The following is a 46,811-nucleotide window of genomic DNA, read 5'->3' as shown; positions in this document are numbered from 1 at the left end:
GAGCATCTTGGGCTGACTACACGAAAGTGCGTGTTGCGTACGCTTGGGGTGAACACCTATGGAACGCTCTCGCAGAGTCCCTACTGTGAAAGACGTGCTTATGCCGAAATCGGTAGCGTTCGACATCCTGTGGCGGGGCGAGCGCCGGATGCGTCACTGGGGTGTAGATATTGGCACTGTTTCGTAAGAGATACATGCCACAAATTATAATGCGTTGTGCCTCGTCTATATGGGGGATGTCAGCATGTGAAATAGTCATGGGTGTCACGTTGAACCCCAGATGCGAACAGGGGATCGGCGTTTTGAAAATCAGGCCTATCGGGCATCAGGTTTAAACCTGCTGGTGGCAGCGGTTATCCTATGGAATACGCGCTATCTTCAGTCTTCCATCGTAACGCTCGGCATTTCCGATGACCTGGCGCGGCATATTGCACCCCTCGGTTGGGAGCATATCTCTCTGACAGGGGACTATCGCTGGAATGTCGATGAACAACCCGACGTCGACGCGTTACGACCGCTTCGGGTGCCTGCATCCCTGCTTGTCGCTTGAACCCCAATGCTGGCGGTTCTGTAGGTGTTCACCCTAAGCGTACGTAAAATACACTTTCGTGTCGTGACCCCGACATCGGTCTCCAGCAGGGACGCCGGCAGGCGCATGTTGAGGGCAGCCGCCTTGGGTTCGATCTCAAAGCGCATGGGCTTGAAACCGGACAGGTCATACCGGGTCAGATCGACGGTCGCGACGAAATCCTCGGCCGCTTCGTCACTGTGCAGCGAGGGCATGGACCTATTTTTGTAGCTCATACTGGTCGATCTCCTTCAGACGGCTTCGATCGGGCCTGGATAAGCCTTTACCAGCGGATCATGGGTCAGCAGAAGCACTCCTTCCACCGTGGCCTGTGCCACAAGGATCCGATCAAAGGGATCCCGATGCACATCTGGCAGTTGTCCGACTGCCAAGGCGTGCTGGCTGGTGATCGGTAACTCCTCATAACCGTTTTCGATCAGACCGCGTCGCAGCAGATGAGGATCGACCTGGAAGTCTGCCCGTCCCAGCCCGGTCTTAATGGTGATCTCCCAGAGACTGGCCGCACTGAAGACCAGATCATTGCCCGGATCTTCCATCAGGGTTCTCGCCCGTGCTGACAGCTTATCTGGCTCTCCGGCTGCCCAGAGCAGCAGATGGGTATCCAGAAGAAGCCTCATGCCTGACCGTCGAACAGAGACACAATATCGTCCTGTCCCATGCGATCAAAATCTTCGGGCACCCGGATTTTTCCAGCAAGAAACCCCAGACGCCGTTGCTGTAACTCTTCAGGAGCCGTAATCGGGCTGACCCGCACCATCGGCCGGCCGGCTTTGGCAATGATGAAGCTTTCCCCTTTCATGGCCGCGTCAATCAGCCGGGACAGATGGGTCTTGGCTTCGTGGATGTTGACCGTGCGCATGGCGAAAGCCTCCTGAGTTTACTCAAAAAAAAGACTTAGCCATATTAGTCTGGTCCATCAAGACAAATGTCGCCAGAGCCACCTCAGGAAACGAAAAAAGCACACTCATCGCGTTCCTCGTTTACCGTCATACCCTTTCGGATGCGACATTGGCGGTCAGGAATGCCGCATAGCCCAGTTCGTCCATCTGACCTGCTGCCAGCGCGAGAACCGCATTTGCTGCATCTTCCTGGACTGCCGTGAAACGATAGCCGTTGAGTTCCAGAAACAGCACACCGAGCACAAAGCCCGTACGCTTGTTCCCGTCGATGAAAGGATGGTTTTTGACGATACCCGCTGTATAGACGGCCGCAAGAAATACTGGATCCAGCGGATCCGCATAGGCCGCATGCTGCTGTGGCCGGGCAAGCGCGGATTTCAGAAGACCTGCATCCCGTACGCCGGAAGCGCCGCCATGCGCCGCTAACAGCCGGTCATGCAGGATCAGGGTATCCCGTTCGTCTATCCAGACGAACGCTGTCATTGGGCCAGCACATGCAGCGTATCACGGTAGCGCCGCATAATATCCTCAGCCTTTGTCATTTTGGTTTCGAAGTCAGGATCATAGGGCACGAGCCGATATCCGCCGTCTGGTGCTTCGGTCAGATACAGGGGCGCACCGTCTTGGGTATTCAGCCGTGAGATCACTTCCTTGGGCAGTACTACCCCGAGTGAGTTTCCGAATTTTCGCACTTTCAGTTCGACCATAGTGAATCCCACCCCAATGTTATTACCAATGTAATAACTGTTTGCGGTTTCAGCAACCATCATGCATTTTTCTGACGTACTCAGGCGAATAGGCAATGGCCAGCCTATCAAGCCCCGCAGGGTACTATGGATGGTCGCACAGGCCACAACACCCGTTACAGACACCCAAACAGCCACGACATCTGATAACGCCTGTACGGCCATCCTATGGCGTCTAGCGGGCATGTTGCGACACGTGAGCTGCTGAATGATCGCCTGAACTCCGATGTGTCTTGAGCAGTTTATGGTTTTGCCCGGTTCTTCTGATGTTGCAGGCGTTGGGTGAGCGCTGAACGGGGGAGCCCCATAGGGCGTCGAAGGCGCCAACGTGGATGAGGAAGGTGCTCTGGTGGAGAGACGATGCGGAAACGCATCGTCAGATCATGACTTTGCGCCGTAGGCGTGTCCGTTCAGTGCAGGCCCAAAGGGCCGAGCAGGGGGATGCCGGGGGGAGATCGCGCTATGCGCGATTGGGGCGGCCGTAGGCCGCGAGCCGGCGGGGGCGGAGCTCCCAAGAGGCGGTGTTTGGGTTCAATTTGGTTGGAAATTTTTGAGGTTTGTGAGTTATCCACAGATCAAATGGTTAGAGAGGTGTTAAATAGGTGTTAGATTCTGTGTTAAGCGATTCTAGCATCCATTTAACACATTGATATAAAAACGGAATTTCTGGTTTTTTTCTCGGTTTGGTATTTAAAACCCCGAATCTCGGTATTTAAAACCCCGAATCTCGGTATTTAAAACCCCGAATCTCGGTCTCGGTATTTAAAACCCCGAATCTCGGTTTCGGTATTTAAAACCCCGAATCACTTGACGCAGGTATTTAAAACCCCGAACTTTAGGCATGGTATCTGAAACCCCGAATCTGCCTGTTGTTCATGAGGCCCTCCTGCCGGAGCGTCATCCGCAGCATGACTTATTCATCTGCGACGTGGCAGATGCCGTGCTTAAGGACGTGATGCCGCAAATGGAGCATCCGTTCTATTCCCTGTCGAAAAAACCCGAAACTTCCGTTCGTCGCTATGAACATAACGGGCAATGGCTGGAAATCACGCCAAGCGTGAAGGGTCTTGCTACAATCTACGATAAGGATATTCTGATTTACTGTATTTCGCAGATCATGGCGAAACTAAAGGCCGGGGAAAAAGTATCGCAACGGGTGAGGATCAGCAGCCGCGACTTACTCATCTTCACCAATCGCGGAACGGCAGGTAAGGACTACAAAGCCCTCATCGAAGCCCTCGACCGCCTTGAAGGCACACGTATCCGCACTAACATTGTTACAGGCGACGAAGAACAGGTGGACGGTTTTGGCCTGATCGACGCTTCATCCATCCGCCGCAAACTTGGCCTCGACGGTCGCCTATTGCATTGCGAGATCAAGCTGTCGGATTGGGTCTTTAACGCAATTAAGAGCAATGATGTTCTGACACTGCATCGTGATTATTTCCGGCTACGCAAACCGCTGGAACGACGCGTTTATGAACTCGCTCGCAAACATTGCGGTCAGCAAGCGGTATGGAAAGCCTCTCTTGAGATCCTACTGAAAAAATCAGGCTCTCAAAGCCCAGAAAAATTATTCCGACAGATGATAAAGAACCTCGCTGCAAGCGATCATCTACCGGATTACCGTGTCGAATTCGATTCTCAGAAAGACATGGTAACATTCATCAATCGCGGCACAATGAAAGCTGCCGAGCCAGCAGCCGAGGCTTGGATGGGTGCGCTCGATCCTGATATTTACGGGGATGCTCGGAACATCGCGCCAGGGTGGGATGTGCATCATCTCGAAAGAGAATGGCGCATGTGGCTGGGTGATAACGAGATCGCTCCGAAGAACCCTGAGCGGCATTTCATCAAATTCTGCGAGACGTGGTTTGCTAAGCGTGGTCAACCCTGATTGTACAAATATACGAGCATAATCTATCTAAATAGATAATCAGCGCTCTCCAAAAGGATGACGACCGTGCTTACGCATCAAGTCATCAATGGCCTCCCCGATCAAACCCTGAATAGTTGTATCAGTATCAAGCGCAAGTTGATGTAGTCCCTTGCTAACTGCTGGAGAAAAATACCCCACCACAGCCCGCTTACCTTCTCTCGGATTACGTGGGCGGGCTTTCTCTACCACCGTTTGCGCTGTCGGTTCCACAACCGATGGCGCGACCGTCTTTTTGAGACCAGCAAACCGACTCATGCCGTATATCCTCAACTTAGAAAATTGCTAACGCGTTTTTGTGTCATCTTGTTTGTGTGATGGCATGTTAACTTGATCACACACCCAATTCCACAACAGTGCTATATCAGCAGCAGCCTTGCTTTCCGGCTCTGCTTCCTGCGCGGTACGACCGGAACCAACGCTATGATGAAAAACTGCACGCTCAGGCAAAACAACAGGAGCAACAGGGATACCAAACTGCGCCACAACCTCGGCCGCCTCCTTATAAACTTGGGGCGCACGAGGAGGACCCGCAGTAAAAATCACGAAGGCAGGCTTGCCACTGGCTCGCACAAGTTCCGCCGTTGTTCTAACAGCGTCCATATCGAAAGCACGTGGTCTGCATGGAATTAACAAGAAATCAGCGACACGACACGCCTCACGCGCCATAATATCGGCATGTGGGGGGGTATCTATTATCGATAGTTCTGCGCCCAGTTCGGACGCTTGTTCCAGCTTTCTTGATAACAAGGCGTGCGCCGCACAATCCACCACATCAGGCTCGACATCCCCCCGCCATGCTTTCCATGAACTTGCAGTCGCTTGGGGATCGGTATCGAGGATCAGAGAAACGTATCCAGCGGCACTGGCACTAGTAGCCAAGTGTAGGGCAAGCGTCGTCTTCCCAGCGCCTCCCTTCTGACTAATGATCGCGATTGTTTTCATGTCGCCATGTTTCCGTGTTAACACATTAACAAATTACCATGTTATTTTGATAACTCAATATCTTCCTCAAAAAAATCGACGATCTAATCGAACCCAATATTCCGCATGTCTCAGACCGATGCCGTTAGCACCCATATAATGCTATCATGTTTATGTGTTAACACATAAACACAGTGACGTGTTATCTTTCCCTTTGCACAATGGCAGCAACAGTGTTCTTGCTGATCCCTAGATCACGGGCGATCCACCGATAACTCCGCTTTTCTGCCACCAGCGCCAGAACCTTCGGAGCCAGACGATCAGACTTTGGCCGCTGTCCTTGCTGTCGGCCGAGAACCTTCCCGCGCGCCCTGGCAGCGGCCAGACCAGACTTCACCCGCTCGCTAATCAGATCCCGCTCGAACTCCGCAATCCCGGCCAGAACCGTCGCCAGCATTCGTCCATGTGGTGTCGCCAGATCAAACGTCATTCCCGTTATAGCAATCAGGGAAACACGATAGCTCTCCAGTTCCTGAAGCGTGGAGATGAGATCAATGGTCGAGCGCCCCCAGCGGGACAGCTCCGTCACCAGAATGGCGTCAATTTCACGAGCCTGGGCCAGTGCCATGACCTTTCGACGCTCGGCCCGATCCACCCGGACGCCAGATCCTGTCTCCATGAAGATGCCGGACACTTCATAGCCCGCGCGTTCGGCAAACCGCTTCAGCTCGTCTTTCTGGCGCACGCATGACTGATCGGCCGTAGAAACCCGACAATAGATGACCGCGCGCTGTCCCATTTGAACCCTCCCGGAAAAACCACCATGCAGCCCTTGATACACTGTAGATATCAGCGATAGATGGCAGGTACTGTCAGTGCTAAGTGACACCGATCACAAGGGTACTACGGGCAGCCTCGACCACATCTTCAGTGATAACGGTCAGCTCGTTGAGGCGCATGATGCGTTCGATCTGGATAAAAAGACGATGCAACAGCCGGAAATTACCCCCAGTCAGTCGCACGATCGCGGCGACCGCCTGAGCGTCGGTAAAATCAACATCGTCGAGTGAAAGACCAAGATCGCGCCAACGCCTTGTCAGCACAAATGTCAGTTCCTGATCTTGGAGGGGTCTATAATGATGGGAAAAGCCCACCCGACTGAAAAGTTGTGGGTAGCGCGCCATTCGTTTGTCAATCCCGGGCATACCGATGAAGATAAGACTGATACCTTGTCGATCGAACAGGTCACGCAACCATTCCAGCGCCGTCACGCTCAACCGCTCCGCCTCATCGACGATTAGCAGTTCAATATAGCGGGTCGTGTGGTCGATGATCCTCACTTGGCCTTGGACATGAGGGCGTACATGATCATCGATGCAGATCTCGGCACAGGCAATAAGTGCTGGCACGTCATGTCTCAACTCCTGCACGCTGCAACTGACCGTGGGGGTAAAGAAAATGGCTCGGGATTTTGCGAGGTGAGCATTGACCTTTGCTTGGTCCGATCCGCGCGGTCCCCATTCCTCCAAGGTTTTCCCAACTACTTGCCAATGGGTGTATCGACGGGCGGAAAGTGTCTTCCCGACCCCGGGAGGGCCATGACATAGGCCAATATAGCGATGTTTGCGAACGGCATCTGCAAACTCACTGAAGCGACGATGCTCCTGGGTCGCGATAAAGCTGGTAGTCCGTGCTGTGCGCATCAGTCCCCCTCGCTGTAAATGCGCAGACGTCTCCCTTTCTGCCGTCCTTTGGCTTCATTACCGGACAATGTTACCGGCACCACTGGCTGAGTGGGACGAAAGACAGGAGACGGAAAAAAGTCTGCTACACAGGCCTTTCTTTCTGCAATCTGGTTTCGTAGATGCCGACGATGGGCGATGCGGGCAGTCTGTATGTCTTTCAGGGTAATGCTGTACCCGGCATGGTCTGCACTCACGGCCCGGCAGAGAAAGGTATTGCGGTGAAAAACCCGGATCTCACCCATATCGCGCGGATCGTAACGAATCATCACGGTCTCGCCGACATAGGCTGCGAGTGTCGGATCAAAATATCGCAGTCCTTCGAAACGAATGCCGTCCCGATGGACCGTGCGGGGCCTGGCAACCATGACCAGTAGCGTATCCAGTTCATCCACGGTCTCGGGCATACGGGGCAGCCATCCATCGCCACACCACGCTTTGGCGGGGGCCACCCCGATCGTGCTATGTGGTCGAGTATTGTACGTTGAGACGATGTAATTCCCGATCGTGGCGTCCAGTTCGGCGAGGGACAAGCGAGGTGGCGAGGACGGTTTCCCGTTCCGCAGGTTGCCCGGAAGCTCCGGCAGCAACTCGGTATTGATGGTGCGGAACAACCGCTCGATCTTGCCCCGACCTTGCGGACGGGCAACGCCTGAGTAGATCAGACGGAAGTGAAGGTCAGCCGATGCCTGTTCGAGATGAAGGCTGGTGAAGTCCGATCCGTGATCGACGTGCAGAACGTCGGGGATGCCGCATACCGGCCACATCGGATCGGCCTTGCGCCAAATCGCTTGCCGGAGTGCGAGTGAGGTGTTGAGCGCGGATGGTGCGCCCAGCATCACCATGTAGCCGGCGACCACCCGCGAATAATCGTCCATCACCGTCGTCAGCCATGGCCGCACTGCCTTACCGCCAGCATCCAGGATCAGGATGTCGAGCTGGGTATGATCAGCCTGCCATGTGGCATTGGGCCGAGAGGCCCGATGGCGATGCACCAGTTCATATTTGTCCCGGAAGGCTGCACTCCCTTCGTGTGCCAAGGTCAGTATTGCCGGATTGATTTCGCGCACGATACTCCGAACGCTCCCATAGGATGGTTTCCGCCATCCCTGCTCGGCGGCCAGCATAACGATACGCCGATGGATAGTTGCAATAGATGACTGTGGCTTGAGAAGTGCCATTCCCTCAATCAGTTCGACCATTTCCTTAGGAAAGGTGCGCGTACCGGCATCAGGTCGCGTCGGACGCATGAGACCAGCGGGACCGGAAAGGCGGTAGCGTGCAATCCAACGCCGGACTGTGCGGATCGGGATGCCCGCATCCACTGCAATTTTCGTCAACGGCACGTTATCAATCAGATATGGTCGCAACACGGCCATACGCATTGCTACCTCGGTGCTGTCGGTTCCTGGCACTCGATCATCTGCCATGGTGATCGCCCCTGTCCGATAGAGGGTCGTTGAACGGACTTGCTCCCACCGGTCACGCAACCCACGGGAAACAGCCGGTTGCCGAGTCTCATATGAATGGTACCATATTTTTTGCAGTGATGGGGCTTTATACGTTACACTCGCCCATATGACACATATATTGATCGGCTACGCCCGCTGCTCGACAGACAAACAGGATATTGCAGTCCAGAAACAGGAGTTGCTTAGGCTCGGCGTTTCTGCTGATAGGATCTACACCGACAAAGGCTTCACCGGCACGAACCGAGACCGGCCGGGGCTCGACCAGGCGCTGGCGGCTGTGCGCAGCGGTGATACACTGGTGGTGCCAAAGCTCGACCGGCTTGCTCGATCTGTTCCTGACGCGCGCGCTATCGGAGATAGTCTGGCTGCCCGTGGCGTAAAGCTCCAACTTGGTGCCAGTGTCCACGACCCATCCGATCCAATGGGCAAACTGTTTTTCAACATTCTCGCCACCTTCGCCGAATTTGAGGCAGACCTCATCAAGCTCCGGACCCGTGAAGGGATGGCGGTTGCGCGTGCCAAAGGCAAGTTGCGCGGAAAAAAGCCCAAGCTGTCCGATCGGCAGCAGAAGGAACTTCGTCGCATGTACGATACGGGCGACTATTCCATCAGCGACCTGGCTGATCTGTTTTCCATTTCGCGACCAACCGTTTATCGGACACTCAGGCGTCAACCTGTTACGTCAGTACTGGCAGCATGACCTGCGAAAAACGTAGCCGTCCAGTGTATCATCTAGCTGCTCCGATACGAGCCTGGCGCGCCAATTAGCACTGCAATTCAGTGCCATCTATCGCTGATATTCACAGATACACCGTGGCTCCGGGTTGTCCCAATCTGACTATAGACTATTTGATTCAAGCTAATTTGAATGGAAGAAATGGGAGGGAAAGCGGAATGTCAGTTTTACAGACGCAAAGATAGAGTTTCGATCTTATTTCTGAGGAGCATCACTGGACAGATGGTGCCCCATATTGATTCAGAACCAGCATCTGCGCTCAGATAACTCTCTGAACAACAGGAATTCGCAGCGTAATCAGGTCGGCTGAAGCACTATTTCGACAGGCTTCTCCCGGAGTAGTGGAGCTTGCCAGAGCCCCTGATCGAGCTTGGCGATTTCCTGATCAATCTCTTCGACGACCTGCCGTGCAAACGGTCCAAGATGCAGATACAACGCGCTGGTCATGACCACGTAGGGCAGTGCTTTTGGGTTATGCACGGCGCAGTCGACCAGCATACGCCAGAATTGCCCAGCCGTGCCCGGGCTAGCACGATGGATGCGGAAGAGCAGCCGGAAGAAGCTGCGAAGATCCCCCTTGATCATCCGATGCGCGCGTTTGCGTTTGAGCATACGCCCCAGCCTGCGCACACGGCCAAAATAGGCAGTCGGCTCATAAATTGTCTTGAGCACAGTCCTGTAATCGTCCAACACGTCCCGACGTGGACGACTGGTCTCAAAGTTCAGGCCAGCCGTACACTGGTCGCCTGATTGCGTCTGACCGTCATCCAGAAAGAGACGACCTTCGGCCAGCAGTCGGCGTGTAAGCTGCGTGGTCGGCAGAGCATAAAGCAGGCCGACCATGCAGACTGGGATCGACGTGTCTTCGATGCACTCGATCATGCCGGAAGCGACACTACCTTTTTCACTGTCGAAACCCACAATGAAACCGGCATTCACAAAAATTCCGGCGCCATGAATGGTCTCGATGCTTTGCTGCAGGCTCCGGCGGGTATTCTGCTTTTTCTGTGTCATGACCAACGTGTCTGTGTCGGGGCTTTCGATTCCGACGAAGACGGCGAAGAAATTGCTGTCGGCAAGGTCTTTCAGCAGTTCGGCATCATCAGCAAGGTTGATTGATGCTTCAGTCGAAAATTCGAACGGGAAGCGCTTTTCATCCTGCCAGCGCTTCAGATCAGGCAGAAATTTCCGGAGCGCCTTTTTGTTGCCGATCAGATTGTCATCGACAAAATCGACATGCCCGCGATAACCGAGGGCATAGAGCGCATCCAGTTCCGCCATAACCTGTTCGGTCGTCTTGGTGCGCGGCACGCGGCCATACAGTTCGATGATGTCGCAGAATTCGCAGCTGAACGGGCATCCGCGCGAGAACTGAATTCCGACATGCAGATACTGATTCAGCTTCAGCAGATCAAAGCGCGGCAGAGGACTTTTCGTGACGTCCGTCTTACCCATAGGCGCTTCAAACACTCCCTCCCTGGCGCCGCTTCGCCACGCAGAGATGAAATTGACCATGATCTCTTCAGCTTCCCCGAGAACCTGAAAATTTGCGGCCTTATAGACAGGCGGGCTGGATGTGACGTCCGGTCCGCCAACCACTACAGGCTTACCTCTGGCCCGGCATGTGTCGATGATACGCAGGACATCGTTTCTCTGCGGGAGCATTCCCCCGGTCATCACCATATCCGCCCACGCGAAGTCTTCTTCCGTCAGAAGTTCCGTATTGCGATTGACCAGTCTGACTTCCCAGCTCTCCGGAAGCATGGCAGCCACGGTGATCAGACCGAGGGGCGCAGCCGGGTAGCGTGCACCTGTCAGTTCACAGGCTTCCGTGTAGTTCCAGAACGAACCTGAGTTGAAAAGCGGAAAGATCATCAGGATCTTGCAGCTGTCGGTCATCAAGGAGAAATCCTCAGATAAAACAGCTGATCGCGATCAGGGCGGAAGACCATCGCCTTGATCGAAAGCGTGCCGGACCACAATCGGGCCTTGTTTGGTTTCAGGAAAGGGATGTGCAGAATGTACCTTTTTCCTGATGGCGTCGACCAAGGAAGCTCTGCACGGCAGCTTCCCGGCGAAGGATCGGCATGTGACCCTTCGGACAAGGGAATGACCCTTTATAGATAGAATATTCTGAAATGGCGATAGGACAGTGTTATTTGCCATCCTTGCGGTGAACTGCTGGATTTGATCAGTCGGAGCAAAATGGAGAATCAGATTTCCATGTCCGCTATTCGGATAGTAGCTTGGCTTCATTCATGTCGTGAATGAGGGCGGGAGGGGAATGGCAGCTTTAAAGTTAGACGCGGCCAAAGCGAACACGCCACTCAGCATTGAGGCCGAACGGTGGAGGTAAACCCAAGCGCTGTGATGGATACCTCCTAGTCTACCGGCCAATTTTCGGTCTACCATTCCAGAAGTTTCACCTTGAGTATTTGAGATGACCTTTGAATCAAAACAGGCCGCCTCCAAAGTGGCCGAGCTGCTCAGTAGCTATGCCAAGGGCGAGGCCGATCCCGCAGAGGTCGTCAAGCCGCAGGTAATGGACCTCATCTTTGCCGGCGTTCCCTCACTTGACCAAGCTATTGCATCATACCGATTCATTTGCGACGATTTTTTGGCAAAAGTGATTGCAGTGAAGGGAATGCCGACAAAGGTAATTTCCGAAGGAAGCAATGGTGAGATTCGCAGTTCTAGTGGAAAGTCTATTGCCGCCGACTTTGAACAGTTGCTGCCCCTGCTTAAGCGACGCCATGCTTGGTGCATCGAGAATTATGGAGCGCAGGCAGAAATATGCTTTAGAAAATACGTTTCGGAAATCAGAGGACTAATTGATGGATTTTTTGCAAAGGTTCCAGTTACCGCCAAAGAGCGCACGTCCAATATATCGAAGATTAAAAGAGAAATTGGATACTTCGCGAGGTGGCAACAGCTGTTTTACACACACAAGGCAATGAGCTTCGCAAGCGAAGTTGAGTACATCTTTATCCTGAGCGGAGAGCCGATCGCCGCTGTGTGGAAATACAATCCCCTAGACGAGCAATGCGAGTTTCCTCCGACCGTGGACCATAGACCACGAGACGGGCGGGTCTATGCCGTGCGCGGTAACTGGGCGGAGGCCAAAGGTTTCATGATCGCAGGGCCGGATGGGTACATCGACGACATCGACCGGCCGCACCAAGAGACGGGCTGCATGTGCCATCTTCATTGGCTTCACGGCATCCGCCGCCTGCCTGAGGACATGTTGACCTCTAAAGGAAGAGCCGCACTAACTGCGAGGCTCACTATCCCAACGATGCAACAAACATCCGAGAAGGCTTCTGCTCCAGCCGCCAGGAAAGGCTGACAGTCGAGGTTGTTCGGCAGTTCGTGAACCTGTCTGGTTAGGTGAGGCCGTCCGAGCCACATTTTAACGTCTGCTTCCGCAGCCGCGATGATCGGCCCGGCTTAGCTGCATGCCTCAAATCCTTGCGCGACGGCGATGTGCTGGTGGTCTGGAAACTCGATCGCCTCGGGCGCTCGCTCGCCCACCTGGTCAACACCGTGAAGGATCTGTCAGACCGCAGGATCGGCCTGCGTGTGCTGACCGGAAAAGGCGCTCAGATCGACACCACGACCGCATCCGGCCGCATGGTGTTCGGTATCTTTGCCACTCTGGCCGAGTTCGAGCGGGATCTGATCCGCGAGCGCACCATGGCTGGCCTTGCCGCAGCCAGAGCGCGCGGACGAAAGGGAGGGCGAAAATTCGCCCTGACCAAAGCACAGGTGCGTCTCGCCCAGGCCGCCATGGCGCAGCGCGACACGTCTGTTTCCGATCTGTGCAAGGAACTCGGGATCGAGCGCGTCACTCTATACAGATATGTCGGACCGAAGGGCGAGCTCAGGGATTATGGGAAGCGCGTTCTCAGCTTAGCGTAGGATTTCGCCCCCTCCCGCAAACGACCCCAGGAACGCTTTGAGCGCCTCTGTATCTGCACGGGATGCAGCACTCATCTCGGCAACCTCCACGAGCCATTTTCCTGCGAGGTGAGATGCTAAGTCCTTAGAGCCTTCACGTATGGGGGGAAGACTGTCTGAAAAGAACTTCTCGCCCGCAAGCACTTTGCAGGCTGTGCTTTTTCTTATTCCCTGATTGCCCTCAAAAATAAGAACATAGTCCATCTTGCAACCGGGCTTCATCACACGGGCCACCACGCCGATGAGAAACATACGACCAATTCCAGCCGTATATTCGGAATCCTCCGCACCTAAAAAGTCATGGAGCCAGTGTTCAATTCGTTTCACGCCGTCCCATTCCAGCCCGTTCAGATAATCCCTGATCGGATGGTAAGCGTTCTCCTCCGCTACTGACTGAATCGCCGCGCTCACCTGCTGGGTTGAGAAATTAAGGCCGTGAGAACGTGCCAAGGCGGCGGAAACGGCGGTATAGTCGGAATCCGTCAATTCACGCGGCCCATCCTGCGGCATAGGCTGCCCCGTCACAGGCGAGGGTAACGGGGCATGGACCTCAATCCTCCCGGTAAACGTATTGAGCCTAAACGTAGCCGGGAACGCCTGAGAGGTAAGTAAGCAGCAATTCGCCAAGTTAGGAATTAGCTTGTCGTCTCTGTTCTTCACTAGCAGCGAAAGAACCCCCTCAGCCGTAGCTGGGAGCGGATGCGGGAAATATGCGAGGTCAGAAAATGAAATACTCATTATTCCGCCCCTCCGCGAAAGGAGGATACGGCGGCGTTTCTATTTTCTAATTTTTGAATAAAACCCGGTAAAACTTCCGGGTCAATCATCCTGCGACCGTAAACGTCAATGCAGGGCAGGACGCCTCTATTCAGCCAAGAGTAAACTGTAGGGCGCGGGACTCGAAGTTTATTAGATACTTCGGTCGGTGTGATTAGATTTTTATTTGTCGTATTGTTTGTCTTCATTTGGGTTACCGTCAAAGATTTTAAAAAATAGTGGCTTTTCCATTGGGGAACTCCCGTTTTTCACCACACCACCAAAATCTCCTTGACGGGAATCGCCCCAGCCCTTACATTCCCAAAGTCAAATCTGGAAACCTAGAGCCATCAAGGTTCTGGTGGGTTACGCACGCGTAACTGTTAGTATTTAGCATAAGCGTTATATGAATTCAATAGGGCAATCGCAATTTTTGCGATGTTTTTGCACGCCTGCTTTATGGCGAAAAATAAACCCATACAAAACAATGACTTAGGTAGCCTTTAGGGCTTGATTGTTGCCCGTGCTTCTGATTCTGCCAGTTCAAGCGTTAGCCGTGCAATTTTAGTTTCTTGTTCTTCAATAGCCGCATGTGCAGCCGGGTTTTTCCGTCAAGTGTTCCCTTGCAATGTCAGGGAAACGGCTGGATCACGGAACGCCAGAAAGGCGGCACGGTCTGCTTCCCGAACGCGGATGCCAAGGGGAACGTGACCGGCTGGTATCTCCCCTGACCATCACAGGGTGGGGAAAGCCGGCCAGCCATCGCTTCCTGAGCCATTTTCTCTCGTCCGATTCTGCCGGCGTCACAGGGTCCGGGCGAGCGCGGAGCGGGAGCGGCGTAGCCCGCCCGCAGGGCGCCGGAACAGGCCCCAAAATGGCAGTTTTCCACCGGGAAAAGGGGGGACAACAGGGGGATTAAATTCTTTTCTTTTTCTTAGGGATCGCCACACCCCGCAGAAATCCAGAAGAAAAGGCTTGTTTTTAAGTCCCGGAATACGGGACTTAAAAACGGGTTCTCCACAAGGAGCGGATCATGGCCCAGATTGTGCGCCTCACCACAAGGCAGCAGCGATCCGAACAGGAGGAAGCCGCACAGGCGGCCGAACAGCTTTCGCTCCTGTCCGAAGAACTTTTGAAGCATTTGCCCGGAGAGGCGCGTATAGCCCTTTTCAAGATCACCCACGCGCTCCAGAAGGCCGCGCGTCCAGACACTACCGAAGGGCTTTGGCCGGGAGGTTTCACCATGTTGAGCCGTATGCAGACCGCCGCGATCTGGGACGCCATCCGCGCCCTGCCGTCCGATGACCGGCCGCATCAGGTCCGCCATGCCTTCGATCTGGTACTGCTCAATCTCCGGCAGGATACGGGCGAAGTCCTACTGACACGTGACCAGCTTGCCGAGGAAATCGGCTGTGCCCCAAAACACGTCAGCACCATCATGGGGACGCTGGAAAAAATGGGCGTAATCCGCCGCGAACGGCGGAAAATTGAAGGTATGCAGGGCCGAGGCGTGGCCGTGTATTTCATCAACCCACATGAGGCATGGAATGGCTCGCTGGACGTCCGCAAGGCACAGGCCGCGGAAACCCGGCCCCCCATGCAGCTCGAACTCCTCCGTGGGGGTGCGTCATGACCGATCTTTCCGATGAACTGGCCGTCAAGAGGGCCACGATCCGCAAGGCCCGGAACAGCACGAAACCCGCTCTCCCGGCCGAACAGGTTTTGGCGATCCTGAACGATAATTTGGCCCGTATTCAGGCAGTGATCGACGCCCTGCCGCAAGAGGAACGACATGCGGGTTGAATGGTTCGATGCCCAGTGATCACGCACACCATTATGCCCATGTCTCCTAAACAGGCTGGCCAAGTGACTGGCGTTTCTCGTCGCAACATTATGAGAGCCATAGAAACGCACAATTTACGCGCCTTTCGAGACAACAAAAACCAATGGCGGATCACGAATGATGACCTAGAATCATGGGCACGCGCCCACAGAGCCCACTGCTCGCCCACTGAGCAAAAAGAAGCCACCGCCCAACCTTCTCCCGACGATGACCACCATAACGCCCACCCCAATATACCGCCCCAGGACACACTCGAACTAGTCCGCGTGAAAGCCGAACTTGAAGGCGAACGAATACGCCGCGAGACTGTAGAATCTGACCGCGATCATTGGCGCGAGATCGCACAGAAACTGGCCGAATCACGACCACGCAAGTGGTGGTTTTGGTAAAAATTGATACTTATAGTCTGTAGACTTAAAGGCACCAAACCGCACATTTTGTCATCAATGAATCGCTATCTGGCAAAATATGTCGCCAACAAAACTTAGAACACCTAGCCAGTCCTTGATCGGAACTTTAGCCGAGAACATTCGGCGACTACGCAACGCGCGGAATCTTTCCCAAGAAAAATTGGCTGATATCTGTGGACTGCATCGAACGTATGTCGGCTCAGTCGAGCGTGGGGAGCGCAACATAACGCTCAGTTCACTCGAAATACTGGCCAAGGCGCTTGATGTATCTGTTATCGATTTACTGAAACCGAATGAAAAATGACCTTTGTCGAAGAAATAGCCAAAAATTACGGCGTATCAACAAATAATCTTCTAGTTAAATATTTGGTACGAAAAACCCGAGCAGCAGAACGCGGTAGTAAAGCAAGACGTTCTTTAGGAAATCTCTATGCTTTATTCGTACTAGCTGATGATTATGTCAACGACAGGACATCACGCTTTACCGATCTACTTGCTCGCATGCGATCTCTCCCCTTTGGGGCAAAACTCCAGAATCATCCACTGGACAATAGATTGAACGACGAGTTTTCTCGCCAACTCGGGGTGAGTGGTGCCCTATTGCCTGTTAGGCCAACATTAGTTGGCGGTCAAAAGGCCCGGATAATCTCTGAAGACCTTTTAAGGCAAGACGGAGCCAATCCAAAAGCGGTCGCCCAAGTCGTATTAGATGCAGTCCAGACTTACATCGGGTTAATTACGGCAAACCAATCGAGTGCGCTTGAAGAGATTCAGGCGATAGAAACACTAGAGGACCTTGCGGAGTTCTTCGACGAAGCCTTTGCCGCCAACTCTGACGCTAGATTATTCGAAATTGCGTCCTATGTACTTCTGGCTGAGCATTATCGCGGGCAAATGGTTTGGATCGGCCCCTCCCCTGACCAACTGGAGCCTAAACCTCTTGCTCTATTTCGTACCGGTCGAACCAATGCCAATGACGGCGGCATTGACTTTGTACTTCAGCCACTCGGTAGATTTTTTCAGGTTACCGAAACGCTAGATTTCAGAAAGTATTTTTTAGATTTCGAAAAGGTCAATCGTTATCCAATATCGTTCGTTATAAAAATAGAAAAAGATGCATTATATGTAAAAAATCGCATTAAATCAGACGCATTAAATTCATGTCAATACGATATTGTTACAATTAATATTTATATGACCTTATTTCAAGAAATAATAACACTAGAAAATCTTAGATATATTGCAAGAAACATTTCAGAATTATCTATTGACCGCATAAAAAACGATCTTTCTTTACAATTCCAATTGGAATATGGCCTGCTCGACTGAATCTTTATCTCTATTAGCTTTGGAAAGATTTTTCGTCTTTCTTATCTTTTTTTTCTCTAGGTCGTCTTTTGTATAATTGGAAGGTATACCGAGGCGACGTAGACCAATTTTTATATAAGCTTCATTACACTCAATCGATAGCGATCGACGACCCAATCGCTTTGCAACAGCGCCTGTCGAAAATGAACCTCCAAAAGGATCAAGTACTAAGTCACCCGGATTTGATGATGCCAAGATCACGCGCTCAAGCAAAGCTTCTGGTTTCTGCGAAGGATGATTTTCGTATTCATCCATCTTGAAACGCACCCGCGCAAAATCCCAGACATTCCCAGGAACCTTTGTTGTATTGTACGGCTGTGGGGGATTTTTTCGATAGTCGATCAAACCCCGCTTTGCACCAGTCTTTGCCTCAATACGTATATCATCTGCATTAAAGGTGTAGGATTTCAAGTTTTTCACCATATGGAGAATTGGTTCATATAGAGACCCATAAAATTTTTTGGCCTGCATCCCAGAGCTATCGTATGCCCAAACAATGCGAGACAGAATCTCGAACCGATCTCGACAATAAATATCCAAGTGCGGCATATTTTGCGTGGAATTCATTAAGTAAAATGTGCCGTTTGGCTTTAAAATACGCTCACATTCACTGATCCACTTCCAGCACCAACCTAAATATTCTGATTCATCTACTTTATCGTGAATTCCATCAAAATCTTTACCAATATTATATGGTGGGTCAGCAAATATTAGATCAATAGATGCAGTTTCAATTGCCTTAAGTGCCTCAACCGCATCTTGGTGAATGATCTTGTGCCCAGCTATGGAAAATTCGCGAACCACAAACGCAACCTCCTATTATTCCACGCCCAACCAAAAATGGCGGACCCGGATTGCTACTTATAGTGTTCTATTTTGATATTTCTGTCAAGACATACTCAAAGAACTACCTATCCCATACCAGGCCCCTGATCACGCCCCCTACCTCGCGACAAACCGCGCCTAGAAGTCGGTCTCTCGATCTCCGTGGCGAGTTGCTTCTTCCTCTCCACTTCGGCGGCTTTCCGGGCTTCCTCGGCCGCCCGAATGTCCTCCTGGTGCCTGATCTCGGCCTGACGCGCCAGTTCCTGCCTCTGGCGCTTGGCCTCCCTCTCCCGTTCCATTCTCTGCCCGATCTTCCGGGCCAGACCGACCGCCAATCGCGCCCGTTTCTCAAGGCCGGAGAACAGCTCCTGCGCTGCCTCTACAGCCTTGCGGGCCGCATCAAGCACCCGGTTCCGCTCGCGGATCTCCGCATTCTGCTTTCCGAGATCCGTCACCGGTTCCCGGTCAGGAACTTTCCGGGCCGCCTGTCGTTCAAGAGCCATAGCAGACACTCCCATGTGACGGGTCGGCTCCTGCTCCTTCCCCTGCCGCGCGAAACTCCGGTGATCCACCCGCTGTTCGACCTGGTGCCGTTCCAGCGCCTGATTCACCTGCCGCGCCCAGATTGCCCGTGACCTGGGCCTTTGATTCGTTTGCAGCAACGCGGGCGTGTAGTTCCGTGACCTGCCATAATTAACGCTCCCTTATGTGTAAGGAAACCTCTAAGTCATATCCTGACAATGTGTAAATAAATTGGGTTTTTATGTTTTCCTGACACTCAAAAAGCCCGGTTCTCTGGCAAGGTCTGATCTGTCAAGAAAGCTATACGATGTTGACACCATGTTCGGAGGGGCTGGGGCGGCACATATGACCCCCATATGCTCCCATTCATGAGCAAAATACGATGCTGGTTTTTGGTTTGTCGGAGGGAGTGGCGCTAGGTGCTGCCCCGGTATCCTATGCTCTCACACCATCGTATCAGGTCATGCTTTGACATTCTGGCGGCTGAAAGCGGTTCTGTATTTAATAAATTACTCTGAGAATCAGATTCCGCTGCCATTTTGTCACTTAGAAAAAGCCGCTGTTTTCTGCGGGCAAGGGCATCACGTAGCTGTTGTGTGTAATGGGCGGCGGCGGCTCTGGCTTGCTCTAACGGCTTAACCAGTAACCGATACCGATTAACGCCGTTACAAATGCGCCCTGATGCTCTCTGACGTTGGCGTTGGCGCTCTACTATGCCAAGCCGGTAAGATACCTCTAGCGACCTAATAACGGTGCGAACGGAGCAACCGGCGCGGGCGGCAATACTCTCATGAGACGGGAATAAACCCCGGTGTCCCTGGAAGCTGGATAATGCCTGCAAGACGATGTGTGTCTTTCCGGTGATCTGGCGGGCCTGAGTGAGTGTCCAGAGAGTGGAAGAGAAAGAGGTCATATCCGTCCTTTTCATGGACAGCGACCATTTCCCTAGTCAGAAAGCATTGACCTGTAACGGTATCAATCTATATTCTGGCTATCGGATGCTCTGGCGTTGGTCGGCCTTTGCATCTAGTCGCTGGTGTTGGCAGCGCGTTTTGAGGGGGATGGCCTTGCTGGGCTGTCCCCTTCGTCATTTTCAGGCAGTATGTTCTGAGAGGTCAGGAAAGACAAGACATGGCAGGGAATTAAGTTCTGCCCTGTTCTGTATCCACCAATTCAGCACTAAACAGCACCAAGTTTAGCACCTAGAAAATGGCTGTTTTCTGCCGTTTTTTAAGGTTTAGTGCTAAAGTGCTGAAAATATCTCCAAACTTTTTATTGAGAATAACCACTAATCTAAAAGTTTGCCGGAAAATCCAGCACTTCAGCACTAGATGCCAAAAAATGGCGGTTTTCTGCGGAAAATTAGGTGCTAATTCAGTGCTAAACTTCTGCACCAAACTAGCACCAAGTTTAGCACTAAATCAGTTTTCTAGCACCCAGCGGTCACTTTGCTGGCCTGTCCTGCGATGCACCCAGCCTAGTTTCTGTAAGCAATCCCTTACGGTTGCCTTGTCTGCGCGGCCTGCTGCGGTCTTGCCAATCGGAACATTGAGAAGACCTGAAACAGTAACTTCCTTCATATCGGGGTGAGTTCTGAAGTGTGTTTCCAGTGTGCCAAGCCAAGGGTGATCGTCATACCGTTTTGCTTGCTCTGGCCTGATATGTTCAGATTCGAACGCTGCATCCGGCCACCATTTTTCCCCGCGCTGGTAAAGGTGGTAAGCCTCCGCGAATAACTGGTCTCTGTGATCGCGTAGGCTCTCAATATCAATGGGCTGCACATCAAGACCACACTTCACCGGCCAGAATCTTCTGTCCCCTGTGGCGTCTCTGAGATATTCGCTGCGGTTTGTGGTGCCGATGAAAACACATTGCCGGGGTTGCGTGATCTCATTGCGACCATACGCGGGACGGTAGGTCTCATGGGTTCGCGTAAGGAAGGGGTCGTTTGCGGGAGGGGGCGAAATCCTACGCTAAGCTGAGAACGCGCTTCCCATAATCCCTGAGCTCGCCCTTCGGTCCGACATATCTGTATAGAGTGACGCGCTCGATCCCGAGTTCCTTGCACAGATCGGAAACAGACGTGTCGCGCTGCGCCATGGCGGCCTGGGCGAGACGCACCTGTGCTTTGGTCAGGGCGAATTTTCGCCCTCCCTTTCGTCCGCGCGCTCTGGCTGCGGCAAGGCCAGCCATGGTGCGCTCGCGGATCAGATCCCGCTCGAACTCGGCCAGAGTGGCAAAGATACCGAACACCATGCGGCCGGATGCGGTCGTGGTGTCGATCTGAGCGCCTTTTCCGGTCAGCACACGCAGGCCGATCCTGCGGTCTGACAGATCCTTCACGGTGTTGACCAGGTGGGCGAGCGAGCGCCCGAGGCGATCGAGTTTCCAGACCACCAGCACATCGCCGTCGCGCAAGGATTTGAGGCATGCAGCTAAGCCGGGCCGATCATCGCGGCTACCGGATGCACGATCATCATAAATATTACCTGGCTCGATACCGGCGGCACGCAGGGCGTCGTGCTGGAGGTCGAGGGATTGGGAACCATCGGCTTTGGAGACGCGGGCATATCCGATCAGCATGTTTCTTAAACGTTGGTTTGAAGCGGTGACGAACATGAGCACATAAGCTTGCACTATTGTGTATCTTAACCAGCATCGCAATCAAACTATCTCAAACCTTACCTTGGAAAGAATAAGGAGCATGTATGCCGCGTCGCGTGACCCTGACCGATCGACAGCGCGAGGCGCTGTTTCACTTACCGGTCGATCAAGGTGATCTGCTGCGGCACTATACCCTTAGCGATGAGGATCTCGGGCATATCCGCCAGCGCCGGCGCGCCCACAACCGTTTCGGCTTCGCGCTGCAACTGTGCGTCCTGCGCTACCCGGGCCGGGTACTCACCCCTGGCGAGCTGATCCCGGCACAGGTATCGGATTTCATCGCGGCCCAGCTCGGGCTGAGCCGTGACGATCTACTCCTCTATGCCGCGCGCGAGGAGACCCGGCATGAGCATCTGGCGGACCTACGCCGGATCTACGGCTATCGCTCCTTTTCGGGGCGGGGCGCACGGGATTTGCGCGATTGGATCGCTCGGGAAGCCGAGGCGGCGACATCGAATGAGGATCTTGCCCGTCGCTTCGTTGCAGAGTGTCGCCGCACCCGCACAATCCTTCCCGGTTTCTCAACGATTGAGCGCCTTTGTGCCGATGCACTGGTCAAGGCCGAACGCAGGATCGAAGATCGTATCGCCCATCGCATAACACCAGCCCTGAGCGAGAATTTGGCTCATCTGTTAGAGAATACGGTGGATGGTCGCATCACCCGCTTCGTATGGCTGCGACAGTTCGAAGTTGGCGCAAATTCGGCGGCGGCCAATCGGCTGATGGATCGACTGGAATATCTCCACAAGTTCGATCTTCCGGCAGATTTGCTGGACGGCGTTCCCGCGCATCGTGTGACCCGCCTTCGCCGGCAGGGCGAGCGCTATTACGCCGACGGCATGCGCGATCTGCCCGAAGGCAGGCGGCTTGCAATCCTCGCTGTCTGCACCATGGAATGGCGGTCATCTCTGGCTGATGTCATCGTGGAGACCCACGATCGCATCGTAGGCCGTCTCTATCGGGTATCCGAACGCCTTTGCAGCACCAAGATCGCCGACGAAAAGGCGGCCGTTCGGGACACGCTGAAGTCTTTTGCTGAAATCGGTGGTGCTTTGCTTGGAGCGCAGGACGATGGCGCATCCCTGGACGGGATAATCACCACCGGTCCAGGCTGGGAACGGTTCAGAACCCTTGTCGCCACGGCCTCTGCGTTGACCAATGTGCTCGCTGCCGACCCGCTCAGCCGTGTGCTGGACGGCTATCATCGCTTCCGCCTCTATGCGCCCAGGATGCTGCGCCTGCTCGACATGCAGGCGGCGCCGATTGCCAAGCCTCTTCTGACGGCTATCGCGCTGCTACAGAGCGGGATCAAATCCGATCCTCCTATGGATTTTCTACGTCCCAACTCCAAATGGCATCGCCATCTTCGCGCTGCGCCCGCCGGCGACTACCGACTTTGGGAAATCGCGGTGCTGTTCCATATCCGCGACGCTTTCCGGTCCGGCGACATATGGCTGGCAAAATCGCGCCGCTATGGCGACCTCAAGCAGATCCTGGTCCCGCCACAGGCGATAGAGCAGACCGCGCGGTTCGCTGTGCCGCTGCAACCCGGCGAATGGCTTGCCGAGCGCAGGGCTCGACTGGATACACAACTGAAGGCGCTTGGCCGCGCGGCGCGAACCGGTACGATCCCAGGCGGCATCATCGAGAACGGCAAGCTGCACATCGACAAGCTGAAGGCTGACACACCCGAAGGCACTGAGGATCTCGTACTCGATCTCTATCAACAGCTCCCGTCCACGAGGATCACCGATTTGTTGCTGGAAGTCGATGAGCGAACCGGATTCTCCGAGGCTTTCACGCATCTGCGCACTGGCGTGCCTTGCCGCGACCAGATCGGCCTGATGAACGTGTTGTTGGCGGAAGGCGTCAATCTTGGTCTACGCAAGATGGCAGCGGCGACCAATACGCACAGCTTCTGGGAATTGCTGCGGATCGCACGCTGGCATGTCGAAGGCAGCGCCTATGATCGGGCGCTCGCCATGATCGTGGAAGCCCATGCCGCTCTGCCTATGTCCGCCTTCTGGGGACAAGGGAAATCCGCATCCAGCGACGGGCAGTTCTTCCTTGCTACCGAGCAGGGCGAAGCGATGAATCTGATCAACGCGAAATATGGCAACGTCCCAGGCCTCAAGGGATACAGCCATGTGTCCGATCAATATGCACCCTTCGCTACCCAGGTCATCCCGGCAACGGTCAGCGAGGCACCTTATATACTCGATGGGCTGCTCATGAATGACGCAGGCCGCCGCGTCCGCCAGCATTTTGCCGACACGGGTGGCTTTACCGATCATGTGTTCGCCGCCAGCTCCTTGCTCGGCTACAGGTTCGCACCGCGTATCCGAGATCTCTCTCAGAAAAGACTCTATGCCTTCACGCCCAACGCGACGCCCGCCAATGTGCGAGCGCTGGTTGGCGGCAAAATCAATGAACCGCTCATCGAGCGCAACTGGCCCGACATCCTGCGCGTCACGGCAACGATCGCAGCGGGCATCGTCGCCCCCAGCCAGATTCTTCGCAAGCTCGCTTCCTACCCGCGCCAGAATGAGCTGGCCCTCGCATTGCGGGAGATCGGTCGCATCGAGCGCACCCTGTTCATGATCGACTGGATTCTCGACGCCGGTCTCCAGCGCCAGGCTCAGATCGGTCTCAACAAAGGCGAGGCCCATCATGCCCTCAAGCGCGCCATCAGCTTCCATCGTCGAGGTGAGATACGCGACCGCTCAGGCGAAGGGCAGCACTATCGTATTGCCGGCATGAACCTGCTCGCCGCCATCATCATCTTCTGGAACACCATGAAACTCGGGGAGGTCGTGGACAGACGCGCCGTGGACGGCATCATCATCCCGCCTGATCTCCTCGCCCATGTCTCACCGCTGGGATGGGAACACATCAACCTCACCGGCGAATATCGCTGGCCTAAATCCTTAGCGTAGGATTTCGCCCCCTCCCGCAAACGACCCCACTGAGCGCTCGCAGGACGGGCGACGCACAGTGTCTGTATCTGGGGCTTACCAGCAAGGCCGCTTTGGCGGCTGACGCCGCCATAAGCAGACAGTAAAATGTAATTTCGGCAGCAGAGCCCCGCTCTCGGAGGCGACCTAATGCCTGGTGCTCGGCACCTTTATGGTAGGTCGTTGTATACTTAGATGGTAAGGCTTGCCGAGGAGTCGAGATGTCCCTGCCCGATATTGATTTTAGTGAGATCCGACGACACGGCAACCAAGCCGACGCCTTCGAGGAGCTATGCTGCCAGCTCGCTGCGGACGAGGCGTCGCTCGACCGGGTGAGGTTCGACCGCAAGGGACGCGGGGGCGATGCCGGCGTCGAATGTTTCGAGACGCTCGCCGACGGCTCGGAGATCGGCTGGCAGGTCAAGTTCTACTGGGACATCGACTCGATGCTGCGCTCGCTCGGCAAGTCGCTCGACACCGCGCTAGTCAAGCATCCCAAGATGCGCAAGTTCATCGCCTGCTTCCCCTTCGACCTTGCCGACGCCCGCAAGGACAGCACGACCACCGCGCTCGAAAAATGGGACGCCTGGCGCGCAGAGCGGATCAAGCAGGCCGGCAAAACCGGCCGAGCGATCGAGATTGAGCGCTGGGACGCACACGCCCTGCGGAAGCGGCTGACCAGCAGCAATCCGCGCGCCGCGGGCCGCATCGCCTTCTGGTTTGATCGGAAGCTCTTCACAACTGACTGGTTCGAGGGGAAGTTCGCGCGCGCCAGGACCGGGCTCGGCGAGCGTTACGATCCCGAAGGCCATATCGATCTCCCGATCGGCCGCGCGATCCGCGCCGTCACCGGCGATCCCGCCTTCTTTGTCGAGCTGGGCGAGCTCGGCGATGCGGTTCGTCGCGCTGCGGACGAAGCGTTCCCGATTGTCGGGACGCCGGTTGCGGACGCCTGCGACACCGCCGTCGCGGCGCTCCATGCCGCCGCCCAGTCCCGCATTGTGCCGGCCGCTTCGCTTTGCGAGGCGGTGCGCGCCGCCGCCAATGGGGCCTTCGCGCTGCATGGCGAGCTGGGTGCCGCCAATGGCGAGCGCGATCCGAGCACGGCGATGGGGGCGATTTCGGACCTGGCGGCGCGGCTTCGCGGCATCCTGGCTGAGCTTCGCATGCCGCATTGGGCATTGCTCAACCGGCGGTCGCTGCTCATCCACGGCGCCGCCGGCAGCGGCAAGTCGCACCTCCTCGCCGACGCCTGCGCGCACCAGCTGGCGGCGGGCCGCCCGGCATTGATGATCCTAGGCGGCACCCTCGCCGACGACGAGCCCTGGAGCCAGATCCTCAAAGGGCTCGACCTTCCCCGCCATCTCGAAGTCAGCCAGTTCCTCGGCGCGCTCAATGCCGCGGGCGAAGCGGCCGGGGTGCGCACCCTGATCGCAATCGACGCGCTCAACGAGAAGAACGGACAGGCGATCTGGCCCGAGCGGCTGGCGGGCCTGCTTCACGACATCGAGCAATTTCCCTGGATCACCGTCGTCCTGTCATGCCGCACCACCTATCTCGAGCTGGTGATTCCCGACACGCTCGACGCCGCGAAACTACCGCAGATCGAGCACCGCGGCTTTTCGGTCGGGGAGGTGCGCGCCTATCTGCGGCAGCACGGGATGACCTTGCCCGAGACGCCGCTCCAAGTTGCCGAGTTCCGCACCCCCTTGTTCCTGCGACTGTATTGCGACGCGCTCGACTTCGAGGGCGAGACGCTGCTGGCACGCGGGCTCGGCGGCGTCACCGACATCTTCCGCGCCTATACCGACGCGGTGGCGCGCCGCGTGCAACGCCAACTGAAGGTTCCGCCCGGCCGCAGTCCGGCCGCGCAGGCGCTCGCCGGGCTGTCGCGCGAGATGGCCGACACCGGCCGCGCCGACATCCCGCTCGACCGCGCCGAGGCGATCGTCCGCGCGGTCCATCCGGGCCGGTCGGCCCATGAGGATCTGCTCTTCCAGCTCGAGAATGAAGGGATGCTCGCGGTCGATCCGATGTTCACCGCCGCGGGCGGGACCGTTCAGGCGGTGCGGTTCACCTTCGAGCGGATGGGCGACCATGCAGTCGCGGCCGACCTTCTCGCGCGTAGCAGTGGGAGTGGCGCGGCCGGCCTCTGCGCGGCCGGAACGCCCTTGCGCGCAGCGCTCGACGACGACGACAGCTGGATCGTGTCCGGCCTGCTCGAAGCGCTGGCAGTACAGTTGCCCGAGGGTTTCGGGGTCGAGCTGCCCGACCTCCCCGGCCTGCCGGACGCATCTGTGCCCGACCATGCGTTCGTGCAGAGCCTCCAGGCGCGCCGGCTCGACGCGCTCACCGCGCGGACCTGGGAATTGGTCGATGCAGTCGGCGGTGATACCCTGCGCTATGATACGCTGATCGCCCTCGCCACCGAGCCCGGCCACCCCAACAATGTGCGGCATCTCGACGCCGAGCTTCGCGCGCTGTCGATGGGCGGACGCGATGCGCGCTGGACGATCCACCTCGCCCAATCGCCCGATGCGGCGTTCCATCTGATCGACTGGGTCCGCGCGGCCGACCCTGACGGTATCGCCACCGAACGTGCGGAGCTCGCCGCGACGCAGCTCGCCTGGTTCCTCACTGCGACGCGCCGGGCGTTGCGCGACAAGGCGACTAAGGCGCTGGTCGTGCTGTTCGCCGACCGCGCCGCGCTGGCGACGCAGGTTTGGCGGGCCTTCGCCGGGCTCGACGACCTCTACGTCGTCGAGCGGCTCGCCGCCGCGCTGTTCGGCGCGGCGATGCAGGGGCGCTGGAGCATGGAGGAGCTGCGCGCCGTCGCCGGGATGTTACACGCTGACCTGTTCGCCGGCGGCAGTCCGCCCGCCAACAAGCTGCTCCGCGACTATGCCTCGGGCCTGATCGGCTATGCCGCGGCACAGAGCGCGCTGCCGGCGGGATTCGACTTGGCGTCGACCAGCCCGCCCTTCTCGAGCGCCTGGCCGATCGAGAAAATCTCCGAGGAGCAGATGGAGGCGTTTAAGGTCGCTTATGGCGAGGATGGCGAGGGCCATCGCGACACGATCGTCGCTTCGCTCAAGGACGGTGACTTCGCGCGCTATATCCTCGATCCGGTCGCTCGCCGCTTCAGCCCCGCACCACGCGGCACCGACCCGCTGCCCACTGCGAAGGATTTGAGGGACCAGTGGCTCGCCGAGTTCACTGCCGGCGCGAGCGAGGCGGAGCTTGCCGCCTACGACACGCTCCAGGCCGCGGTCGCTGCAATCAAGGAGGAGCGGAACGGGCCGGTCCATGCGGACCGGCGCGACGACCTCCGCGCCGCGAAGCGCGCCTTTCGCGACGCCATCGGTCCCGAACGGTTTGAGGACTGGCGCGCGCGCGCCGAGAGCTGGCGCGACGAAGGCATGTACCAGGGCTTCGCGGCGCGCGGGCCGGCCGAGTTCAACCTGGCCTGGGCGCGCCGCTGGGTGACGTGGCGCGCGCACGACCTCGGCTGGTCCGAGGCGCTGCACCAGGAATTCGACCGGCGCATCGACACCGGCCGCAACAGCCATGAGGTCGAGCGGATCGGCAAGAAGTACCAATGGCTCGCGATCTATGAACTCGCGGCGCGGATGGAAGACAATCTCGCGGTGCTGCCCGGCGAGGAGGAGGATGGACCCAGCCGGTTGCGCGACATCGACCCGTCGATGCTGCGCGAGCGCACCGAAGACGATGGCTGGCGCCGGCCGCGCGAGGCAAGCTTCTGGGCGCCTTATGCTCCGACCATCGACGCCGCCACGCCCGGCGAAGCGCTGGCCTGGCTCAATTCCAGCGCGGCGATGCTCGACGGCGCGGAAAACGTCGAGGTCGTCGACCAGGACGGCCGTCAATGGCTCGTGCTCACCGGGTTCGAGCTATGGGAGGAGGATCGCGACCAGGTTCGCTCGGAATCCTGGCGCAGGATCGGCTGCACGATTGTCCGCGCCGCCGACCTCGGGCAGCTGCTCGCCCGCCTCGATGGCGTCCACATGACCGGGCATCACGACATGCCGGTTGGGGGTGCCGAAGGCTATCATCTGCATCTGGGCGAGCATCCCTGGGCGTGGTCCGACCGAAGCGACCATGGCTGGATCGAGTGGCGGCCCAATGGCAGCGACTGGCAGGCGCCTGCCTTGGCCGTGCGGCCGCCCACCGCCGAATATACTGCAGAGAGCACCGGCTACGACTATTCGATCACACAGAACATCACCCTCAACCTGCCCGCGGGCTGGCTGATGGACGCGCTTGGCCTGCGCCTTTCCGACGGCCAGTCGATCGAGTACTGCAATACGGAAGGCGAAGTGGTGTTCATGGATCCGTCTGTGCACCGCGTCGGACGAAACGCGGCCCTAGTCGACCGAGCCGCATTCCTCGACTTGCTCGCGCGCGAGGAGCTGGTCGCGATATGGGCGGTGGCGGGCGAGAAAAGCGTATTCGGCGAACTGCACAGCGATGGTTTTGGCGGCCGCCGCGCCTTCACCCGGTTGTTCCATTCAGACGGCGGCGCGCTTCAGGCGCTTTCCCGGTTCGAGACCTTCGACAAGCCTTCGCGACGACAGCGCGCGATCCTGCTCGGCGAGGATGCCGACGGCTTGGCGGATGACGAGGAAGATGCCGATGTCGAGATGTAATCGCGCTTGACCACGCGGCGGGTAGCTGTCGCGGTTAAAACTGCTTTAGCACAGGCAGGTCCAACTGCATGACTGTGAGGCGAACGGCGGGTTTCGGGATCTACCAAGCAACAGCTGAATGACCGACATTGGGGTGCAAAGCTGACTGGCCACTTTGGGCATCCCATTGGCAGCTTCTATCAGAAGCAGACGTTCATGGCAGCTGTCATGAACGACTGGCTCTGGTCGTTAGTCGTCATAAAAGTGAGCACCGCGAATGGCAGCTTTCGATCACTCCTCACCGATAACCGACATTCCGTTCCCCCCATTGCGGTCAAAGAGCGCTATTTTTGCAGCATCATTTCCGCCATCCCATCCAGCCGGGCCTTATGGCGCTCCCAGTCCGGCATGACGCGTTCCAGAAGTCCCCAGAATGCCGGGCCATGATTGTGCTCCTTCAGATGGCACAGCTCATGCAGGATCACGTAATCAATGCAGTCACGCGGAGCTTTCACCAGATGCGGGTTCAGTGTGATGGTGCCCCCCGGTGAGCAGTTGCCCCACTGGGTCTGCATCACCTGAAGTTTCAGGGTTGGGGGCGCTGTCACCCACAGTGTTGTGGGGAGAAGGGCAGACAGGCGGTTTTGAAACACCTCCTGCGCCCTCGCGAAATACCAGAGTTCCAGCAGCTTCTGAATCCGTAAGGTATTGCGTTCCTGCACGGAGACCTCCAGCCGTCCGCGCAACATCCGCACGGTCTCTGGCGCATCAGGCTGATGATGCACTTTCAACAGATGCCGCCGCCCCAGATAGAAATGGCTTTCCCCACTGACATACATGCGTGGCGTGGCATGTTCCTGCACCGCCCGGAAGTCCCGCAGTTTCTGCCAGATCCAGCGGGTCTTCTGTTTTAACGCCCGTTCCAGATCGACATCGGGGGTGCCTTCGGGAACAACCACCTGCACAGTCAGGTCGGGATGCACCTTGATGCGCAATGTCGTGCCAGGACGAGCACGGGGCAGCAGTTCCACCCGGATATGCTCATCCCCATAGGTCAGAATGCGGTGGTCCTTGTCGCCCATGCTCAGCCGCGCAGGGTATCAGCAGGACCAGCCCGCATGATCTGGATGACCTGCTCGATGATCTCCTGCGCCTTGTCCACACTAAAGCCCGCTTTCTGGCCCGTGCTGAACAGGAGTGGCAGCAGTTCTTTCTTGACCGCTTTTTCCATATCCGGGCGGCTGAGCGAGTTCTCCCGCACGGCCTTGTCCACGATTTGGTTAATCTGGAATGCCAGATCAATCCAGCGCTGGTTTTCCTCATCCGTCTGCTTATGGTTGAAGATAGCAGCAAGTGTTTTGAGGAACACGCCATAATAGGCCTGTGCATGCCGGTGCCCGTCAAAAACAGACGGGATATTGTCTAGCTTGCGGTTGGCCACCTGTTCCTCAAACTCCTGGAACAGCATGAACTGCTTGAGCGGATGGTCAAACAGACTCTCCGCCTCCTCGATCACCCTGCGCAGCAGGGCCGAGAAGGCTTCCTTCGCATACGGATCATCCTGCATCTCGTGGTCGATCATCTTCGTCACACGGGTGCGGATCAGATCCGTCTCGTTGCGGGTTTTCTCCTCGCTCCAGGTTTCCGGTTCGTTGTCTTCCGGCTTCTGCCCCATCTTGCCGACCGCATACAGGCCGCCAGACTCATGAACCTTCACGCCTGCCACATGCCGGTCCAGAAGCTTTTTGACCTGCTCGGCATATTGGTCGAAGTCCACGGTTTCACCGGTATCCTGCATGACCATCTGCCGCAGGCTGGTCAGTTGCTTCAGCGTCTCCTTGTAGGTGGCGCGGTCCTGTTCCGTAAAGCTGGTGTCTTCAAAGAACGCCACGGATTGCAACGCCACTTTCAGGCAGGCGGCAAACTTCGTCAGCGCCTCATAGAAATCATCCCGACGCTTGAGGTTCACGTCCACCATCTGGCCGTGTTCCTCCACCATGCGGGGCATGAGCACGGCACGCAGCTGCTGGAGGTCACTCCTGTTCTTCACGCCGTCAAAAATAGCCCAGAGCGCTTTGTACAAGGCCGGGAGTTCGCGGTATTCCGTGCTCATCTGGCTATAGAGGCCAGCAATGTCCTTCGGGTCATACCCGCCGACATTTTCGGCCGCCAGCTCGTCATAGCGGGCAAGCGTGGTATCCAGTTCTGCCAGAATGCCGCGATAATCAATTAGCAGGCCATGCTTCTTCTGGTCATGCAAGCGGTTCACGCGGGCAATGGCCTGAAGCAGATTGTGCTGCTTCAGCGGCTTGTCGATATACAGCACCGCGTTCTTTGGTTCGTCAAAGCCGGTCAGCAGCTTGTCGACCACGATGATCAGCTTGAGATTGGGATCGTTCTCAAAGCGCTCAATCACATTACGTGTATAATCTTCCTCGCTCTGACTGCCGACATTCTCCTTCCACCAGTCCTGAATTTCGGGCTGCTTGCGCTCATCCACTTCCGTATGGCCTTCGCGCGTATCGGGCGGGCTCATGACGATGGCGCTCTCGAACAGACCAACCTCGTCCAGATATCGTTTATAGCGGATGGCGGAGAGCTTGCTGTCACAGGCCAGCATGCCCTTGAGGTCCTTGTCGATATTGTTGTCAAAATGTGTGGCCAGATCCATGGCAATCAGCCGGATGCGGTCATCCGCCTTGTAAACCTGATTGGCGCGGGCAAAACGCTTCTTGAGGTCCGTGACCTGCTCTTCCGTCAGCCCCTGCGTGATGCGTTCAAACCAGGCATCAATGGCGCGGTCATTCACATCCAGATCGGGTTTGCGTTCCTCATAAAGCAGGGGCGTCACGGTCCCGTCCGAGACAGCCTGCTGCATGGTGTAGGAGTGGATGATCCTGCCAAAACGGTTGGTGGTCTCACTCCCTTTGAGCAGCGGTGTGCCGGTAAAGGCGATGAAGGCGGCGTTGGGCAGGGCGTGCTTCATGCGGGCATGGTTCTCACCGCCCTGACTGCGATGGCCTTCATCCACCAGCACGATGATGTCCGCACTGTCATTATGGCATTCGGGCAGAGCGGTGGCGGTGTGGAACTTGTTGATGAGCGAGAAGATGATGCGTTCCTGCCCGTGCCCGATCTGCTGCGCCAGACGGCGGCCTGAGGTGGCCAGCGCCTCTTCCTTGTCCTTCTTGTCCGCCAGTTCGCCCCCCGTGGAGAAGGTGGTGCTGAGCTGGCGTTCCAGATCCTTGCGATCTGTCACGACAATGATGCGGCATTGCTTGAGGTCGTCATCCAGAATGAGGGCGCGGCTGAGGAACACCATGGTGAAGGACTTGCCAGACCCCGTAGTGTGCCAGACCACGCCGCCCTCACGCCCGCCATCGCTGCGGCGGGACTTGATGCGTTCCAGCAAACGCTTGATGCCAAAGACCTGCTGATAGCGGGCGACGATCTTGCCCGCCTTGCGGTCGACCAGCGTGAAGTATCGGGTCATTTCCAGCAGGCGCTGGGGCGAGAGCAGGCCGATCAGCAGGCGGTCCTGATCCGTGACGGCAAGCGGGCGGGAGGCCCAGTCCTCGAACCATATCCGGGCCGGGGGCTTTCGATCGGCAAACAGCGCGTCTTTTTGCGCACCCGAAAGCGGCGTGTTCTTGAGCGTCTCCATCCGGCTTTCGGGAATGTCCTCTTCCTTCCAGCTTGCCCAGAATTTTTTGGGTGTGCCGCAGGTGCCATAGCGCCCGTCATGCCCGGTGATGGACAGCAGAAGCTGGCTGTAGGCAAAAAGCTGCGGAATTTCGTCCTTGTTTTGGTTGCGAATACTCTGGGAAATGCCAGCGTCCACCGTTGGGCCTTTGCCCGGCTGACCATCGGGGCGCTTGGCCTCGATCACGGCCAGCGGAATCCCGTTGACGAAGCACACGATGTCCGGCCTGCGGGTCTGTGTCAGATCCGTGCGCAGAACGCTGTATTCCTCGGTGAAGGTAAAGCTGTTGTTGTCCGAGTTCTGCCAGTCGATGAGCGGAATGGTGGGTCTGGCCTTGTGTCCATTGATGCGTTCATGTGCAACGATGCCGAACAGCAGATGCGTGGTCATTTTGTCATTGGCGTCGCGCAGGCCGGACACGAAATCCGGATGCGTGACGTGTGACACCAGCGCATCAATGGCCTGATCAGACAGACTGTGCTCCTGCCCTTCAAACGTAAAGCGCCGCTTTTTCAATTCTGCCCGCAGGATTGTGTCCAGCACCACGGCACTCTGCTTGCCGCCCCGCAAAGCCAGCGCCTCGGATGGAGGCAGAAACCGCCAGCCGAGAGTGCTGAGCAGCGCCAGTGCCGGAAGCTTGGCACTGTATTCTTCCTGAAATTTCGGGGTGGGAGCCATACTGTCAAATATCCTGTGGACTGAAATGATTTAATCGACCGTTACGCGGCGCTTGCCGGTCAGAAGCTGCTGCATCAGGGCTTTTTTCTCCTGACGCAGGCGTGCGAGGTCGGATTCAAGGGCGGTGATTTCTTCGTTTGCCCTTGTCAGAACGGCAGCTATGGCTTCCTGTTCATCTACTGCGGGAACGGTAACCTGTAGATGCATAAAGTCAGCAGGTTTTACGTTGAGAAGACCATGGGCACGGCCCCCTTCATGCGCAATTTGTGTCAATCCATAGTTCATAAGCCCGGAATCAAAATAAAACTCGAAGAAATCTCCATTTGCGAATTGATGAGATTTTAACCGAAAGCAAATATACAGTGTCGTAACGACACCTTTTTCATAACGGTTGAGCCGTTTTATTGCTCCCATAGGATAGCCAATAGAATAGCTTTTATTATATGCGAAATCTCCATTTTCTAAGAGAAAATACCCATCGAGCGTTTCTGATGCGACTGTTTTTTTGAAATATTCTTCCTGCTTTACCAATCCGTCTTGGGCAGAAATTGTAACGACGTTTGTATTCCCAGATGTATTCCGCTGCATAAGGCGAACGAAAAAATCAGAAAGCCGATGCTTTTTCCACTCCCCCGTGAATCCCGGCAGGCGTTTTTTGCCTGTGAGGAGTTGCTGCATGAGGGCTTTTTTCTGCTGCTGACTGTTGGCCAGAAGCTTCTCCGTCCCCTCAATCGCACGATCCCACGTCGAGAGGATCGCTGCGATCTTCTTCTGTTCGGGGAGAGGGGGGAGGAGGAATACAAACTCGCGTTGAGCGGTGATGGGTACTTGGTTACGCGTAGTTTGCCTCATAATAGATTCATATTGAGTGTCAATATATGTCGAGGACATATATTGATATAGAAACGAGTTGTTTAATTTTATTGGGTCGCATCTATATAAAGTGAGCGTGGTGCTCAATATGACCCGTTCCTCACTTGTTTTTAGAAGAGCAACCGGTCCAACTGTTGCATTATGTGCGAATAAGACATCCCCATCTTTAGCTATGCCCTTCTGCAATTTGTCCGCTTTTTCCGGCGCAAGAAATTTACATTTTTGAAAGTCTATCCGACCATTCTGAATGCAGTTTGCAGATATGTAAGGTACACCGGAACTGACAAATTCTTCCTTTTTTGGATAAAAACTTCCATGGTTTCCATCAATGTGAACCGTAATAGTTTTGTTTTTTAAAAGTTCATCAAGTCTTTCTTCTTTCCACCCCTCAGGAAGCATAACCCAGCTCCTTCAGATAAGCGTCCATCTGAGCTTCCAGCTTAGCCAGTTCCGCCTTGATCTCCGCCCGTTCCTTGCGCACGGCGTTCAGGTCGATTTCCTCTTCTTCCTCAAATGTATCGACATAACGCGGAATGTTCAGGTTGTAGTCGTTCTCCTTGATCTCGTCCGGCGTGGCGAGATGGGCGTATTTGTCTACGTCCTTGCGGGCGCGGTAGGTGTCCACAATCTTTGTGATGTTCTCTTCGGTCAGCACGTTCTGGTTCTTGCCCGCCTTGAACTCGCGGCTGGCGTCAATGAACAGCACGTCCTTCGTCTTGCGGTCCTTGCGGAAGATTAGGATGGCGGCTGGAATCCCCGTGCCAAAGAACAGCTTTTCCGGTAGGCCGATCACGGCATCCAGCAGGTTTTCCTCGATCAGCTTCTGACGGATTTTGCCTTCCGAACTGCCCCGGAACAGCACGCCATGCGGCACCACCACGCCCATGCGGCCTGTGCGATCCTTCAGTGTGGCAATCATGTGCAGGATAAAGGCGTAGTCGCCCTTGGTCTTGGGCGGCACACCACGGGCAAAGCGGTGGTGCACGTCTTCCGCTGCGTCTTCATGGCCCCATTTATCGAGACTGAAGGGCGGGTTGGCGGTCACCACGTCAAAGCGCATCAGATGGTTCTTGTCATCCAGAAGCTTGGGGCTGCGGATGGTATCTCCCCATTCAATGCGATGGTTGTCCTCGCCATGCAGGAACATGTTCATCTTGGCAAAAGACCATGTGGAGCCAATGGCTTCCTGCCCATACAGGGCGTAGTCCCTGCTGCCGTTGTGGTTCTGCGTCACCTGCTGGCCGCATTTCATGAGAAGGGAGGCCGAACCACAGGCCGGGTCACAGATCTTATCGCCCGGCTGCGGGTCCAGTAGACGGGCCAGCAGTTCACTGACTTCCGGCGGCGTATAGAACTCGCCCGCTTTCTGGCCGCCGCTGGCGGCAAAATTCTTGATCAGGAACTCGTAGCCATTGCCGATCACGTCCAGATTGCCAACGCGCGAGGGGCGCAGGTTCAGGTCCGGCTTGTGAAAATCTTCCAGAAGATGCCGCAGAATGGTGTTCTTCTGCTTCTCATCGCCCAGCTTGTCAGAATTGAAGCTGATGTCCTGAAAGACGCTCTTGCCCGCATCCTTCAGTTTGGTGCCGTTGGCTTCTTCAATGGCGTGCAGGGCCTTGTCGATCCGCTCGCCATTGCCGGGGGCATTGCGCTCTTGATAGAGCGTATAGAAGTCCGCGCCTTTGGGCAGAACAAAGCGTTCCTGTGCCATCATGGCTTCGATCAGATCAGGATTGTCACCATACTCCTTCTTGTAGCTGTCATAATGGTCCTGCCACACATCGGAGATGTATTTCAGGAACAGCATGGTCAGCACGTAATCCCGATACGTGTCAGGGCTGACGGTGCCACGAAAGGTATCGCAGGCGCTCCACAGCGCCTTGTTGATGGTGTCTTGTGAAATCTGCTCGCTCACGCACTTAAATCCTGTATCAAAAACGTCACGGGTATGGGTCAGCCCGCCAGAAGGTCTCTGGCAAGCCCGGTCATGATCTGCTGGCTGGTCTGGCGCAGGCGGTGCAGAAGTGCCTCCTCGCGCTGCATGGCGCAGGCCAGCTCCACAATCTGTTCCTGTCGGGACAGGGGTGGGAGTGCTACCGGCACGCTCTCCAGTGCTGGACGGGCAATGTTGCGCACAAGGGTGGAACTCTGGGCCTGCTGCTCCAGATAGCGCTGTGCGGGATCCTGATTGAGCCACCAGACCAGCCAGGCGGGCAGCACGCCTGGACACGACACGCGCAGCACAAAAAAGTGCGGCGCGGCGACGGCCTGAAGGCTGCCGATGCTCTCATTGATCAGAACCGCCAGTGACACATTGCCACGGGCAGGGAAGAGGATATCGCCCGGACGCAGCCAGTCCGGCTCACGCCGCCCGGCCACCTCGGTGCGCACGCAGGACGCCCAGTTCACGCCAGACGGTGCGGTGTCGCGCATCTGCACGACAGCCGTTTTTGCCCCATCGGTCGGGTCGATCCGCCCTCTGAACGACCATCCTGTGGAAACGGCGCAAAGGGCAGAAAGCGATGTTTTCTGAACATGAACGACTTTGGTCATGGCTGCATCCTGCGCGGAGAACCTAACCCTGTCAACCTGTTATTTTTTGGCACCATCGCAATTGGTGCACTTTACGGCTGTGATTGTGCGCCGTGCCCCTGTCCTGCCCCGGCCGGACAGGCATCACCCCGCTCTCCCAACGTGGTCGCAGTCTGCGTTTTCGCTGACATGTCAGAAAAACGTGTTCACGAAATCCGGTTTCGTGAACACGTAGTGCCCGCAGATCGTCTGGATCCCTGCGCCCCCGTTCAGGCCGGGGAAGACTCTGGCAGATAGGGCTGACTACACGAAAGTGCGTGTTGCGTACGCTTGGGGTGAACACCTATGGAACGCTCTCGCAGAGTCCCTACTGTGAAAGACGTGCTTATGCCGAAATCGGTAGCGTTCGACATCCTGTGGCGGGGCGAGCGCCGGATGCGTCACTGGGGTGTAGATATTGGCACTGTTTCGTAAGAGATACATGCCACAAATTATAATGCGTTGTGCCTCGTCTATATGGGGGATGTCAGCATGTGAAATAGTCATGGGTGTCACGTTGAACCCCAACCGCTCCCCAAAGGGAGCCCTTACTAATGCGCCCTTTTCTCCGTTTGCCCAATCTTGGCGGCGCAGCCGCCGCACTGAGGGTGCAATGGTGTATGAAGGGCCTGAAATATGTGAGGTCAAAGTGTGGACAGATCGTAGGTCAGAGTGAGGTCAATGCAGGGGCAAGCCTACGGCAATGTGACGGCAACACGGAGTTAGAGCCTATTTTCGATGGCCTCACGCATATCAGCGCGTAACTCTTCAAGAGAGATCAGGCCTTGAATGAATCGGGCGTTCGCGTCCTCAAGTAGGGCGTCGTGAACATAGCCTTGCCGGAAATTGGAAGCCCTAGCTTCTTCGACTGCCCGTCGACGGCGTTCGCACTCTTCCATCAATTTTCCTCCAATCTGCGCCAGAAGTGTTCCATTTCTGTGGGGTTTCTGTTCCAGAAGACGCCCCATTTCTGTGGGATTTCCGCTCCACTTCTGCGGGGCTTCCGTTCCACCTAATTTCGGCCCTTCATACACCATTGCACCCTCAGTGCGGGCGGCTCCGCCGCCAGGGACGGGCAGGCGGGAAAGGGAGCCAGAATCTTGGCTCCCTTTGCGGATTTTGGCTGCATGTAAGGGTAAACGGAGAAAGGGGGACAGTTAGTAACCGCTCCCTTTGGGGAGCGGCTGGGGTTGCCTTCTGGGAAGTTTCGGCCAATCATGGCCCCAGAAACGGGGAAGGCCCGGTGCAGCAACACCGAGCCTTCCAACAAACCCACCCCGTGACCTACACCCGGTGGGCCTGCTACTTCCGAGGGGTAAGAGATAACCCAGTTCTGGGTTTCCCCTCAAGAGGAGATAGGTCCGCAGGGTTGAAAGATCGACCGTGACCTTAGTAAAAAATCGAGTTCCAGCCCTCTCTCACGATCACAACGCTATCCCTCGGCATACGTTGAAAAGCCTTTTCCTGTCCGATGTGGACAGACTGGCGCACGAAAGTGCGTGTTGCGTACGCTTGGGGGTGAACACCTATGGAACGCTCTCGCAGAGTCCCTACTGTGAAAGACGTGCTTATGCCGAAATCGGTAGCGTTCGACATCCTGTGGCGGGGCGAGCGCCGGATGCGAACAGGGGATCGGCGTTTTGAAAATCAGGCCTATCGGGCGTCAGGTCTGAACCTGCTGGTGGTAGCGGTTATCCTATGGAATACGCGCTATCTTCAGTCTTCCATCGTAACGCTCGGCATTTCCGATGACCTGGCGCGGCATATTGCACCCCTCGGTTGGGAGCATATCTCTCTGACAGGGGACTATCGCTGGAATGTCGATGAACAACCTGACGTCGACGCGTTACGACCGCTTCGGGTGCCTGCATCCCTGCTTGTCGCTTGAACCCCAATGCTGGCGGTTCTGTAGGTGTTCACCCTAAGCGTACGTAAAATACACTTTCGTGTCGTGACCCCAGCATGCAGGAAAGACTGGTGGACCTTGGTCAGGATATGAGGCTGGTCACCGACCTTCTGCATGACCTGGACCAGAAGGTTGCGGGCACACCCACAGCACCGGACGCGACCGGCTCACAGGAGCCAGAGGGCATCCCGGACGAGCTGATGGCTATGGTGCTGGAAATCCTGCTTCTGGTGCGCTCATTCAGTGCGCCACATGAGAGGCAAATGGCCCAGGCAGATGTGGCGCAAATCGGCCTGCCAATTTGGAGGAAGGCAAATTTGCGGGACCGGTGAGCATGTCAGGTAAGAGGAAAGACAGCTACGTCGATTTAACCATCAGCTCCAACCAACAAAGCAATCTGACGTCTGATTGTGAATAATTGATCAGGACGTACCTTGCTTCCGGTTATGCGGAGACGATGCTTGGATGTGGTTGTCAGCAAAGCGCTAATTGCCCAACATGACTTGGAACAGCCGTTATCAGCGCTCGGATCAATCCGAACCGCCAGATCGGGAATAACGAGGTTCTCGTCGTCGGTTAGGGGAACAAGCATGACGTTCGGCCATTCAGGCGGAAATAATTCATCTTCAACAACAACAGCAGGGCGGAGTTTGTTCGGCTCTTTTGGCAAGGCATCACCCCGCCAATCTGCAAGAACAATCTCGCCAGGAGCGAAAACTCTCCCGCTGGCGACAACCGACCGATCACGCACCATGGGTTCCGCCGGTCTCTTCAAAAAGTTCCTGGGCAGAAGGTGTTGCCGCAACGTAGCGGGCAACCCGTGCACTGTCTCTGCGAATACGATCGCGGCGCGCGCGCTTTGCTCCTGTTTCCAGGAGATCACGGACAAGCTGACTCAAAGGAATACCGCTCGCTGCTGCTTCCTGTTCAAGATTGAGACGTAGACGTTCATCTAGCCGGATTGAAAGCGGAGATGCCATAGCTTCCTCCATACAAATTGTATGCTGATTTTGTAGCACAATTATGTATTCAACCACAACAAGAAATACTCTGAGATCAAGCCTATCTCCCCCGAACATGCAATTTTTAACAGATCGTGGCTTCCAGATATGCTTTACGGACGTTCTGCATGTCTTGTGGCGTGAACCCGGCGGTATGGCAGGCAATGGTGGCCTGAGCCTCAGGCAGCCTTGAGATACGCATAAAGCGTTTCCCGACTTATTCCTAAGTCACGAGCAATCCGGGCTTTGGGCTCATGGGCAGAAACGCGGGCCTTTAGTTCCGTGATCTGTTCCGGTGACAGGGATTTCCTGCGTCCGGGTAGCTTTCCCCTGGCTCTGGCAGCCTGTTGCCCTTCGCGCTGGCGTTCCTTGATTAAAGACCGCTCGAATTGAGCGAAAGACCCCATCACTTGCAGGATCATCGTCTGCATGGGCGAAGCGTTCCCCTCGAACGTCAGGGCTTCTTTGATAAACCGAACACCTACGCCACGGGCTGTGAGTGTCTCCACAAGATGCAATAGGTCTTGAAGGTCACGAGCAAGCCGGTCGATGCTGTGACAGATGATGGTGTCACCTTCCCTTACATAACGCAGCATCTCGATGAGGGCCGGTCTGTTCCGCGTGCCGCCGGAGCATTTGTCCGTGAAGGTCTTATCCACCTTCACCCCATCGAACCTCTGCCGGTCCGTGTTCTGGTCAACACTTGATACTCGAACATAGGCGATGATCTGACCGGCCATGATGAACGCTCCCTTATGTGTCAGAAAACACCTAAGTAATACGCTGACAATATGTCAATAAATTCGTTTTGTGTGTTTTCCTGACACTCGAAAAACTCGGTTCTCAGCCAAGGCCGGAAGTGTCCAGAAAAGTTGCTAGCCTGACAGTCGGCTTAACACCCATTCACCCGAAAACTTGAACGGGTGAAACACTGACCAGCTTGTAAGGTGTTCACCCTCTCGGCTTACGTCTGGTTTTCCAACGGGTAAGAGGTTCTTGTCCGTTATCCTTCAAGATCACGTCCAGCCCATCCATGACTAACGCCTGAATGGTGGTGTCATGCTCAACAGCAAGCTGTTTCAGTCGCTTGTGGTCATGCGGCAAGAGATAGACCGTCATATTCACCGCCTTGTCTTTGAGGCCATCGTGTGGAAAGTACGCTAAACAACGTTTAGCATGAACAGTAGAAGAACGTCTGGGTAGCGTGATCTTGCCTGAGGGCAAGCCGCTGTTTCTTTGTTGAACAACGGCAAGCAGCACGGAAGTTAGCGGATGAAATATCCGCTAACGCGCCAATATGCCTGTTCACGCGAAAGTACGACGGTTTCAACCGCGTTGGGTTTGTTAGCGAAACGCGTCTGGAACTGAATGATCTGATAGTCACCCGCTGGCGCGCCCGGCAGCGTTTTTGTCTGCATCACGCTTTGGAAAGTGCGTGATGACGGGCGTCCCAACGGTTGTCGTACAGACTGGATCGTAGTGGCCCACTGCGCCGGGGTGATCTTTGCCTTGAACAGTGTGCCTGCGGCTTGCCAGCTTGCATCCCACTGCCCTTCATCAAGCAATTCGACCCATTTGCGGGCATCGGCCGATGCCTTTGTTTCGGCAGGACGGGCAATGCTTGTCGAAATATTCTGGGCGGAAACCCGGGCGTCGTCCTGCCCGCTGATGGTCAAAAGCGCTGCGGCCGCAATGATAAGAGACATGATAAGCATTCCTCCGGTAAGCCACGCCAGGCGATGCCCCGACGATCGCGGCGGTGCTGGCTCTTTGGCTCTATCCACCGAAGAAGTTGCTTCGGCACCCCCAATTTCTTTGGGGCCGACATTATTGGGGGTGCCCCCATCCATCTCGGCGAGACGTCGGGCAGCTTCACGGCTGCTCGAAACGCCCAGCTTGCGCCGCGCATCGCGTAGGCGGTCATTTATTGTGTGCACCGACAGACCAAGCGTATTGGCGATGGATTTCGCGTCATGGCCGACCAGAAGCAGACGTAGAGCTTCTTTCTCGCGCGCGCTGAGAACCACTTGATCGTCTGTTGTCATGATACAGCCGATGGTGTCGGCCGCGCGACGCCAAGACGCTTCATCTCGCGATAGACAGTCGATCGCCCGATCCCGAGCTGACGCGCCGCTTCAGTCGGCGACACGCTCGCCGCGATAAGTTTTAGCGCCGCGCTGATCTTGTCGTTGTCGAGCGGCTGCCGCCCCGGCAGCCTGCCCTTTGCTCTCGCCGCTGCAATCCCGTCGCGTGTACGTTCTGAGATCAGTCGCCGCTCAAAATGCGCAATGGCGCCGAAGACGTGGAAGATCAGCTCTCCGGCTGCGGAGGAAGTGTCGATTTTCTCCTCCAGGCTGAGCAACGCTATTCCGCGTGAGCGGAGCATGGTCACCGTTGTCAGCAACTCTCCCAGTGAACGACCGAGGCGGTCGAGCCGCACAACCGCAAGCGTATCGCCCTTGCGTGCGTATTCCAGCAGCTCGTCCAGTCCTGGTCGCTCCATGCTCTTGCCCGACATCACATCGGTGAACACACGGATCGTACCGGCTTCTTCCAATCGCATACGCTGCCCGGCCACATCCTGATCACCGGTACTGACACGCGCGTATCCCAGAATGCCGCCCATGGCACCGTCTCCCAAACGACCGTTCTGTGGACACTGAGTGAATGACCATTCCGGATCGACAATATCCGTCCACATAATGCGTCTCTTTACTCTCCGCTGTCCATAGCCGAGACTGACCTTTTGTGGACGGAATGACAGCGTGACCAGGCTCAAACATCACCTGCTGACAGCCCAGGAACGGGATCAGATGCTCGCCATCCCGACAGACCGGGACAGTCTGGTCCGCCTTTACACTTTCGAGCCATCGGATCTGGATATCATCGGTTCCCGGCGCAGGCGACGCACCCAGATGGGCGTTGCCGTGCAACTGGCGTTACTCAGGCACCCGGGAACAACACTGGCTCAGTTTGTGCAGGACGTCGGATCGACGCCATCCGCGTTGGTCGCCTTCGTGGCAGACCAACTTGAGCTTTCCGGCAGCGACCTCGCCGATTACGCCGCGCGGGAGCAGACGATGACCGATCATGCCCGCGATCTGATGACGATCCTTGGCCTGCGCGCGCCCCAGAGAGTCGATATCCCGTTCATGATCGAGGCTGCGGCAAACGCAGCCTGGGCCACGGACAGCGGCATCGTAATCGTCCGGGCCGTGATGGACGCGCTACGCCATGCCAAAATCGCACTCCCTTCGATTTCAACCATCGAACGCGCCAGCATTGCGGGACGGGCGCGGGCCCGACGGAAGACCGCGCAGGCGTTAACGCAGGGCCTCACAGGCGATCAGGTCACGGCGCTGGATCGGCTTTTCGCCACAACGCCTGAAGGGAGCATCAGCCAACTTGCCTCGCTCAAGACCATACCGGTTGCCGTCAAGCCGGATCACATCAAGCGCATTCTGGAATTGTTGAGACAGGTTCGACAGATCGGGATTGATCCCGTCGTCGCCAAGCGCATTCACATCGACCGCTTTCACCAATACGTCCGGGAAGGCCGGATATCTCCGGCCTCGATGATCGAGCGCTACACGCCATCACGCCGTTACGCCACGCTCGTCGCTTTCCTGATCGATGCCGAGGAACGTCTGACGGACAGCGCCCTGGACATGGCTGACAAGCTGGTCGGCAGCATCTTTACCCGGGCACGGAACACAAAGGCCCGCAGCTTTTCGGCAACGTCGAAGAACGTCGCACGCCTGATGCGCCTGTTTCAGGCGACCATCGATGCCTTGGCCGAGGCGGCCAGCGACGGCAGAGATCCCATGGAAACTCTGGATGCCACGGTCGGATGGGCGACCCTGTTGAAAGCAAGGTCAGAGGTTGGGGCGATCGCCAGGACTGCCGACCTCGATCCTCTGACAGCCGCTGCGGAGCGTTATATTACCCTTCGAAAATTCGCGCCCGATCTGCTGGAAACGCTGGAATTCCAGGCAGGAAGAGGAGGCGCCAAGACCCTGGCTGCGATCACGTTGTTGCGGAACCTCAACAGAGCAGGCAAACGCGATTTACCTGGCGACGCACCGATGCCGTTTCGCAAGGAATGGCAGAAGATCGTTATCGATCAGGATGACAAGCCCAACCGGCGTCTGTGGGAAATCGCGACGCTCGCGCATTTGCGCAACAAGCTGCGTTCCGGTGATGTGTGGATCGAGCGGTCGGCCAATTATCGTCGCTTCGACAGCTACATGCTCAGTACGGAGCAGGCAAAACCGTTCATTGCCGAACTTGACCTTCCCCTGTCGGCGGATGAATGGCTGGATCAGCGCGCTCGCGAATTGGATAAACGCCTGAAGAAGTTTGCGCAAAGCCTGAAACGCGACGCTTTGCAAGGCGTACGATTCCGAGACGGGCACCTCCAGATATCGCCGATACGCGCAACAACGCCTCCCAAGGCGGAAGACCTGGCGCAACAGCTCAACGCCCTGATGCCGCCAATCCGCATCACGGAGCTGCTGCACGAGGTGGCGCAGGCCACCGGTTTTTTGAACGCCTTTACCAACCTGCGCACGGGCGAAGCCTGCCCCCACGAGAACGCGTTGCTTGCTGCCATTCTGGCGGACGCTACCAATCTGGGGCTGTCACGCATGGCTGCCGCGAGTCACGGCGTTACCCGTGATCAGCTCTTCTGGACCCACGACGCTTACGTCCGCGACGAAAATTACCGCAAGGCGCTGGCTATCCTCATCGACTCTCACCATCGTCTGCCATTTTCCCGCATCTGGGGTGAGGGTTCGAGTTCAAGCTCCGATGGACAGTTCTTTCGCGGGGCCAAGCGCGGTGCCTCAGGCGGAGACGTCAATGCCCGCTATGGCGTCGACCATGGGTTCAGCTTTTACACGCATGTGTCTGATCAGCGCGCCCCATACCATGTGAAGGTCATCTCGGCTGCGACACACGAAGCGCCATACGTGCTCGACGGCCTGACCAATCATGGAACGGGGCTTAAAATCACCGAGCATTATACCGACACGGGTGGTGCCACCGACCATGTCTTCGCGCTCTGCGCCCTGTTGGGTTTTCGCTTTTGCCCACGCCTGCGCGACTTTCCGGATAGACGCCTGGCGTCCATCGCACCGGCCAGTTCCTATCCCTCCATCAGCCCGCTGCTTGGCAAAACCATCCGCACCGACATCATTCGGGAACAATGGGAGGACGTGCTGCGGCTTGTCGGATCAATCAAGGCCGGGCATGTCGCGCCCTCCAGGATGTTGCGCAAGCTTGCTGCCTATGAGCGCCAGAATCGGCTCGACGTCGCACTCCAGGAAATCGGCAAGATCGAGCGCACTCTGTTCATGCTCGACTGGCTCGAAACCCCTGATCTGCGGCAGAGATGTCAGGCAGGGCTCAACAACAGCGAGCAGCGGCATGTGCTGACCCAGGCAATCCATACCTTCCGCCAGGGACGGATCATCGACCGCAGCCATGAAGCCCAGCAATACCGGGCGTCGGGCCTCAATCTCGTCATCGCGGCGATCGTCTACTGGAATACAGTCTATCTGCAAACCGCCGTCACACATCTGCGCTCAACATCGGCGGTCGTCCCGGAGGACCTGCTGGCGCATACTTCCCCGGTGGGATGGGAGCACATCGCCTTTTCCGGAGACTTCCTCTGGGACAAAGCCGCAGCTTCTGCGGGCCGCAAGACGCTCAATCTGTCGAAACAGGCTCGTGCCGCCTGATCGTTCCTTTATTGTTCATGCCAAACGTTGTTTAGCGTACCATCCACACGATGGCCTCTCTTTGACATATGCCCCCGGTTTATCCTGTGGCGGCTGTGTAGGCGCTTGCTCATGAAAGGCTGCTACTTTCTGACCACTGGCTGGCTTCGCCTCTATATCGTCCAGATCAAGGCCAATGGAACCAAGGAAAGGCCGCTTGCTCATGCGTCGTAATCTCCTAACAGGGCCATGAGGTTATCATAGACGGTGGCAATTTCTTCTCTGACAGTCTTGTCAGTCTCGAACCCAGATTGCCCCGCACCGGCTGCCCTATAGTAACCCACGCGAATGACGGTGCGACCTATGACCGGCGCTCTGGCGGAAAGTAATTCGGTCGCCTCCACTGCATCAGGGCTACGCTTGTTGGTGATCTGGCTAATCACGAACGCCATAGGCACAACACCGCGCAGCTGACGAATGACCGGCCCCACCGCGTCCAGATCGTCCGGCGTAGGCTTGGTGGGTATCACGGCCATATCTGCCTTGCTGGCAATCTTCCGCAAAGCGTCATGGGTGCTTGGCGGCGTGTCGATCAGGACAAGATCAAACTTACCCCGTAGCTTTTCCATCATGTCAGGCAGATTTTCGGGTGATAATTGGATTAGTTTAGGGCCAGCGTCTGGCGTGGCTGCCGTCCTTCTGTTCCACCAATTCGTTAGACTACCCTGTGCATCAAGGTCGATGATAGCAACCGATTTTCCTGCATCTAGTGCCGACGTAGCCAGTTCGCGGGTGAGTGTTGTCGCACCTGAACCGCCTTTCAGCTTTGAGATGACCACAATCTTTCCCGTTTTCATGGTTTCGCCTTTTCGGGTGAATGGGTGTTCATGTGTTCAATATCCTGTTGAGCCGGTAGGCGAATAAAGCAGGGTGTGAAGTCGTAGCCGCTTGCGGTAGGCCTACTTCACCTGTCCTGCCCACAACTAACATGATATTCTTACGCCATAAAAAGAGACATACACCTGCAAATTTAGCGCAAACCTTTCGACAATCTCGGACATATGTGCTGCGAACCTTGCAGCAACCTTGAACGAACTTTCGATACATTTGTTCGGGCTAAGTAAGGCCGAGTTTATACCCGTGCGGTCTCACATGCTCCCTATTCCTGAGCCATACGGTGCTGGTTTTTGGTGTGTTGGAAGAAGTGAGACTAGGTGCTGCCCCGATATCCTATGCTCTCACACCATCGTATCAGGTCATTATGTGACATTCCGGCGCCTGAAAGTGGCTCTGCATTAAAGAAATTACTCTGAGAATTAAGTTCACTGTCATTTTGGCACTTAGAAAGAAACGCCCGTTTCCTGCGGGCA

General features: G+C 56.2%; 43 protein-coding genes and 3 pseudogenes. 15 read left to right on the top strand and 31 right to left on the bottom strand.

Annotation, left to right across the window (positions count from 1 at the left end; genetic code table 11):
• Positions 1-292 precede the first annotated feature (292 nt).
• Positions 293-550 (top strand): annotated as a pseudogene (locus A4S02_RS15465) (Tn3 family transposase); the annotation flags it as partial.
• Here the strand turns inward: A4S02_RS15465 and A4S02_RS16230 are convergent.
• The 5 genes from A4S02_RS16230 to A4S02_RS14385 form a co-directional block, all read right to left on the bottom strand.
• Positions 469-783 (bottom strand): CopG family antitoxin, encoded by a 315-nt coding sequence (locus A4S02_RS16230; RefSeq protein WP_228142525.1) that lies wholly within the window; start codon positions 781-783, stop codon positions 469-471. The pseudogene A4S02_RS15465 and the gene A4S02_RS16230 sit on opposite strands and share 82 nt — an antisense overlap.
• A 36-nt stretch (positions 784-819) precedes the next feature.
• A complete protein-coding gene (locus A4S02_RS14400; protein WP_019088714.1) occupies positions 820-1,206 on the bottom strand; it encodes a type II toxin-antitoxin system VapC family toxin in 387 nt (128 codons plus the stop codon).
• Positions 1,203-1,448, bottom strand: coding sequence for a type II toxin-antitoxin system Phd/YefM family antitoxin (locus tag A4S02_RS14395; protein ID WP_070324346.1), 246 nt, complete (start codon positions 1,446-1,448; stop codon positions 1,203-1,205). The genes A4S02_RS14400 and A4S02_RS14395 overlap by 4 nt, the downstream gene beginning before the upstream one ends.
• Positions 1,449-1,575: 127 nt before the next feature.
• Entirely contained in the window at positions 1,576-1,971 is a 396-nt protein-coding gene (locus tag A4S02_RS14390; protein WP_070324345.1) for a type II toxin-antitoxin system death-on-curing family toxin, read from the bottom strand.
• Positions 1,968-2,195 (bottom strand): AbrB/MazE/SpoVT family DNA-binding domain-containing protein, encoded by a 228-nt coding sequence (locus tag A4S02_RS14385; RefSeq protein WP_019088712.1) that lies wholly within the window; start codon positions 2,193-2,195, stop codon positions 1,968-1,970. The genes A4S02_RS14390 and A4S02_RS14385 overlap by 4 nt, the downstream gene beginning before the upstream one ends.
• A gap of 880 nt (positions 2,196-3,075) precedes the next feature.
• On the opposite strand from A4S02_RS14385, the gene A4S02_RS14380 reads away from it, so the two are divergent.
• Entirely contained in the window at positions 3,076-4,131 is a 1,056-nt protein-coding gene (locus A4S02_RS14380) for a replication initiator protein A (RefSeq protein ID WP_010666791.1), read from the top strand.
• Positions 4,132-4,170: 39 nt separating this feature from the next.
• Here the strand turns inward: A4S02_RS14380 and A4S02_RS14375 are convergent, their stop codons facing one another.
• The 6 genes and pseudogenes from A4S02_RS14375 to A4S02_RS16435 all read right to left on the bottom strand — a co-directional run.
• The gene (locus A4S02_RS14375) at positions 4,171-4,428 is read right to left on the bottom strand and encodes a ribbon-helix-helix domain-containing protein (protein WP_019089435.1); all 258 of its coding nucleotides are present in this window, start codon (positions 4,426-4,428) and stop codon (positions 4,171-4,173) included.
• Between the two features lie 27 nt (positions 4,429-4,455).
• Positions 4,456-5,115 (bottom strand): ParA family partition ATPase, encoded by a 660-nt coding sequence (gene parA / locus A4S02_RS14370; RefSeq protein ID WP_010666790.1) that lies wholly within the window; start codon positions 5,113-5,115, stop codon positions 4,456-4,458.
• Between the two features lie 181 nt (positions 5,116-5,296).
• Positions 5,297-5,893, bottom strand: coding sequence for a recombinase family protein (locus A4S02_RS14365; RefSeq protein WP_070324344.1), 597 nt, complete (start codon positions 5,891-5,893; stop codon positions 5,297-5,299).
• A gap of 79 nt (positions 5,894-5,972) precedes the next feature.
• Entirely contained in the window at positions 5,973-6,797 is an 825-nt protein-coding gene (locus tag A4S02_RS14360; RefSeq protein ID WP_070324343.1) for an AAA family ATPase, read from the bottom strand.
• Positions 6,797-7,204, bottom strand: a complete 408-nt coding sequence (locus tag A4S02_RS16440; protein WP_408736042.1) for a Mu transposase C-terminal domain-containing protein — start codon at positions 7,202-7,204, stop codon at positions 6,797-6,799. Before A4S02_RS16440 ends, A4S02_RS14360 begins: the two co-directional genes overlap by 1 nt.
• A gap of 330 nt (positions 7,205-7,534) precedes the next feature.
• A pseudogene (locus tag A4S02_RS16435) lies at positions 7,535-7,963 on the bottom strand (DDE-type integrase/transposase/recombinase); the annotation flags it as partial.
• Positions 7,964-8,414: 451 nt separating this feature from the next.
• On the opposite strand from A4S02_RS16435, the gene A4S02_RS14350 reads away from it, so the two are divergent.
• A complete protein-coding gene (locus A4S02_RS14350; protein ID WP_062144550.1) occupies positions 8,415-9,008 on the top strand; it encodes a recombinase family protein in 594 nt (197 codons plus the stop codon).
• Positions 9,009-9,341: 333 nt separating this feature from the next.
• Here the strand turns inward: A4S02_RS14350 and A4S02_RS14345 are convergent, their stop codons facing one another.
• Positions 9,342-10,943, bottom strand: a complete 1,602-nt coding sequence (locus A4S02_RS14345; RefSeq protein WP_061491532.1) for a B12-binding domain-containing radical SAM protein — start codon at positions 10,941-10,943, stop codon at positions 9,342-9,344.
• Positions 10,944-11,484: 541 nt separating this feature from the next.
• Between A4S02_RS14345 and A4S02_RS14340 the strand changes: the two genes are divergently transcribed.
• Both A4S02_RS14340 and A4S02_RS14335 read left to right on the top strand, forming a co-directional pair.
• Positions 11,485-12,390 carry an NADPH-dependent FMN reductase family protein gene (locus tag A4S02_RS14340; protein WP_070324341.1) on the top strand — a complete coding sequence of 302 codons (906 nt, stop codon included), beginning with the start codon at positions 11,485-11,487 and terminating at the stop codon, positions 12,388-12,390.
• 41 nt (positions 12,391-12,431) lie between these two features.
• Positions 12,432-12,962: a recombinase family protein gene (locus tag A4S02_RS14335; RefSeq protein WP_082246888.1), complete on the top strand. Its 531-nt coding sequence runs from the start codon at positions 12,432-12,434 to the stop codon at positions 12,960-12,962.
• Here A4S02_RS14335 and A4S02_RS14330 read toward each other — a convergent pair.
• Together A4S02_RS14330 and A4S02_RS16430 are read right to left on the bottom strand one after the other, a co-directional pair.
• Complete coding sequence (locus tag A4S02_RS14330) at positions 12,954-13,511, bottom strand: VapE domain-containing protein (protein ID WP_157885569.1); 558 nt, start codon at positions 13,509-13,511, stop codon at positions 12,954-12,956. The two genes, A4S02_RS14335 and A4S02_RS14330, sit on opposite strands and share 9 nt — an antisense overlap.
• 227 nt (positions 13,512-13,738) lie before the next feature.
• A complete protein-coding gene (locus A4S02_RS16430; RefSeq protein ID WP_082246887.1) occupies positions 13,739-13,966 on the bottom strand; it encodes a helix-turn-helix domain-containing protein in 228 nt (75 codons plus the stop codon).
• Between the two features lie 824 nt (positions 13,967-14,790).
• Here A4S02_RS16430 and A4S02_RS14320 point away from each other — a divergent pair.
• The 5 genes from A4S02_RS14320 to A4S02_RS14305 all read left to right on the top strand — a co-directional run bounded on the left by A4S02_RS14320 (position 14,791) and on the right by A4S02_RS14305 (position 17,339).
• Positions 14,791-15,390 carry a helix-turn-helix domain-containing protein gene (locus tag A4S02_RS14320; RefSeq protein ID WP_070324338.1) on the top strand — a complete coding sequence of 200 codons (600 nt, stop codon included), beginning with the start codon at positions 14,791-14,793 and terminating at the stop codon, positions 15,388-15,390.
• Entirely contained in the window at positions 15,387-15,560 is a 174-nt protein-coding gene (locus A4S02_RS15890) for a hypothetical protein (RefSeq protein WP_167542419.1), read from the top strand. The genes A4S02_RS14320 and A4S02_RS15890 overlap by 4 nt, the downstream gene beginning before the upstream one ends.
• Entirely contained in the window at positions 15,561-15,989 is a 429-nt protein-coding gene (locus A4S02_RS16425) for a helix-turn-helix domain-containing protein (protein WP_070324337.1), read from the top strand. It abuts the gene before it with no gap.
• A 79-nt stretch (positions 15,990-16,068) separates the two neighbouring features.
• Positions 16,069-16,314: a helix-turn-helix domain-containing protein gene (locus tag A4S02_RS14310; protein WP_070324336.1), complete on the top strand. Its 246-nt coding sequence runs from the start codon at positions 16,069-16,071 to the stop codon at positions 16,312-16,314.
• A complete protein-coding gene (locus A4S02_RS14305; protein WP_070324335.1) occupies positions 16,311-17,339 on the top strand; it encodes a hypothetical protein in 1,029 nt (342 codons plus the stop codon). The genes A4S02_RS14310 and A4S02_RS14305 overlap by 4 nt, the downstream gene beginning before the upstream one ends.
• On the opposite strand, the gene yhdJ is transcribed toward A4S02_RS14305, so the two are convergent.
• From yhdJ to A4S02_RS14280, 4 genes are all read right to left on the bottom strand, one after another.
• Positions 17,304-18,182 carry an adenine-specific DNA-methyltransferase gene (gene yhdJ, locus A4S02_RS14300; protein ID WP_070324334.1) on the bottom strand — a complete coding sequence of 293 codons (879 nt, stop codon included), beginning with the start codon at positions 18,180-18,182 and terminating at the stop codon, positions 17,304-17,306. The genes A4S02_RS14305 and yhdJ overlap by 36 nt on opposite strands.
• Positions 18,183-18,289: 107 nt before the next feature.
• Positions 18,290-18,814, bottom strand: a complete 525-nt coding sequence (locus A4S02_RS14295; RefSeq protein WP_265733707.1) for a MobA/MobL family protein — start codon at positions 18,812-18,814, stop codon at positions 18,290-18,292.
• 1,332 nt (positions 18,815-20,146) lie between these two features.
• A complete protein-coding gene (locus A4S02_RS14285) occupies positions 20,147-20,692 on the bottom strand; it encodes a VapE domain-containing protein (protein ID WP_082246885.1) in 546 nt (181 codons plus the stop codon).
• A 1-nt stretch (position 20,693) separates the two neighbouring features.
• Entirely contained in the window at positions 20,694-21,308 is a 615-nt protein-coding gene (locus A4S02_RS14280) for a recombinase family protein (protein ID WP_010512305.1), read from the bottom strand.
• 125 nt (positions 21,309-21,433) lie between these two features.
• On the opposite strand from A4S02_RS14280, the gene A4S02_RS14275 reads away from it, so the two are divergent.
• Positions 21,434-24,325, top strand: coding sequence for a Tn3 family transposase (locus tag A4S02_RS14275; protein WP_061507276.1), 2,892 nt, complete (start codon positions 21,434-21,436; stop codon positions 24,323-24,325).
• A gap of 239 nt (positions 24,326-24,564) precedes the next feature.
• Positions 24,565-29,010 (top strand): NACHT domain-containing protein, encoded by a 4,446-nt coding sequence (locus A4S02_RS14270; RefSeq protein WP_070324331.1) that lies wholly within the window; start codon positions 24,565-24,567, stop codon positions 29,008-29,010.
• A gap of 323 nt (positions 29,011-29,333) precedes the next feature.
• Here A4S02_RS14270 and A4S02_RS14265 read toward each other — a convergent pair whose 3' ends face one another.
• From A4S02_RS14265 to A4S02_RS15765, 6 genes are all read right to left on the bottom strand, one after another.
• Positions 29,334-30,071, bottom strand: a complete 738-nt coding sequence (locus A4S02_RS14265) for a M48 family metallopeptidase (RefSeq protein ID WP_070324330.1) — start codon at positions 30,069-30,071, stop codon at positions 29,334-29,336.
• Between the two features lie 2 nt (positions 30,072-30,073).
• Complete coding sequence (locus tag A4S02_RS14260) at positions 30,074-33,370, bottom strand: type I restriction endonuclease subunit R (RefSeq protein ID WP_070324329.1); 3,297 nt, start codon at positions 33,368-33,370, stop codon at positions 30,074-30,076.
• A 30-nt stretch (positions 33,371-33,400) separates the two neighbouring features.
• A complete protein-coding gene (locus tag A4S02_RS14255) occupies positions 33,401-34,642 on the bottom strand; it encodes a restriction endonuclease subunit S (RefSeq protein ID WP_070324328.1) in 1,242 nt (413 codons plus the stop codon).
• Positions 34,632-36,158, bottom strand: a complete 1,527-nt coding sequence (locus tag A4S02_RS14250) for a type I restriction-modification system subunit M (protein ID WP_070324327.1) — start codon at positions 36,156-36,158, stop codon at positions 34,632-34,634. Before A4S02_RS14250 ends, A4S02_RS14255 begins: the two co-directional genes overlap by 11 nt.
• A gap of 38 nt (positions 36,159-36,196) precedes the next feature.
• On the bottom strand, positions 36,197-36,796 hold the full coding sequence (locus A4S02_RS14245) for a restriction endonuclease subunit S domain-containing protein (RefSeq protein ID WP_070324326.1): 600 nt from the start codon (positions 36,794-36,796) through the stop codon (positions 36,197-36,199).
• A 740-nt stretch (positions 36,797-37,536) separates the two neighbouring features.
• On the bottom strand, positions 37,537-37,713 hold the full coding sequence (locus tag A4S02_RS15765; protein ID WP_157885570.1) for an antitoxin VbhA family protein: 177 nt from the start codon (positions 37,711-37,713) through the stop codon (positions 37,537-37,539).
• Positions 37,714-38,444: 731 nt separating this feature from the next.
• Between A4S02_RS15765 and A4S02_RS14230 the strand changes: the two are divergent.
• Together A4S02_RS14230 and A4S02_RS14225 are read left to right on the top strand one after the other, a co-directional pair.
• Positions 38,445-38,702: pseudogene (locus A4S02_RS14230) on the top strand (Tn3 family transposase); the annotation flags it as partial.
• A gap of 74 nt (positions 38,703-38,776) precedes the next feature.
• A complete protein-coding gene (locus A4S02_RS14225; RefSeq protein ID WP_228142527.1) occupies positions 38,777-39,052 on the top strand; it encodes a hypothetical protein in 276 nt (91 codons plus the stop codon).
• 35 nt (positions 39,053-39,087) lie between these two features.
• Here A4S02_RS14225 and A4S02_RS14220 read toward each other — a convergent pair whose 3' ends face one another.
• The 6 genes from A4S02_RS14220 to A4S02_RS14200 all read right to left on the bottom strand — a co-directional run bounded on the left by A4S02_RS14220 (position 39,088) and on the right by A4S02_RS14200 (position 42,347).
• Positions 39,088-39,474: a type II toxin-antitoxin system PemK/MazF family toxin gene (locus A4S02_RS14220; RefSeq protein ID WP_003631194.1), complete on the bottom strand. Its 387-nt coding sequence runs from the start codon at positions 39,472-39,474 to the stop codon at positions 39,088-39,090.
• Entirely contained in the window at positions 39,464-39,700 is a 237-nt protein-coding gene (locus A4S02_RS14215; RefSeq protein ID WP_228142526.1) for a BrnA antitoxin family protein, read from the bottom strand. Before A4S02_RS14215 ends, A4S02_RS14220 begins: the two co-directional genes overlap by 11 nt.
• A 200-nt stretch (positions 39,701-39,900) precedes the next feature.
• Positions 39,901-40,461, bottom strand: coding sequence for a recombinase family protein (locus tag A4S02_RS14210; RefSeq protein ID WP_070324323.1), 561 nt, complete (start codon positions 40,459-40,461; stop codon positions 39,901-39,903).
• A 211-nt stretch (positions 40,462-40,672) separates the two neighbouring features.
• On the bottom strand, positions 40,673-40,981 hold the full coding sequence (locus tag A4S02_RS15810; protein ID WP_162272822.1) for a ribbon-helix-helix domain-containing protein: 309 nt from the start codon (positions 40,979-40,981) through the stop codon (positions 40,673-40,675).
• A gap of 5 nt (positions 40,982-40,986) precedes the next feature.
• Positions 40,987-41,766 carry a helix-turn-helix domain-containing protein gene (locus A4S02_RS14205; RefSeq protein ID WP_035979553.1) on the bottom strand — a complete coding sequence of 260 codons (780 nt, stop codon included), beginning with the start codon at positions 41,764-41,766 and terminating at the stop codon, positions 40,987-40,989.
• Entirely contained in the window at positions 41,763-42,347 is a 585-nt protein-coding gene (locus A4S02_RS14200) for a recombinase family protein (protein ID WP_010516174.1), read from the bottom strand. The genes A4S02_RS14205 and A4S02_RS14200 overlap by 4 nt, the downstream gene beginning before the upstream one ends.
• A gap of 139 nt (positions 42,348-42,486) precedes the next feature.
• On the opposite strand from A4S02_RS14200, the gene A4S02_RS14195 reads away from it, so the two are divergent.
• Positions 42,487-45,462, top strand: coding sequence for a Tn3 family transposase (locus A4S02_RS14195; RefSeq protein ID WP_029605691.1), 2,976 nt, complete (start codon positions 42,487-42,489; stop codon positions 45,460-45,462).
• A 200-nt stretch (positions 45,463-45,662) separates the two neighbouring features.
• Here the strand turns inward: A4S02_RS14195 and A4S02_RS14190 are convergent, their stop codons facing one another.
• Positions 45,663-46,298 carry a ParA family protein gene (locus tag A4S02_RS14190; protein ID WP_070324322.1) on the bottom strand — a complete coding sequence of 212 codons (636 nt, stop codon included), beginning with the start codon at positions 46,296-46,298 and terminating at the stop codon, positions 45,663-45,665.
• Between the last annotated feature and the right edge of the window lie 513 nt (positions 46,299-46,811).

Origin of the sequence: Acetobacter ascendens, assembly GCF_001766235.1 — a bacterium.
GTDB lineage: Bacteria > Pseudomonadota > Alphaproteobacteria > Acetobacterales > Acetobacteraceae > Acetobacter > Acetobacter ascendens.
This window is presented reverse-complemented; position numbering and strand designations above follow the sequence as displayed.

Bases quoted from the DNA above. Each gene is read 5' to 3' on its own strand.
- A4S02_RS16230 (WP_228142525.1), bottom strand. From the start codon at position 783: ATGCCCTCGCTGCACAGTGACGAAGCGGCCGAGGATTTCGTCGCGACC.
- A4S02_RS14400 (WP_019088714.1), bottom strand. From the start codon at position 1,206: ATGAGGCTTCTTCTGGATACCCATCTGCTGCTCTGGGCAGCCGGAGAG.
- A4S02_RS14395 (WP_070324346.1), bottom strand. From the start codon at position 1,448: ATGCGCACGGTCAACATCCACGAAGCCAAGACCCATCTGTCCCGGCTG.
- A4S02_RS14390 (WP_070324345.1), bottom strand. From the start codon at position 1,971: ATGACAGCGTTCGTCTGGATAGACGAACGGGATACCCTGATCCTGCAT.
- A4S02_RS14385 (WP_019088712.1), bottom strand. From the start codon at position 2,195: ATGGTCGAACTGAAAGTGCGAAAATTCGGAAACTCACTCGGGGTAGTA.
- A4S02_RS14380 (WP_010666791.1), top strand. From the start codon at position 3,076: ATGGTATCTGAAACCCCGAATCTGCCTGTTGTTCATGAGGCCCTCCTG.
- A4S02_RS14375 (WP_019089435.1), bottom strand. From the start codon at position 4,428: ATGAGTCGGTTTGCTGGTCTCAAAAAGACGGTCGCGCCATCGGTTGTG.
- parA (WP_010666790.1), bottom strand. From the start codon at position 5,115: ATGAAAACAATCGCGATCATTAGTCAGAAGGGAGGCGCTGGGAAGACG.
- A4S02_RS14365 (WP_070324344.1), bottom strand. From the start codon at position 5,893: ATGGGACAGCGCGCGGTCATCTATTGTCGGGTTTCTACGGCCGATCAG.
- A4S02_RS14360 (WP_070324343.1), bottom strand. From the start codon at position 6,797: ATGCGCACAGCACGGACTACCAGCTTTATCGCGACCCAGGAGCATCGT.
- A4S02_RS16440 (WP_408736042.1), bottom strand. From the start codon at position 7,204: ATGGTTGCCAGGCCCCGCACGGTCCATCGGGACGGCATTCGTTTCGAA.
- A4S02_RS14350 (WP_062144550.1), top strand. From the start codon at position 8,415: ATGACACATATATTGATCGGCTACGCCCGCTGCTCGACAGACAAACAG.
- A4S02_RS14345 (WP_061491532.1), bottom strand. From the start codon at position 10,943: ATGACCGACAGCTGCAAGATCCTGATGATCTTTCCGCTTTTCAACTCA.
- A4S02_RS14340 (WP_070324341.1), top strand. From the start codon at position 11,485: ATGACCTTTGAATCAAAACAGGCCGCCTCCAAAGTGGCCGAGCTGCTC.
- A4S02_RS14330 (WP_157885569.1), bottom strand. From the start codon at position 13,511: ATGCCGCAGGATGGGCCGCGTGAATTGACGGATTCCGACTATACCGCC.
- A4S02_RS16430 (WP_082246887.1), bottom strand. From the start codon at position 13,966: ATGAAGACAAACAATACGACAAATAAAAATCTAATCACACCGACCGAA.
- A4S02_RS14320 (WP_070324338.1), top strand. From the start codon at position 14,791: ATGGCCCAGATTGTGCGCCTCACCACAAGGCAGCAGCGATCCGAACAG.
- A4S02_RS15890 (WP_167542419.1), top strand. From the start codon at position 15,387: ATGACCGATCTTTCCGATGAACTGGCCGTCAAGAGGGCCACGATCCGC.
- A4S02_RS16425 (WP_070324337.1), top strand. From the start codon at position 15,561: ATGGTTCGATGCCCAGTGATCACGCACACCATTATGCCCATGTCTCCT.
- A4S02_RS14310 (WP_070324336.1), top strand. From the start codon at position 16,069: ATGTCGCCAACAAAACTTAGAACACCTAGCCAGTCCTTGATCGGAACT.
- A4S02_RS14305 (WP_070324335.1), top strand. From the start codon at position 16,311: ATGACCTTTGTCGAAGAAATAGCCAAAAATTACGGCGTATCAACAAAT.
- A4S02_RS14280 (WP_010512305.1), bottom strand. From the start codon at position 21,308: ATGCTGATCGGATATGCCCGCGTCTCCAAAGCCGATGGTTCCCAATCC.
- A4S02_RS14275 (WP_061507276.1), top strand. From the start codon at position 21,434: ATGCCGCGTCGCGTGACCCTGACCGATCGACAGCGCGAGGCGCTGTTT.
- A4S02_RS14270 (WP_070324331.1), top strand. From the start codon at position 24,565: ATGTCCCTGCCCGATATTGATTTTAGTGAGATCCGACGACACGGCAAC.
- A4S02_RS14265 (WP_070324330.1), bottom strand. From the start codon at position 30,071: ATGGGCGACAAGGACCACCGCATTCTGACCTATGGGGATGAGCATATC.
- A4S02_RS14260 (WP_070324329.1), bottom strand. From the start codon at position 33,370: ATGGCTCCCACCCCGAAATTTCAGGAAGAATACAGTGCCAAGCTTCCG.
- A4S02_RS14255 (WP_070324328.1), bottom strand. From the start codon at position 34,642: ATGCTTCCTGAGGGGTGGAAAGAAGAAAGACTTGATGAACTTTTAAAA.
- A4S02_RS14245 (WP_070324326.1), bottom strand. From the start codon at position 36,796: ATGACCAAAGTCGTTCATGTTCAGAAAACATCGCTTTCTGCCCTTTGC.
- A4S02_RS15765 (WP_157885570.1), bottom strand. From the start codon at position 37,713: ATGGAAGAGTGCGAACGCCGTCGACGGGCAGTCGAAGAAGCTAGGGCT.
- A4S02_RS14225 (WP_228142527.1), top strand. From the start codon at position 38,777: ATGCAGGAAAGACTGGTGGACCTTGGTCAGGATATGAGGCTGGTCACC.
- A4S02_RS14220 (WP_003631194.1), bottom strand. From the start codon at position 39,474: ATGGTGCGTGATCGGTCGGTTGTCGCCAGCGGGAGAGTTTTCGCTCCT.
- A4S02_RS14215 (WP_228142526.1), bottom strand. From the start codon at position 39,700: ATGGCATCTCCGCTTTCAATCCGGCTAGATGAACGTCTACGTCTCAAT.
- A4S02_RS14210 (WP_070324323.1), bottom strand. From the start codon at position 40,461: ATGGCCGGTCAGATCATCGCCTATGTTCGAGTATCAAGTGTTGACCAG.
- A4S02_RS14205 (WP_035979553.1), bottom strand. From the start codon at position 41,766: ATGACAACAGACGATCAAGTGGTTCTCAGCGCGCGCGAGAAAGAAGCT.
- A4S02_RS14200 (WP_010516174.1), bottom strand. From the start codon at position 42,347: ATGGGCGGCATTCTGGGATACGCGCGTGTCAGTACCGGTGATCAGGAT.
- A4S02_RS14190 (WP_070324322.1), bottom strand. From the start codon at position 46,298: ATGAAAACGGGAAAGATTGTGGTCATCTCAAAGCTGAAAGGCGGTTCA.